Annotated in this window: 56 protein-coding genes (1 of these 56 cut by a window edge); 29 read left to right on the forward strand and 27 right to left on the reverse strand. The window is 71.4% G+C overall.

Features of this window, described 5'->3' with window-relative positions:
- Positions 1–600: 600 nt before the first annotated feature.
- The gene (locus ACFYM6_RS09460) at positions 601–990 is read right to left on the reverse strand and encodes a hypothetical protein (RefSeq protein ID WP_387273887.1); all 390 of its coding nucleotides are present in this window, start codon (positions 988–990) and stop codon (positions 601–603) included.
- A gap of 263 nt (positions 991–1,253) precedes the next feature.
- On the opposite strand from ACFYM6_RS09460, the gene ACFYM6_RS09465 reads away from it, so the two are divergent.
- Positions 1,254–1,628: a hypothetical protein gene (locus ACFYM6_RS09465; protein ID WP_387273889.1), complete on the forward strand. Its 375-nt coding sequence runs from the start codon at positions 1,254–1,256 to the stop codon at positions 1,626–1,628.
- A gap of 10 nt (positions 1,629–1,638) precedes the next feature.
- On the opposite strand, the gene ACFYM6_RS09470 is transcribed toward ACFYM6_RS09465, so the two are convergent.
- Positions 1,639–2,472 (reverse strand): carbon-nitrogen hydrolase family protein, encoded by an 834-nt coding sequence (locus tag ACFYM6_RS09470; protein WP_387273891.1) that lies wholly within the window; start codon positions 2,470–2,472, stop codon positions 1,639–1,641.
- 134 nt (positions 2,473–2,606) lie between these two features.
- Between ACFYM6_RS09470 and ACFYM6_RS09475 the strand changes: the two genes are divergently transcribed.
- Positions 2,607–3,104, forward strand: a complete 498-nt coding sequence (locus ACFYM6_RS09475) for a SigE family RNA polymerase sigma factor (RefSeq protein ID WP_387273893.1) — start codon at positions 2,607–2,609, stop codon at positions 3,102–3,104.
- Complete coding sequence (locus ACFYM6_RS09480) at positions 3,104–4,144, forward strand: hypothetical protein (RefSeq protein WP_387273895.1); 1,041 nt, start codon at positions 3,104–3,106, stop codon at positions 4,142–4,144. Before ACFYM6_RS09475 ends, ACFYM6_RS09480 begins: the two co-directional genes overlap by 1 nt.
- A gap of 68 nt (positions 4,145–4,212) precedes the next feature.
- On the opposite strand, the gene ACFYM6_RS09485 is transcribed toward ACFYM6_RS09480, so the two are convergent.
- Positions 4,213–4,623 carry a hypothetical protein gene (locus ACFYM6_RS09485; protein WP_387273897.1) on the reverse strand — a complete coding sequence of 137 codons (411 nt, stop codon included), beginning with the start codon at positions 4,621–4,623 and terminating at the stop codon, positions 4,213–4,215.
- 97 nt (positions 4,624–4,720) lie between these two features.
- Here ACFYM6_RS09485 and ACFYM6_RS09490 point away from each other — a divergent pair, with 97 nt between their 5' ends.
- Positions 4,721–7,405 carry a LuxR C-terminal-related transcriptional regulator gene (locus ACFYM6_RS09490; protein WP_387273898.1) on the forward strand — a complete coding sequence of 895 codons (2,685 nt, stop codon included), beginning with the start codon at positions 4,721–4,723 and terminating at the stop codon, positions 7,403–7,405.
- Between the two features lie 29 nt (positions 7,406–7,434).
- Here the strand turns inward: ACFYM6_RS09490 and ACFYM6_RS09495 are convergent, their stop codons facing one another.
- Entirely contained in the window at positions 7,435–8,607 is a 1,173-nt protein-coding gene (locus tag ACFYM6_RS09495; protein WP_387273900.1) for a helix-turn-helix domain-containing protein, read from the reverse strand.
- A 223-nt stretch (positions 8,608–8,830) separates the two neighbouring features.
- Between ACFYM6_RS09495 and ACFYM6_RS09500 the strand changes: the two genes are divergently transcribed.
- The 7 genes from ACFYM6_RS09500 to ACFYM6_RS09530 all read left to right on the forward strand — a co-directional run bounded on the left by ACFYM6_RS09500 (position 8,831) and on the right by ACFYM6_RS09530 (position 16,741).
- Positions 8,831–10,201, forward strand: coding sequence for a cytochrome P450 (locus tag ACFYM6_RS09500; RefSeq protein ID WP_387273902.1), 1,371 nt, complete (start codon positions 8,831–8,833; stop codon positions 10,199–10,201).
- The gene (locus ACFYM6_RS09505; protein WP_387273904.1) at positions 10,198–11,118 is read left to right on the forward strand and encodes a terpene synthase family protein; all 921 of its coding nucleotides are present in this window, start codon (positions 10,198–10,200) and stop codon (positions 11,116–11,118) included. Before ACFYM6_RS09500 ends, ACFYM6_RS09505 begins: the two co-directional genes overlap by 4 nt.
- A 32-nt stretch (positions 11,119–11,150) precedes the next feature.
- Entirely contained in the window at positions 11,151–12,770 is a 1,620-nt protein-coding gene (locus ACFYM6_RS09510) for a prenyltransferase/squalene oxidase repeat-containing protein (RefSeq protein WP_387273906.1), read from the forward strand.
- A gap of 121 nt (positions 12,771–12,891) precedes the next feature.
- Positions 12,892–15,327, forward strand: a complete 2,436-nt coding sequence (locus ACFYM6_RS09515; protein WP_387274539.1) for a nitrate- and nitrite sensing domain-containing protein — start codon at positions 12,892–12,894, stop codon at positions 15,325–15,327.
- A gap of 16 nt (positions 15,328–15,343) precedes the next feature.
- Positions 15,344–15,763 carry a roadblock/LC7 domain-containing protein gene (locus tag ACFYM6_RS09520; protein ID WP_387273908.1) on the forward strand — a complete coding sequence of 140 codons (420 nt, stop codon included), beginning with the start codon at positions 15,344–15,346 and terminating at the stop codon, positions 15,761–15,763.
- 8 nt (positions 15,764–15,771) lie between these two features.
- Positions 15,772–16,149, forward strand: coding sequence for a DUF742 domain-containing protein (locus ACFYM6_RS09525; protein WP_387273910.1), 378 nt, complete (start codon positions 15,772–15,774; stop codon positions 16,147–16,149).
- Complete coding sequence (locus ACFYM6_RS09530; RefSeq protein ID WP_387273912.1) at positions 16,130–16,741, forward strand: ATP/GTP-binding protein; 612 nt, start codon at positions 16,130–16,132, stop codon at positions 16,739–16,741. Before ACFYM6_RS09525 ends, ACFYM6_RS09530 begins: the two co-directional genes overlap by 20 nt.
- A gap of 129 nt (positions 16,742–16,870) precedes the next feature.
- Here ACFYM6_RS09530 and ACFYM6_RS09535 read toward each other — a convergent pair whose 3' ends face one another.
- From ACFYM6_RS09535 to ACFYM6_RS09545, 3 genes are all read right to left on the reverse strand, one after another.
- Positions 16,871–17,197, reverse strand: coding sequence for a VOC family protein (locus ACFYM6_RS09535; protein WP_387273914.1), 327 nt, complete (start codon positions 17,195–17,197; stop codon positions 16,871–16,873).
- A gap of 148 nt (positions 17,198–17,345) precedes the next feature.
- Positions 17,346–17,657, reverse strand: coding sequence for a winged helix-turn-helix domain-containing protein (locus tag ACFYM6_RS09540; protein WP_387273916.1), 312 nt, complete (start codon positions 17,655–17,657; stop codon positions 17,346–17,348).
- Positions 17,654–18,103 carry a hypothetical protein gene (locus ACFYM6_RS09545; protein ID WP_387273918.1) on the reverse strand — a complete coding sequence of 150 codons (450 nt, stop codon included), beginning with the start codon at positions 18,101–18,103 and terminating at the stop codon, positions 17,654–17,656. Before ACFYM6_RS09545 ends, ACFYM6_RS09540 begins: the two co-directional genes overlap by 4 nt.
- Before the next feature lie 317 nt (positions 18,104–18,420).
- Between ACFYM6_RS09545 and ACFYM6_RS09550 the strand changes: the two genes are divergently transcribed.
- Together ACFYM6_RS09550 and ACFYM6_RS09555 are read left to right on the forward strand one after the other, a co-directional pair.
- The gene (locus ACFYM6_RS09550; protein ID WP_387273920.1) at positions 18,421–19,029 is read left to right on the forward strand and encodes a type IV toxin-antitoxin system AbiEi family antitoxin domain-containing protein; all 609 of its coding nucleotides are present in this window, start codon (positions 18,421–18,423) and stop codon (positions 19,027–19,029) included.
- Positions 19,026–19,928 (forward strand): nucleotidyl transferase AbiEii/AbiGii toxin family protein, encoded by a 903-nt coding sequence (locus ACFYM6_RS09555; RefSeq protein WP_387273922.1) that lies wholly within the window; start codon positions 19,026–19,028, stop codon positions 19,926–19,928. Before ACFYM6_RS09550 ends, ACFYM6_RS09555 begins: the two co-directional genes overlap by 4 nt.
- A 59-nt stretch (positions 19,929–19,987) precedes the next feature.
- On the opposite strand, the gene ACFYM6_RS09560 is transcribed toward ACFYM6_RS09555, so the two are convergent.
- From ACFYM6_RS09560 to ACFYM6_RS09575, 4 genes are all read right to left on the reverse strand, one after another.
- On the reverse strand, positions 19,988–21,196 hold the full coding sequence (locus ACFYM6_RS09560) for an ABC transporter permease (RefSeq protein ID WP_387273924.1): 1,209 nt from the start codon (positions 21,194–21,196) through the stop codon (positions 19,988–19,990).
- Positions 21,193–21,873, reverse strand: coding sequence for an ABC transporter ATP-binding protein (locus tag ACFYM6_RS09565; RefSeq protein WP_387274541.1), 681 nt, complete (start codon positions 21,871–21,873; stop codon positions 21,193–21,195). Before ACFYM6_RS09565 ends, ACFYM6_RS09560 begins: the two co-directional genes overlap by 4 nt.
- A gap of 11 nt (positions 21,874–21,884) precedes the next feature.
- Positions 21,885–22,937, reverse strand: coding sequence for a peptidoglycan-binding protein (locus ACFYM6_RS09570; RefSeq protein WP_387274543.1), 1,053 nt, complete (start codon positions 22,935–22,937; stop codon positions 21,885–21,887).
- Between the two features lie 284 nt (positions 22,938–23,221).
- Positions 23,222–23,770 (reverse strand): hypothetical protein, encoded by a 549-nt coding sequence (locus ACFYM6_RS09575; RefSeq protein ID WP_387273926.1) that lies wholly within the window; start codon positions 23,768–23,770, stop codon positions 23,222–23,224.
- Between the two features lie 131 nt (positions 23,771–23,901).
- On the opposite strand from ACFYM6_RS09575, the gene ACFYM6_RS09580 reads away from it, so the two are divergent.
- The 5 genes from ACFYM6_RS09580 to ACFYM6_RS09600 all read left to right on the forward strand — a co-directional run bounded on the left by ACFYM6_RS09580 (position 23,902) and on the right by ACFYM6_RS09600 (position 27,342).
- Positions 23,902–24,558, forward strand: a complete 657-nt coding sequence (locus ACFYM6_RS09580; RefSeq protein ID WP_198940137.1) for a response regulator transcription factor — start codon at positions 23,902–23,904, stop codon at positions 24,556–24,558.
- Complete coding sequence (locus tag ACFYM6_RS09585; RefSeq protein ID WP_387273928.1) at positions 24,555–25,823, forward strand: sensor histidine kinase; 1,269 nt, start codon at positions 24,555–24,557, stop codon at positions 25,821–25,823. Before ACFYM6_RS09580 ends, ACFYM6_RS09585 begins: the two co-directional genes overlap by 4 nt.
- Before the next feature lie 136 nt (positions 25,824–25,959).
- Complete coding sequence (locus ACFYM6_RS09590; protein ID WP_387273930.1) at positions 25,960–26,667, forward strand: hypothetical protein; 708 nt, start codon at positions 25,960–25,962, stop codon at positions 26,665–26,667.
- Positions 26,668–26,680: 13 nt separating this feature from the next.
- Complete coding sequence (locus tag ACFYM6_RS09595; RefSeq protein WP_387273932.1) at positions 26,681–26,941, forward strand: hypothetical protein; 261 nt, start codon at positions 26,681–26,683, stop codon at positions 26,939–26,941.
- Positions 26,938–27,342 (forward strand): hypothetical protein, encoded by a 405-nt coding sequence (locus tag ACFYM6_RS09600; RefSeq protein WP_387273934.1) that lies wholly within the window; start codon positions 26,938–26,940, stop codon positions 27,340–27,342. Before ACFYM6_RS09595 ends, ACFYM6_RS09600 begins: the two co-directional genes overlap by 4 nt.
- Positions 27,343–27,393: 51 nt before the next feature.
- On the opposite strand, the gene ACFYM6_RS09605 is transcribed toward ACFYM6_RS09600, so the two are convergent.
- Positions 27,394–27,987 carry a PadR family transcriptional regulator gene (locus tag ACFYM6_RS09605; protein WP_387273936.1) on the reverse strand — a complete coding sequence of 198 codons (594 nt, stop codon included), beginning with the start codon at positions 27,985–27,987 and terminating at the stop codon, positions 27,394–27,396.
- 53 nt (positions 27,988–28,040) lie between these two features.
- On the opposite strand from ACFYM6_RS09605, the gene ACFYM6_RS09610 reads away from it, so the two are divergent.
- Positions 28,041–28,718, forward strand: coding sequence for a DUF998 domain-containing protein (locus ACFYM6_RS09610; protein WP_387273938.1), 678 nt, complete (start codon positions 28,041–28,043; stop codon positions 28,716–28,718).
- 177 nt (positions 28,719–28,895) lie between these two features.
- Positions 28,896–29,144 carry a hypothetical protein gene (locus ACFYM6_RS09615; RefSeq protein ID WP_387273940.1) on the forward strand — a complete coding sequence of 83 codons (249 nt, stop codon included), beginning with the start codon at positions 28,896–28,898 and terminating at the stop codon, positions 29,142–29,144.
- A 59-nt stretch (positions 29,145–29,203) separates the two neighbouring features.
- On the opposite strand, the gene ACFYM6_RS09620 is transcribed toward ACFYM6_RS09615, so the two are convergent.
- From ACFYM6_RS09620 to ACFYM6_RS09635, 4 genes are all read right to left on the reverse strand, one after another.
- Complete coding sequence (locus ACFYM6_RS09620; RefSeq protein ID WP_387273942.1) at positions 29,204–31,981, reverse strand: BTAD domain-containing putative transcriptional regulator; 2,778 nt, start codon at positions 31,979–31,981, stop codon at positions 29,204–29,206.
- A 132-nt stretch (positions 31,982–32,113) separates the two neighbouring features.
- Complete coding sequence (locus tag ACFYM6_RS09625) at positions 32,114–32,440, reverse strand: GYD domain-containing protein (RefSeq protein WP_073832293.1); 327 nt, start codon at positions 32,438–32,440, stop codon at positions 32,114–32,116.
- A 48-nt stretch (positions 32,441–32,488) separates the two neighbouring features.
- Positions 32,489–32,710 carry a hypothetical protein gene (locus ACFYM6_RS09630; RefSeq protein WP_357434187.1) on the reverse strand — a complete coding sequence of 74 codons (222 nt, stop codon included), beginning with the start codon at positions 32,708–32,710 and terminating at the stop codon, positions 32,489–32,491.
- Positions 32,711–32,738: 28 nt separating this feature from the next.
- Entirely contained in the window at positions 32,739–33,317 is a 579-nt protein-coding gene (locus ACFYM6_RS09635) for a dihydrofolate reductase family protein (protein ID WP_387274545.1), read from the reverse strand.
- A 177-nt stretch (positions 33,318–33,494) separates the two neighbouring features.
- On the opposite strand from ACFYM6_RS09635, the gene ACFYM6_RS09640 reads away from it, so the two are divergent.
- Together ACFYM6_RS09640 and ACFYM6_RS09645 are read left to right on the forward strand one after the other, a co-directional pair.
- Entirely contained in the window at positions 33,495–33,869 is a 375-nt protein-coding gene (locus ACFYM6_RS09640) for a hypothetical protein (protein WP_387273944.1), read from the forward strand.
- A gap of 9 nt (positions 33,870–33,878) precedes the next feature.
- The gene (locus ACFYM6_RS09645; protein WP_387273946.1) at positions 33,879–35,468 is read left to right on the forward strand and encodes a zinc ribbon domain-containing protein; all 1,590 of its coding nucleotides are present in this window, start codon (positions 33,879–33,881) and stop codon (positions 35,466–35,468) included.
- 34 nt (positions 35,469–35,502) lie between these two features.
- Here ACFYM6_RS09645 and ACFYM6_RS09650 read toward each other — a convergent pair whose 3' ends face one another.
- Positions 35,503–35,958, reverse strand: a complete 456-nt coding sequence (locus tag ACFYM6_RS09650; RefSeq protein WP_387273948.1) for an SRPBCC domain-containing protein — start codon at positions 35,956–35,958, stop codon at positions 35,503–35,505.
- On the reverse strand, positions 35,955–36,290 hold the full coding sequence (locus ACFYM6_RS09655; protein WP_387273950.1) for an ArsR/SmtB family transcription factor: 336 nt from the start codon (positions 36,288–36,290) through the stop codon (positions 35,955–35,957). The genes ACFYM6_RS09650 and ACFYM6_RS09655 overlap by 4 nt, the downstream gene beginning before the upstream one ends.
- Positions 36,291–36,477: 187 nt before the next feature.
- Between ACFYM6_RS09655 and ACFYM6_RS09660 the strand changes: the two genes are divergently transcribed.
- Positions 36,478–38,403, forward strand: a complete 1,926-nt coding sequence (locus ACFYM6_RS09660; protein ID WP_387273952.1) for a metallophosphoesterase — start codon at positions 36,478–36,480, stop codon at positions 38,401–38,403.
- A gap of 140 nt (positions 38,404–38,543) precedes the next feature.
- Positions 38,544–41,879 (forward strand): AAA family ATPase, encoded by a 3,336-nt coding sequence (locus ACFYM6_RS09665; protein WP_387273954.1) that lies wholly within the window; start codon positions 38,544–38,546, stop codon positions 41,877–41,879.
- A gap of 86 nt (positions 41,880–41,965) precedes the next feature.
- Here the strand turns inward: ACFYM6_RS09665 and ACFYM6_RS09670 are convergent, their stop codons facing one another.
- Positions 41,966–42,850 carry an NAD(P)-dependent oxidoreductase gene (locus ACFYM6_RS09670; RefSeq protein ID WP_387273956.1) on the reverse strand — a complete coding sequence of 295 codons (885 nt, stop codon included), beginning with the start codon at positions 42,848–42,850 and terminating at the stop codon, positions 41,966–41,968.
- A 91-nt stretch (positions 42,851–42,941) separates the two neighbouring features.
- On the opposite strand from ACFYM6_RS09670, the gene ACFYM6_RS09675 reads away from it, so the two are divergent.
- Positions 42,942–43,253 carry a winged helix-turn-helix transcriptional regulator gene (locus ACFYM6_RS09675; protein WP_387273958.1) on the forward strand — a complete coding sequence of 104 codons (312 nt, stop codon included), beginning with the start codon at positions 42,942–42,944 and terminating at the stop codon, positions 43,251–43,253.
- A gap of 170 nt (positions 43,254–43,423) precedes the next feature.
- Here ACFYM6_RS09675 and ACFYM6_RS09680 read toward each other — a convergent pair whose 3' ends face one another.
- Genes ACFYM6_RS09680 through ACFYM6_RS09690 form a run of 3 tightly spaced genes read right to left on the reverse strand, consistent with a single transcriptional unit; the run spans position 43,424 to position 45,865 of the window.
- Entirely contained in the window at positions 43,424–44,278 is an 855-nt protein-coding gene (locus tag ACFYM6_RS09680) for an ABC transporter permease (protein WP_387273960.1), read from the reverse strand.
- A complete protein-coding gene (locus ACFYM6_RS09685) occupies positions 44,275–45,288 on the reverse strand; it encodes an ATP-binding cassette domain-containing protein (protein ID WP_387273962.1) in 1,014 nt (337 codons plus the stop codon). The genes ACFYM6_RS09680 and ACFYM6_RS09685 overlap by 4 nt, the downstream gene beginning before the upstream one ends.
- Before the next feature lie 22 nt (positions 45,289–45,310).
- A complete protein-coding gene (locus ACFYM6_RS09690) occupies positions 45,311–45,865 on the reverse strand; it encodes an NADPH-dependent FMN reductase (protein ID WP_387273964.1) in 555 nt (184 codons plus the stop codon).
- A 145-nt stretch (positions 45,866–46,010) separates the two neighbouring features.
- Between ACFYM6_RS09690 and ACFYM6_RS09695 the strand changes: the two genes are divergently transcribed.
- Positions 46,011–46,523, forward strand: coding sequence for a GNAT family N-acetyltransferase (locus ACFYM6_RS09695; protein ID WP_387273967.1), 513 nt, complete (start codon positions 46,011–46,013; stop codon positions 46,521–46,523).
- Positions 46,524–46,786: 263 nt separating this feature from the next.
- Here the strand turns inward: ACFYM6_RS09695 and ACFYM6_RS09700 are convergent, their stop codons facing one another.
- From ACFYM6_RS09700 to ACFYM6_RS09710, 3 genes are all read right to left on the reverse strand, one after another.
- A complete protein-coding gene (locus tag ACFYM6_RS09700; RefSeq protein ID WP_387273969.1) occupies positions 46,787–48,154 on the reverse strand; it encodes a glycosyltransferase family 2 protein in 1,368 nt (455 codons plus the stop codon).
- A 330-nt stretch (positions 48,155–48,484) separates the two neighbouring features.
- Complete coding sequence (locus ACFYM6_RS09705) at positions 48,485–49,468, reverse strand: aldo/keto reductase (RefSeq protein ID WP_387273971.1); 984 nt, start codon at positions 49,466–49,468, stop codon at positions 48,485–48,487.
- A 94-nt stretch (positions 49,469–49,562) separates the two neighbouring features.
- Positions 49,563–50,312: an SDR family oxidoreductase gene (locus ACFYM6_RS09710; protein WP_387273973.1), complete on the reverse strand. Its 750-nt coding sequence runs from the start codon at positions 50,310–50,312 to the stop codon at positions 49,563–49,565.
- 102 nt (positions 50,313–50,414) lie between these two features.
- On the opposite strand from ACFYM6_RS09710, the gene ACFYM6_RS09715 reads away from it, so the two are divergent.
- Positions 50,415–51,263, forward strand: coding sequence for a helix-turn-helix transcriptional regulator (locus ACFYM6_RS09715; RefSeq protein ID WP_387273974.1), 849 nt, complete (start codon positions 50,415–50,417; stop codon positions 51,261–51,263).
- Here the strand turns inward: ACFYM6_RS09715 and ACFYM6_RS09720 are convergent.
- Both ACFYM6_RS09720 and ACFYM6_RS09725 read right to left on the reverse strand, forming a co-directional pair.
- Entirely contained in the window at positions 51,253–52,134 is an 882-nt protein-coding gene (locus ACFYM6_RS09720; RefSeq protein ID WP_387273976.1) for a hypothetical protein, read from the reverse strand. The genes ACFYM6_RS09715 and ACFYM6_RS09720 overlap by 11 nt on opposite strands.
- 346 nt (positions 52,135–52,480) lie before the next feature.
- Positions 52,481–53,335: an aldo/keto reductase gene (locus ACFYM6_RS09725; RefSeq protein WP_387273978.1), complete on the reverse strand. Its 855-nt coding sequence runs from the start codon at positions 53,333–53,335 to the stop codon at positions 52,481–52,483.
- 242 nt (positions 53,336–53,577) lie between these two features.
- Here ACFYM6_RS09725 and ACFYM6_RS09730 point away from each other — a divergent pair, with 242 nt between their 5' ends.
- Both ACFYM6_RS09730 and ACFYM6_RS09735 read left to right on the forward strand, forming a co-directional pair.
- Entirely contained in the window at positions 53,578–55,206 is a 1,629-nt protein-coding gene (locus ACFYM6_RS09730; RefSeq protein ID WP_387273980.1) for a VWA domain-containing protein, read from the forward strand.
- Positions 55,203–55,526 carry the 5' portion of a hypothetical protein gene (locus tag ACFYM6_RS09735; RefSeq protein ID WP_387273982.1) on the forward strand. 276 nt of this gene lie beyond the right edge of the window, so only the first 324 of its 600 coding nucleotides appear in the window; it begins with the start codon at positions 55,203–55,205; its stop codon lies beyond the right edge, outside the window. The genes ACFYM6_RS09730 and ACFYM6_RS09735 overlap by 4 nt, the downstream gene beginning before the upstream one ends.

A 55,526-nucleotide genomic window follows, 5' to 3' on the forward strand; every position in this document is an offset into this window, starting at 1 on the left:
CGGCGGGGGCGGGGGCCGGGGGGGGGGGGGGGGGGGGGGGGGGGGGGGGGTGGTGTGGGGGGGGTGGGTGGGGGGGGGGGGGGGGGTTTAACCCCCCCCCCCCCCCCCACGCCACACACACCACGCGTGCGCTGAAACCGCCCCCACGCGAGGCGGGTGGGGGCGTTCGCGGTTCAGCTGAGGCAGGGCCGGCTATCGAGCCAGCACGACCACGACCGTGGCGAAGCATCCGATCATCACGGTCGTGACGGCCAACGCCACGTACGGCAACCAGTCGCGCGGCTCTGGTATCGGCTGCGTTGGCTGATTCCGGGCGGCGGGCGCCGGCCGGCTGTTGGTAACCGGCCAGCGGGGCGGCGGTGTGCGGGTGGTTGATTCGACGATCACGGGGCCTCCGGCAGCGTCAGGGGTCGCTGTTACGGGTCGGACTGTGGAGGCCGGACGGGACTGTGGGGGAGGTGTGGGCCTACGTCCCGCCCGGCGAAGGGTCTGGCCATGCTTTGCGGCCGTCCCTTGTAGGTGAGCGTCGATCCGTCGTCCGCCGTTACAGCCGGCATGGTGGAGGGCATGCTCGCGGCTCGCCGTTCCGTGCCCCACCCGTCACCATCCGGCGGCCTCGGTGACCCGGGTCCAGACCAGCAGCCCGCCGACCACGACGACCAGGCCGGTGACGAGGCCACCAACGCCGGCGAGACTGCCAACGAGCCATCCTGAACGGATCCGCCGTCCGAGTAACGCGAGGAGGACCGCACCGGCGAACAGGCCGACAACGCCGGCTGGGATGCCGACGAAGAACGCCACGACGAAGGCCTCGACCCGGTCCGACACGCAGAAGCTGTCGCAGGCGCCCGCCCTGTTCGACTGGTGCGCCACCCAATAGACGGTCGCGGCCGCGGCAGCAGCGAACCACGCCAGCATGACAGCGGTGCCGGTGATGACGTGCGAGGTTGAGGCCGACGGGTGGGTTGACCGCGACTTGGACCAGGTCATGAAGTGTGCTTATCACCCGATACGCGATACGCGCGACCCCGTAGCGGGGCACCGCACGGGCTTGGCCCCCTCCACCCGGTCGCTCGCCACTCCCGTGGACCGGACAACACCGGCCTACGCAGTGCTGCCTGCCTTCCTGATCGTCTTCGTTCACCTGTGCGAATGAGTAGCGTGTCGCGCTGGTGCCGGCCCGTCCGGCTGCCTACCGTGTCGAGGTCCTCGACGGCACGGGGCGAGGCGCGAGCGTGAAGGAGCACCCGACGATGACAGACCTTGGGCGAACTCGCATTCCGGCACCCCGCCGGACGGCAGGCACCACGACTGAGTTCGTCCTGGATGGCACCCCCGGTCGCCTCGTCACCGCCGCCGCTGCCGACCGGCTCACCCACGTCGAGCTGCACGTCGGCAAGCACGGCTCCACCCTGGCCGGCCTGACCGACGCCCTGTCGACCGCGATCACCACCGGGCTACACGCTGGCGCGCCCGTGTCCGAGTTCGTGGCGGAACTGCGGCACACCCGCTACGTCCCCGCCGGCTCCACGGGCGACCCCGAGGTGCCGAAAGCCACGTCGCTCGGCGACTACCTCGCACGCCGGCTTACCTGCGCCGGCCGGGACGTGCGAAGGGGCGAGGCGTAGCCGTCAATGACTACCGCGCGGTGCGGTCGCTGCTGCGAAGATCCTCCACGCGGCGCTGTTCGTAGATCGTGCCGGCGCGGGCGGTGGCGCGCCACGGCCGGGCGGCGTGCAGAGCCACCTTCAGCTCCGGGGCCTGCCGGTCGAGGTCGACGCACACCAGCCCGCTGCGGCCGTCGGAGGTGCACCGCCCCAGCCAGGCGCCGTGGGGGCCGATCACTCCACTGGGCATGGCTGGGCTGCACTGGGCGGGAACCGAAACGCTGAACCACTGGCAGTTGGCGGCGGCGTAGCCCTGGGCGATCACGCCGAACACGGGGTCCTGGGAGAAGGACGAGAACAGCACGCAGTCCACGCCGCGGTGCAGGTAGTCGAGGAACACCTCCGCGAAGTTGATTTCGATGCAGAGGGCCAAGCCGAAACGGAACCCGGACACGTCGACCACCACCGGCTCGAAGCCGGGTGAGTAGTAGCCGGTCACCTCCGTGTGGGAGAGGTACCGCTTGTCGTAGCGGTCGACGATCTCACCTCGGTTGGAGATCACGTACAGGCTGTTGTGGGGGCGGTGGGGGCCGGTCAGGCGGTGGTTGCCGCCCAGCACCACCCACAGATCGAGCTCGCCCGCGAGCGCGGCCGTCTCGTCGAGTTGGGCCCGGACCGGCGCCCAGTCGATGTTCCAGCCGGCGAAGTGCCGCTTTGCCTGTCCGATATAGCCGGTGAGAGCTCCTTCGGGGAACTGCACCAGGCGTGCTCCCCGCTCATGCGCTTCGCGCATGAGCGCGCGCACCACGGCTCCATTCTCGACCGGGTCGCGGGTCACCAACGGTTGAGCGGCGGCGATCGTCATGGCATCCACGAGTCTCGACACTGCCCGACGCCGTCCGCGGCCGCCAGCGCAGCTGGGCTCCGGCTACCAGACAGGTACGAAGTGCCGGGCCGTTTGTGTCTACGGAACGGGCGTCCCACTGCGTTCAATAAGGCGTGACGTTCGAGGAGTATGCCTTCGCCCGGGTTTCGGCGCTTCTGCGGCTCGCCCGTTTGCTCACCAGTGACGAGCACCGGGCCGAGGACCTCCTTCAGGACACCCTCGCCAGGGCGTACGCCCGGTGGGGGCGTATCTCGCGAATGGAGCAACCTGACCTGTACGTACGCCGGATGCTCGTCAACGCCCACCACTCGTGGTGGCGTCGGCGCAGCAGCCGGGAGGTCCTGGTCACCGCAGTGGCCGAGCGCCCGGGTGCGAGCGACGAGACCGTGGAGGTCGCCGAGCGGGACGCCCTGTGGCAGCTTGTCCGCGCCCTGCCCGCGCGACAACGCACGGTGATCGTCCTGCGGTACTACGAAGATCTCGACGACTGGACAATCGCCGAGATCCTGGACTGCTCCACGGGCACGGTCCGTACGCATGCGAAGCGCGCCCTGGCGGCGCTGCGCGATCGGCTGGGCCGAGACGCCGCCGAACCGATGGGAGTGTTCTGATGTCGTCCGACCTCGACCAGCGTCTCGCCGTGATGCTCGACGCCCATGCGGGAGCCGACGTCGACCCGGCGCCGATCGTGGCACAGGCCGTTCTTCGCGGGCGCCACCTGCGGCGACGGCGTCGGGGGCTGGTCACCTCGTGCGTGGCGGCAGCCTGTGCGGTGGTGGCGGCCGTATTCATGGTGGTGCCGCTCGGCCAGACCGCCCGGCAGACAGCGCTTCTGCTGCCGGCATCGCCGAACCAGCCCGGCGCCGCCGAGCGGCCCGACCTCGTCGGCACCGATCCTGCCGTCGTTCATTTCACGGCCGACAACCTGGTCTCCGGCGCTCGGTACGCCACCTGGACCACGGGCCGTGGCGTCGAAAGCGTCGAGTTCCAGGGCGGGACCGGCCAGGCACGATTCGTGCTGGCAGGCAGCGCGGCGATGCTGGACGGCCTCCGGCAGACGTTGTCGTCGTCGGGCCGGCCCCGGCCACCGGCGGGCGTACGCGTCGGCGAGCGGCCGGGAACCGCCTGGGTGGATCCGGGGCCGTCGGGCGGGTCGGGTCTGTGGTTCGTGCGCTGGCAACCGGTCGACGGCCTCTGGGCTCGACTCGAGATCTACGCGGACGACCGCGACGAGGCGGTTGGCGCGGCAGGCCGCGTGCGTTTCGACGGCGCCCGCCGCTGCGCGGTGCCGTTCCGCCTGCAATCGCTGCCCACCGGTGCCCGCCTGCTGGAATGTTCGGTCCAGCTGAGCCTGCGCCGCTCGGATCCCTTCTCCGAAGGATCACTAGTGGTGGGTGACTCCTCAGGTCGCTGGCTCACCGTTCGAGCTCAACGCCCGGCGGTGACCGCCGGCGACGGGGCCGGTGATCTGACAGCCGGGCCCTACCGCGTACGCCGACAGGGCAGCGACGTGCTGGAGATCTGGGTCAAGCCCTGCAAGGTCGAACTGTTCCTCGACGGGCGGGGCCACGGCTATACGGAGTCGGATGGATTGGGCGTCCTGGGCGGCTACCGGCCGGCCGCCGCGATCGCCGACCCCGGCGCCTGGTGAATCGTCGTGAGCGCGGCCGACGTGCCCGGCGCCCGCCCCGGCCGGGGCGGGCGCCGAGGGCTCGCGGTTCACCCGGCCTTGCGGAGGCCGGCGAACTGCAGGACGGTGAAGCCGGCGACCGCCACCGCCTGGACGATCACCAATGCGGTGCCGAGGCCGGTCAACGGGAACCAACCGGCGACGAGCAGTTCGACGCTCGCGACCACCCAGACGACGTTGACCGCCATCACCACACCCACCGCGGCCCGGCTCACCATCGGCCGCGCGGCGAGGACGAACAGCGCGGCGGCCCACGCGATCAGGAAGACACCGATCGGGTAGAGGAGGGCGGCGGGCAGGCCGAACAGCTCACCGAAGATCGCCGCGACGACGACGTAGACGACTCCGTTGGCGCCCGAGCCCAGCGCGTCCTGCTTGAGGGCGAAGCGGAGCAGCTTGGTGTCGGCGGCGGGGTGGACGGTGCTGGCGACGGTGGTCATCCCGGGGTCCCTTCGTAGTACGTCCGTGCGGATGATCACGAAGCTACGGAGGGCCAGGCCACGCCGAATCAGTCATCGTGACGGTACCTTCCTGACCGTGCTGCACGGACGAGTGGGGGAGCAGGCGACGATCGAGCGGCTCCTGACGGCGGCCCGCAGCGGCCGGAGCGGAAGCCTGGTCATCCGGGGCCCGGCGGGGATCGGCAAGTCCGCGCTCCTGAAGCACGCCGCCGGGCGGGCCGAGGGCCTGCGGGTGTTGCGCGGAGTCGGTGTCGAGTCCGAGGCGATGTTGCCGTTCGCCGCACTCCACCTGCTCCTGCGCACCGGGCTCGACCGGATCCACACGCTGCCCGCCACGCAGGCCACCGCGCTCAACGCCGCTCTGGGACTGGGCGACACCGCTCCGGAGAGCCGGTTCCTGGTCGGGCTGGCCACGCTGAGCCTGCTCACCGAGCTGGCCGGCGACGGCGCGCTGCTCTGCCTCGTCGACGACGCGCAGTGGTTCGACCAGGCGTCCATCGACGCACTCATGTTCGCTGCCCGCCGCCTCGACGCGGAAGGCGTCGTCATGCTCTTCGCCGCCCGTGCGGGCTTTCCCGCCGTGGGGCTGCCCGAGCTCCGGCTCGGCGCGCTGGACCGGGCAGCCGCCGCCGCCCTGCTCCCGGCCGACCTCCCACCGCAGGTACGACAGCGCCTCATCGACGAATCGGACGGCAACCCGCTGGCGCTCATCGAACTGCCCGCCGCACTCAGCGCCGAGCAGCGGGCGGGACGACTCTCACCGGTGGGTGCCATGCCCGTCGCCGATCGGGTCCAGGAAGCGTTCCAGGCACAGATAGCCGCGCTGCCCGAGACCGCGCGAACCGCGCTGCTGATCGCGGCGGCGGACGGCTCCGGTGAGCTGGGGACGCTGGTAGCCGCGGGCGCCACCCTCGACGCGCTGGGCGCGGCCGAGCGGAGCCGGCTGATCGAGGTCAAGGGGAATGTCGTCGGTTTCCGCCACCCCCTGATCCGCACTGCCGCCTACCAGGGCGCGCCGGCCACCCGCCGCCTCGCCGTACACCGTGCCCTTGCCGACGCCCTCACCCGCTCGCCGGCCGTCGACGCGGCCGACCGGCGGGCGTGGCACCTGGCCGCCGCCGCGCTCGGTCCCGACGAGGACATCGCCCGGGAGTTGGCGGAAGCCGCGGAACGGGCACGGACCCGCGGCGGCCACGCCGCGATCGCCGCGGCCTACGAGCGGGCCGCCGAACTCACCGCCGACCCGGTACGACGATCCGGGCGACTCGCCGCCGCCGCGCTGGCGGCGAGTGACGCCGGACTGATGGATCGGGCCGCCGCCCTCGCCGACCGCGCCACACCCGATGTGGACGACCCGGACATGATCGCTGCGCTGATCCAGGTACGCGCCCATCGCGAATTCGAGCTGGGCGCACCGCTCGCGGCGGGCCGGATCATCATGGCCGGCGTCCCGCGCCTGGCAGCCCGGTCCACCGAGCGGGCCACCTGGCTGCTGGTGGAGGCCATCCGCTGTGCGTGGTTCGCCGGCGACACCCAGCTGGCGGAGGAGGCGGCCGCCAGCCTCCGCGCGCTCCCCCCGATCGACTCACCGCTGGTCACCGGTGCGCTCGGGCTGACCCGCCTGATGTGCGGTGACATCCGCGGTGGGATCACCCGCATGGGTGAGGCGGTGGACGAACACCATCGCACCGGGCTGGGGGTGCCCGGACTGACCTTCACCGCCTCGCTGTGTTTCGCGCTGGGCCGAGCCGCCCTCGGCGAGGAGATCACCGCCGGAGTCGTGGCGGACTGCCAGCGGAACGGGATGATCGGCTGGCTCGCCAACGCGCTCCTCGACCACGGACTCGCGCAGGGGTGGCGCGGCCGGTACGGCGAGGCCACCGCGACCCTCAACGCGGGGTTGCGGCTGGCGACGGACCTGGGCCACGAGCACCGGGTCAGCCACCTCACGTGCTCGCTCGCCTGGGTGCTCGCGCACCTCGCCGACGCGCAGGAGTGCCGGGCGAAGGCCGAAGCGGGCGTGGCGCGAGCCGACCAGCAGGGCATGGTGCTCGCGGCGGCCATCGGGCGTTGGGCCCTGGGCCTGCTCGACCTCGGCCTGGGCCGCCCGGACGCCGCCCTCCAGCAGTTGCAGGCCATCCCCGTCAGCAGCATCGCCGTTCTGTCCGCCCCCGACCAGGTCGAGGCAGCTGTCCGCAGCGGCCAGCCGGGGCAGGCAGCGGAGCCGCTCGCCCGCTACCTGGCCTGGGCGCGGCACGTCCGTCAGCCGTCGGCGGAAGCGATCGCCATGCGCTGCCGGGCGCTCGTCGAGGAGAACGAAGCGCACTTCGCGCGGGCCGTGCAGCTCCATGACGACGCCCAGCCGTACGAGCTGGCGAGGACGCGGCTCGCCTACGGCGAGTGGCTGCGCCGGGCACGGCGGCGGTCGGACGCCCGCGCACAGTTGCGCGGCGCGCTGGAGATCTTCGACCGACTCGGTTCGGAGCTGTGGGCAGACCGCGCTCGCGCCGAGCTGCGCGCGACCGGGGACGTGCCGGCGGCGCCGCGCAAGGCGGGCGATCCGCTCAGCGTGCTCACTCCCCAGGAACGCCAGGTCGTACGGCTGGCGGCCGGTGGTGCCTCCAACCGCGACATCGCCGCGCAGCTCTTCCTCAGCCCGCGCACCGTCGGCTACCACCTCTACAAGGCGTTCCCCAAACTCGGTGCCACCTCCCGAGCCCAACTGGCCGCCATCGCCCGGTCCTCCTCGACGCACGGCTGACTACCGGGCACAGGAGCGCCAATGGGAGTTCAAAGCTGGCGGTGCTGCTCGCGGTACTCCTGTGGCGACATGCCGTAACACGCCTTGAAGAGCCGACTGAAGTGCGCTTTGTCGGCGAACCCCCAGCGGGCGGCAATTCTCTGGATCGCTTGGTGGGCCAACCGGGGATTGATCAGATCTCGCCGGCACCGGTCCAGGCGTCGTTGGCGGATCAATCCCGCCACGGTGTGGTCCTCCTGCTCGAAGAGGCGGTGCAGGGTGCGCAGCGAGATGTGGTGGGCCGCGGCGACCGAGGTGGGGTTGAGTTCACTGTCGCCAAGGTTCTTCTCGATGAAGGCCCGGATCTCCGCACGCAGCGTGCGTTCCCGGACGTCGACCGGGAGTGTCCCTTGAACCTCCAGCTGCTGCGCCAGGGCGCCGGCGGCGAGGTCCAGCGCCATCATGCCGAGCCTTGGCGCGTCACTCGCGGCAAACTGCTCGGGGTACGTCACCAGGCGCTGAACGAACTGAGCGAGCAGGGCCGCCATACCTGTGTCGGAGGGGATCGAGGTGGCGAGCAACCGGCGTACCCGGTCGGGATGCAGGGGCAACGACTGACGCGAGATGAGAAGGGAGATGGAGCCCGCGAGCACCGGCCCGTCCGAGAAGTGCGAGCCGGTGAACGGCCGGGTGTTGTCAAGCAGGGTGAACGACGACGGCCCCAGGGGCGACTCTGTGCGGTCCTGGATGGCGACGCTCGACCCGGTTGTCATCAGCACCAACTGGTACGTGTCGGGTTGCGATTTGCGCACCAGGCGCGGCGATCGGATGGTTTCCAGGGTTGGGTAGTGCAGCTCCGCCAGCCGGACGCTGCCCAGGTCCACTCGCTTTGCCACGGCCGTGAAGTTCTCGATGTGCGGGCATCTGACGTGGGTCGGGGCGGCCTCCTGCGATACGACCTCATACCAACAGGCAAAGCGGTCAGCTGGTGGAAGTAGGGACGTATCGAGAACCTCGGTAGGGAGCACCCCGGTCACCTCCACCCTGCCATCGGTCCAGTCGAGGGATGTTACATATGAGGGGCTCCCAGCGACAGGAGTGGTAACGGCAAGGTGATGTCCGCTGCGGCGCCTCGACTCGGCCAGGCGGGAGCGCCTGGTCGAAGGGTCCGGTGACCGTGCCGGCGGAGCGCGGGTGACCGGCTCCGGCGTGGATGCGTCCATGCACCGCACGGGTTGACCGCTCAGGCAACATGCCACCCCACGGGTTGACCGCTCAGTCAACCTGATGGACACACCCCATCGCCCGAAAGTCCGCTGAGGACGGTGGACATATCTGGCGTTGCGGGGCGATGCGTGCGATGATCATCAAGGGCCTTGCTTTCACCAGACCTACCTGGCCGCAGCCGCCATGGGCCCGGTTGTACGACAGATCGTGGAGGTGCCCATGTCCGAAGCGCAGGTCGTCGCCGGCCAGGCCAGGTCCGTTCCCCTGCGCCGCGCACTGCCGCACCTGGTCCGGGACCCGTTGGGGGCGCTTGTCCACTTCGGCAACCAGGCCGGTGGCGAGGTCGTGCGGCTCAACCTCGGCACCTTCCGTCCCTATCTGGTCACTCATCCAGAGCACCTGCAGCAGATCCTGCGCGACAGGACCAACTACATCCGCGACGCCGAGAGCATGCTCTGGCGGGGGGTCCGGCGGGTTGTCGGTGACGCGATCCTCGTCACCGAGGGCGAGTTGTGGGAGTCCAGCCGGGACACCCTGCAACCGTTGTTCACCGCCAAGCGCGCCGAGATGCTGATCGACCGGATGGCGGTGGCGATCCGCGAGGCGGTCGACGCCCTGGACGAGCCCGCACGAGCGGGCCAGGCCGTCGACGCCATCACCCTGATGTCGCGGGTCGTATGCCAGGCCACCACGCGGGTGCTCTTCGGCAAGAAGATCCCAGTGCCTGATGCGCTCCAGATCTACGCGCACCTGGACACGATCACGCGGACGATGGTGTCTCGCCTGATCGCCCCCGGGCTGCCCTACTGGATTCCCCTGCCAGGCGACCGCGCCTTCCGTAACGCCGTGGCAGGCATCGACTCGTTGGTTCTGCCGATCATCCGGAAGGAGCGGGCAGACCCGGGCGACGGCGACGACATCATCGCGACACTGTGCCGCCCACGGGCTGACGGGTCGCAGGCCAGCGAGGAGCAGATCCGCAGCGATGTGGTCGCCATGTTCTCCACGGCCAACGAGACCACGATCGGCGTCCTGTCCTGGCTGTGGCCGGTCCTCGAGACGCATCCCGAGGTGGCCTCCCGGCTCTACGCCGAGATCGACGAGGTAGTCGGGCATGGGCCGGTGCAGCGGACGCACATCCCGGAGCTGCGCTACACCCGGATGGTCCTGGACGAGATGCTGCGGCTCTGGCCCGCGGGCTGGACCATCCCGCGTACGGCGGTAGGGGAGCAGGTCCTGGGCGGCGTCCGGATCGAGGCCGGGGCGACGATCCTGGTGAGCCCGTACGCGACCCAGCGGATGGAGGCGTTCTGGGATCGCCCGGACGAGTTCGACCCGGAACGGTTCGCCCCCGACCGACCGAAGCGGCAGTACCGCTACAGCTACTTCCCCTTCGGGGGCGGCCCGCATCAATGCATCGGACAGTACCTCTTCCTCCTCGAAGCGCCCATCATCATGGCGACGCTCCTGAGCCGGTTCCGGTTCCGGCTCGGGCAGCCAGCCGACCTCAAGCCGCGGCTCGGCGCATCGCTGCGGCCCCGACCCAACACGCTCACCCTGCTGCCCCGCGAACTCTCCTCGGTCTCGTGATCTCAAACCCGCACCTGCCGCTGACCAGAGACGACCTGCTCACCGTGGCGGAGCACGGACGGATCTGCGCGCTGGCCGTCCGACTCGAACGTGACCTGCACGAGGTGGTATCCCGCAACCAGGATCTGTTTACCGGCCGGCCGTTCGACCCAGCCCTGTTCAGCAGCATCGCGATGTCGATCGCCGTCACCGCACCCGAATACCCGGCCGAGCAACTGCGGGTGACGACTCGGACCCTGCTGTGGGTATTCGCAGCCGACTGGCAGATCGACTATCTGGCGAGGACGGCCGACGACGTGCGGGCGGTCGTCGCCGACTGCCTCGCGGTCGCGGACGGCAGCCCGTCCCCCGGCAGGCACCCACTGGCCCGGCTGTTGGCCGAGATCGGCGGCGATCTGGCGACGGCGCCTGCCTTTGCGGTAATGCAGCCGATGTGGCGGGAAGAGCTCGGGCGGATGTTCGCGGCGGTCGAGCAGGAATGGACCTGGAAGACCACGCCCGAGGCCGCGTCGAAGCCGAGCACTGCTGCTCCAACGCTCGATGAATACCTCGGCAACGCCGACAACCTCGCCTGTGTGCTGGTCAACATGGCGCACTGGACCTACGTCGGCGACCAGGACTGCCTCGACCACATTGCCGAACTCAGAGTCGCCAGCCGCGCGGTGCAGCGCGCATTGCGGCTGGTCAACGACCTCGCTACGTATCGGCGCGACCTCCAATGGGGGGACCTCAACGCGCTCATGCTCGTCAACGACTCCACCGAGGTGACCGCCAGGCTCACCACGCTCATCGAGGGCTGCCACGACCTGATCCGGCCGCTGGAGGCAACGTGCCCCCGGCAGGCTACCTACCTGAAACGCCAGATCGCGTTCACCAGCGGCTTCTACCAGGTCTCAGACTTCTGGGGCAGCCTGTGAGCAGCCAGGGCATCCCCACACCCAGCCGCGCTGTGAACGACCTCGACTTCGCCGTACGGGAACTGATCGCCACTCTGGAGGCGGAGCCGTGGGGTCAGGTTGCTCCATCGGTGTACGAGACCGCCCGGCTCGTGACGCTGTCTCCGTGGCTCGACGGGCATGGTGAGCGCATCGCGTACCTGCTCGAGAGCCAGCGGGCGGACGGCGCTTGGGGCCCGCCAGAGGGTTATGCGCTGGTACCCACGCTGAGCGCCACCGAGGCGCTGCTCGCGACCATCCGTGCGATCGGATCCGGAGCGCAACGGGATCATGGGCAGGCGCGGTTGGCCGCCGCCGCCAGCCGCGGCCTACAGGCGCTCACCAATTGGCTACGCGGGGATCTGCTGGTGCCGGACACGCCGGCAGCGGACGTCATCGTGCCGTCGCTCGTCGCGGAGATCAATCAGCACCTCGACCGACTTGAGGACGCGCCGGCCACCGGCCTCGAACGCTGGCACGGCATGCGCCTGGGCCTGCCGGCAGGAATGGACAACAATCGCCTCGCCCGGGTCCGACAGGCTTTGGCGGCCGGTGCTGAGCTGCCCGGCAAGCTGCTGCATTTCCTGGAGGTCCTGGGCCCCGCCGCACGCCGCGCCGCGGGCATCCGCCCGACGCTGCCCGGCACGGTCGGCGCCTCGCCGGCGGCGACCGCTGCCTGGTTCGGCGGCCCCGCCACCCCCGGCGACCCCGCCTGGGCATACCTGGCGACCGTAGCCGGCGGTGGACCCGTACCGTGCCCGCTTCCCATCACCGTCTTCGAACAGGCGTGGGTGGTAAGCGGACTGGCACGCGCCGGAATAAGGCCCGCGGTGCGTCCAGGCGTGGTGGCGAGCCTCGCCGCCGCGATGGGTCCAGCAGGCACCCCCACCGGGCCCGGACTTCCCGCTGACGCGGACACCACGTCCGTGGCGCTGTATGCGCTCGGGAAGCTTGGCCAGCCGGCAGACCCCCAAGGTCTGTGGACGTACGAAACCGCGGACGGTTTCTGCACCTGGCCGGGTGAGGACGGCTTTTCCGTCACCACCAACGCGCACGTCCTGGACGCCTTCGGCCAGTACGTGCACGGCAGCAATCCCTCGCCACGGTACGTGACGGCCATAGATCGGCTCACGGTCCTGCTGCGCGAACACCAGCAGCCCGACGGACAGTGGCGCGACCGATGGCACGCCTCGCCGTATTACGCCACCGCATGCTGCACCCAGGCGCTCAACGACTTCGGCCGCGGGCCCACTGCGGACGAGTCGGTGGTGAAGGCCGTCGACTGGATCCTGTCCACCCAACGGTCCGACGGTTCGTGGGGACGATGGGGCGGCACCGCCGAGGAGACCGCGTACGCGCTGCAGGTGCTGCTGTCCACCCGCCCGCAGACTGCTGGAGCAGGCACGGCCGCGCGGCGCGGCTACGCGTACCTGCGCGACGCAACCGGCCGCGGCGCTGATCCTCCCCTCTGGTACGGCAAAGAGCTCTACCACCCCAGGGCGATCGTCCGAGCCGCAGTGCTCGCCGCACTGCATCTCGCACGGCAGCACCTGGAGCTGACCACAGTGGAGCCCAGCGCAATCGCGTCCAAACCCGGACAGGCTGCCGGCAAGCCGGTGATCAGGGACGCTTGAGGGATTGTTCGGGCACTGCTAGCGTGCCCCGTTGTCGCGCGCCGACGGCTCGCACGCACCCAGGTACCTCAATTCACCAAGCTGTATGCCAGATGCTTCAACGGCTGACTGGGACGGTGTAATGCGTTCTCGCAGTACCAATGTACGCACCAAAGTGGTCGCGATGCTCGTGTCGCTAACTGCCCTGTGGGCGTTCGCGGCCTGGGTGACCCTGCGGGACGGCCTGAACCTGCTCTGGGTGAACACGCTGAACAGCACCGTCTATGAGCCAAGCGCACCGCTGCTGAAGGCACTGCAGAACGAGCGCCGACTCACACTGGCCTACCTGGGCGGACCTGGGAACGACAGCCGCGCGCGAGCGGCCCTGGAGGCCCAACGACAAGAGTCCGAGCAGCTCGCGGCGAGCTTCAAGGAGTCCGCACAGGGCTGGCAGGCCGACCTTGCCGGCAGCGACAAGCTGGGCCAACGGCTCGACGCCACCTACGCCAGCCTAGATGGTCTCGCCGCCACCCGCGAGTCGGTCAACACACGGACGATCGACCGCACCAGCGCGGGACAGTCTTTCGCCGACGCAATCGACTCGATCTTCAGCATCTACCACGCCACCGCGAGCCTCGACGACAAGGAAATCGCGGACTACGCCGCGGCGCTCATCCAGCTGAACCGGATGTCGGAACTGATCTCACAAGAGGACGCCCTGATGAGCGGCATCCTCGCCAGCGGTCGGCTCACCGGCGCCGAATACGCGCAGTTTGCACAGCTCGTCGGCGCCCAGCGATTCGCGGGCGCCGAGACCTCGGCCAAGCTGTCACCCGACGATCGCGCCCGATACGAACAGCTGCTCGCCGGCGATGCGTTCAGCCGCCTCCGGTCAATCGAAGACCAGGTCGTCCAGAGCGCCAACACGCGCTCCAGGGTTCCGGTCGAGGCGGCCCAATGGCGCCGCGCGGTGGACGACGCTCAGGGCGAGCTGCAGAAGGTCGTGACTGCCGGTGGCAACGGGATCGTGAGCGGCGCCACGGGTGTGGCCATCATGGTCATCGTCCGGCTTCTCCTCGCGGCCGGCCTCGGCACGATCGCCGTTATCGCCTCGATCATCCTCGCTATCACGACCGCCCGCGCCTTGGTGGCCCAGCTGGAGCGGCTGCGCAAGGCCGCCCACGACCTCGCTGACGAGAGGCTGCCCAATGTGGTCGAACGACTCGGCCACGGTGAGCAGGTGGACGTCGCCGTCGAAGCACCGCCACTGGACTTCGGCTCCGACGAGATCGGGCAGGTCGGCGAGGCCTTCAACCGGGTCCAGGAGACGGCCATCCGCACCGCCGTGGAGCAGGCGGAGCTGCGGCGCAACGTGCGCGACGTCTTCCTCAGCCTCGCCCGGCGTACGCAGGGCCTCGTCCACCGCCAGGTGACCCTGCTCGACGCGATGGAGCGCCGCGAGCACGACGCCGACGAACTCGAGGACCTGTTCCGCGTCGACCACCTCGCCACCCGCATGCGGCGCAACGCGGAGAACCTCATCGTCCTGTCCGGCGCGGCACCCGGCCGCGCCTGGCGCCGGGACGTGCCCATGATCGACGTGGCCCGCGCGGCGACCCAGGAGGTGGAGGACTACACGCGGGTGAACGTGCTGCCGTTCGGCTCCGTGGGCCTGACCGGCCGGGCCGCCGGTGACGTCATCCACCTGCTCGCCGAGCTCGTCGAGAACGCGCTGTCCTTCTCCCCGCCGAACACCGAGGTGGAGGTGCGGGGACAGCTGGTGGCGCGCGGCTTCGTCATCGAGGTCGAGGACCGCGGTCTGGGCATGAGCGAGGAGGAACTCGCCGCAGCCAACGACCGCATCGCCAACCCGACCGAGTTCAACCTGGCCAATGCCAACCAGCTGGGCCTGTTCGTGGTGAGCCACCTCGCCCAGCGGCACGACCTCAGCGTCAACCTCAAGACCTCGCCATACGGCGGCACCACCGCCGTCGTGCTCATCCCGATGGAGCTGGTGACGAGCGCCGAAGCCCTCACCGCCGCGGCCGGCAACGCCGGCGGTCCGTCCGCCGGCGAGCCCACCGCGTCCCTCCACAACGGCCTGCCCGCCATGGAACGACGGGGATCCGTCGCGCTGACCGACGCCCCACCGGCCCGCCAGCCCACCCTCGAGCTGCCGGCCGTCGGCATGCGGGGACCGGTGCGCCCGGCCGCTGAGGACGCCACGCCCGTGGAAATGGCCGCGCCCGTCGCGGACGGCGCGCCCGTTGCCGAACCGGGCAGCGCGGACGCCCCGCTCGTGCCGCGTCCGCGGCCCGCCGCGGATCGGACCCCGCAAGGACTGCCGGTGCGGGTCCGGCAGGCGAGCCTCGCACCGCAGTTGCGGGCCGACGCCGAACCGGCCGACGAGGCGCCCGCCGAGGCGGACCCGGGCAGGTCGCCGGAACAGATCCGCCAACTGATGAGCCGCTACCAGAGCGGCACCCGCCGTGGACGCGACGACGCGCGTCTGCTCGGCGACGAAGACGAACAGCCCCCAGCCGCCGACGATTCACCGGCGGCCGGGACCGATCGGTAGAAAGAGGAACCAGCACGTGCAGCAGCAGAACTCTTCGAGGTCCGATCTGGCCTGGCTGCTCGACGACCTGGTCGGACGTGTCAAGCAGACCCAGCATGCCGTCGTGCTCTCGGTGGACGGCCTGCTGATGGCGTCCTCCGCCGGACTCAGCCGGGACGACGCGGAGCAACTGGCCGCGATCGCCTCCGGAATCCAGAGCCTCGCCAAGGGTGCCGGACGCCGCTTCAGCGGCGGACCGGTGCGGCAGACCGTCATCGAGATGCAGTCATCGTTCCTGTTCGTCACGGCGGCCGGTCACGGCGCGTGCCTGGCCGTCCTCGCGGCCGAGGACGCCGACGTCGGTCTCGTCGCCTACGAGATGGCCATGATCGTTCAGAGGGCCGGCAAGTTCCTGGCCGCCCCCGCCCGAGCCACCGTCCAGCTGTCCGGGAAGTAGAGGCGCCCATGACGAGGCCTGACGCCGAGCCACTGTGGGTCGATGACGAGGCCGGACCGGTGGTCCGGCCCTACGCCATGACCCGCGGGCGAGCCAGACCGAGGAACGGCTTCAACGTGATCTCACTCGTGACCGCAACCCGAGCGACACCGCCCCTAGACGTCGGACTGGTGCCGGAGCACACCCGGATCGTCGAGCTGTGCCAGCGGCCCCTCGCGTTGGCAGAGGTCGCCGCGCACCTCCACCTGCCGCTCGGCACGGTCCGCGTCCTGCTCGACGACCTGGTCGCCCGCCAGCTTGTGCAGGTCTCCGAACCCCGTCCGCCCGCCACTCTTCCCGACGACAGCGTATTCGAGGCGCTCATTCATGGACTACGAGAACTCTGACAGGGAGGATCGGACGATCCTGCCCACCGCCCTCAAGATCCTTATTGCGGGGGGCTTCGGCGTCGGCAAAACCACCCTCGTCGCAGCGGTCAGCGAAACCCAGCCGCTGCGCACCGAGGAGGTGCTCTCCGAGCGGGGCGTCGGCGTCGACGACCTCACCGGGGTCGAGGCGAAGTCCACCACCACGGTGGCGATGGACTTCGGCCGAATCACCTTCGGTGAAGACCTCGTGCTCTACCTGTTCGGCACCCCCGGGCAGGACCGCTTCTGGTTCCTCTGGGACGAGTTGGCCCTCGGCGCCCTCGGCGCGGTGGTGCTCGCCGACACCCGCCGCCTGGCCGACTGCTTCCCGTCCATCGACTACTTCGAGGGTCAGGGCCTGCCGTTCATCGTCGCCGTGAACTGCTTCGACGGCGCTCGGCAGTACAGCCTCGAAGAGGTGCAGATGGCGTTGAACCTCGACCCGGACGTGCCGGTCATGCTGTGCGACGCCCGCAAGCGGGAGTCCAGCAAGGAGGTCCTCATCGCCCTGCTCCAGCACGTCATGAAGGGGCGGGGCCTGACCCGCAAGCCCCAGACCGTGGGGTCCTGACGGTCAGTGCCCGGCCAGCGGTCGGCGACACGGCTGACCGGCTGCAGGCCCGGTGCGTGGGCCTCGGCGAGCACGGGTGCGGTCGCTGCTACACGGCGCCGCACCCGCCGCCGCGCGGATGCCGGGGCCTCAGATTGTCACCGGGTGGCGCGGCTCGTAGAGGCCGAGCTCGCCACCGCCGGGCAGCCGCAGCGCGGTGCGCAGCCCCCACCGCTCCTCGGTGATCGGGATCGTGAACTCGACGCCCTTCGCCGTCAGTTCGGCCATGGTCGCCTCGACGTCGTCGCACATGAGAAACAGCTCGTGGGCCGGCTCGCCGTCGGTCGGGTGCACGGCGAGCTCGGCCGGCGGCAGCCGGAAGATGAGCCAACCGTGGCCGGCGTCGACATGCTGATAGCCGAGCGTGTCCCGGAAGAAGGCCCGGTCGCCCTCCGGGTCGCGGCTGTAAATGATCACATGAGCACCATTGATCACGCGTCGACCATAACGGCGCCGGGGGAGGCGCGCAGGCCGATCGCGGCGACCGCCACCACCGCCGGTACCAGCAGATGGGCCGAGGACGAGGCGGACCAATGCATTCCGGCGGCAACGGTCGCTGGTTGGCTCAGTTGCCGGCGTCGATGATCCTTTTTAGCGATTCCGTGTAGGCGTCGAAGGCGGTCCGGCCGGCCGGGGTCAGGCTCACCCAGGTTCGCGGTCTGCGCCCCGTGCCGGCCTTGACGATCTGTACGTAACCGGCCGATTCCAAGGTGGTCAGGTGCTTGGAGAGCAGCGAATCGCTGACCTCGATGGTGTCGCGGAGGAATCGGAACTCCGCCTTCCCCAGCCCGGCGAGCGCGGCGACGATCGACAACCGGACCGGGGCGTGGATGACATCGACGAGGCCGTGACGCGGATGGCTGCCCTGGTCGGTCATCGGCGAAACACCCACGCCGCCGCCACGAGCGGTGGTAGACCCGGCGCGATCGCGATGATCACCACCCATGGTGAGAGGCCCTGAGGCACCTGGTCCAGGGCGGCAAGAGCTCCGCAGAAGAGGAGTATCCAGATCCAGCCGATCACCTTGTCTTGGCGGGTGGCACCCCGACTGAACGCACCGGTGCGCGATTTGAGGATGCCCAGGGGCACACACATCACGATCGCAGCAATCACCATCCCCATCGAATACTCGGGATGCAGGTGCAGGACGAGCAGGAAGCTGGGAATGAACGCGGCGGTCCACAGCCATTGGAGGACTTCCCGCCAGAGGCTTGCGCGGGCCCGACGGGTGACGCGTTGGATCTCGCGTAGGGCGGCGGCGGCGTCGAGCGGAGCTGCTTCGGCACCGGGAGCGGATGACGGGTCGGCGCTGGAGGGAGCCATGCGGCGAAGGTAGCAACTACTTGAATGGCATTCAAGTAGTTGCCGTGCGCGCACGATGTTGGCGGGTTGTGGCCGGCGTCGACCACAACCCGCCAGGACTCCTCCCTGATCGCCGTTACGGGGTGGCGAGCGCCTCGGTCGGGGCGAGCCGGGCGGCGCGGATCGCCGGGTACAGCCCGGCGAGGGCGCCGATCAGCAGGGGTGCATCAACCTCGGCCACCGCCCTGACCGGCTCCAGGGCTGCAGCTAACGCCGGTAGTCGGCCACGGCGGGAGAAATCCTATACAGCTACGCTGGAGGTGTATAGGATTCCTCCCGTGGGTCACGCGGACGAGTCGGCAGCCGAACGGAGAGGATTGCGAGATCTTCCACTGACCTTCACCTATTCGCAGGCCATGGCGGCTGGGGTCTCCCGCAGGCGGCTCTACCGCATGCGCGATCAGGGTTCCATAGAAGTCGTCGGCCGAGGTCTCTACCGCCGTCACGACACTGAAGTGGTGGACATAGATCTCATCGAGATCGCTCGGCGCGCACCGCTCGCCACGCTCTGCCTGGCTACCGCGCTGGCCCGGCACGGCCTCATCGACGAGATCCCGTCCCGCATCGACGTCGCGCTGCCACGCGGGCAGCACCGACCCGCTACCACTGCACCGGTTGCCTGGCACTTGTTTGACCCCGCCACCTTCGGGATCGGGCGCACCGATCTGCCCCTCGATTCCGAGACGTCGATCGGGCTCTACGGCCCTGAACGAAGCATTATCGACGCGGTTCGATTACGCCATCGCGAGGGCCCGGATCTGGCGTACGCGGCGCTTAAGCGATGGCTGAGGCGGCGCGGCGCGGCGCCGTCGAAACTCCTGGCGATGGCTCGGCACTTTCCCCAAGTCGAGCGACCACTCCGAGAGGCGTTGGAGATCCTGCTGTGACCACCCGACCTACCCGAGCCACCGTCGCCGGCCGCGCCTACCTCGACCTTCAGAACCTTGCCCGCCGAACCAGCCGCCCCACCGATGAGCTGCATCAGGTATACGCACTGGAAGGCTTTCTCGCCCGCCTGGCCCACTCTTCCTATGCGGACAGGCTCGTGCTCAAGGGCGGAGTCTTGATGGCAGCTTATGCCGCCCGCCGGCCCACCAGGGACGTCGATCTTCAGGGCCGATGGATCTCCAACGACACCCATTACGTGCTCGGCATTGTCCGTGAGGTGGCCAGCCTGCCGCTCGACGATGGCCTGGTCTTTGACGCGACTACCGCGACCGCGGAAACGATCCGGGACGACGACATCTATGCCGGCGTCCGCGTCAGCCTCACGGGACGTCTCGCCGCCGCCCGGTTGGCCTTCCATGTCGATGTCAACGTCGGCGATCCGATCTGGCCCGATCCGCAGCCAATCAAGCTGCCCCGCCTGCTCCATGGGGAAGTCGTGGTAACCGGCTACCCGCTTCCCATGGTTTATGCGGAGAAACTGGTGACGGCCTTGCAACGCGGCGAGGCGAACACCCGCTGGCGCGACTTTGCCGACGTGTACCTGCTGTCTGGACAGCACAATGTGGACGGCGGCGAACTCGCATTGGCCGTGCGACGGGTTGCCGAGTATCGCGAGGTGGTCCCTACTCTGCTAAGCGAGGTCCTCGACGGCTACGCGGTGCTGGCCCAAACAAGGTGGGCAGCTTGGCGGCGAAAGCATCGCCTCGATGACCGGCTGCCCCAGGATTTCGGATTGGTTTTGCAGCGGGTGTTCGCGCTCGCCGATCCGGCACTGGCTGGATCCTCAGCCGGTCGGACTTGGAGCGCGGCTTCTGTCGGATGGACAGCGCATGCATGATCTTGGCGGGTTGTGGCCGGCGTCGACCACAACCCGCCAGGACTCCTCCCTGATCGCCGTTACGGGGTGGCGAGCGCCTCGGTCGGGGCGAGCCGAGCGGCGCGGATCGCCGGATAGAGCCCGGCGAGGGCGCCGATCAGCAGGGTGGCACCGACCCCGCCGGCCGCCGCCCAGACCGGCACCACCGCTGGCCATGCCTGGGAGAGGGCGTAACCGGCGGTGACCCCGGCGCCCAGCAGCACCCCGCCGACCCCGCCGAGGGCGGACAGCAGCAGCGATTCGGCCAGGAACTGGGTGCGTACCTGGCCGCGGGTGGCGCCGAGCGAACGGCGCAGGCCGATCTCCGGGCGCCGTTCCAGCACCGAGATGACCATCGTGTTCGCCACCCCGACGCCGCCCACCAGCAGGGCGACCGCGCCGAGTCCGAGCAGCAGCCCGGTGAACGCCTCGTCGGTGGCCTGCTTCGCGGCGAGCGCGTCGGACGGCCGCGCCACCTTCACCTCGTTCGGCGCCTCCGGGTTCGCGGTGGCGCCGAGCACCGCGCGTACCGCCTCGACGGCGGTGTCGGCGGTGCGGGTGTAGACGGTGGTCGGGTGCCCGTCGAAGTCGAGATAGGACTTCGCTGCGTCCCAGCCGACCAGCGCGGACAGGTCCAGCTCCGGGGCCAGCGGCGCGGGCGCCAGGATCCCCACCACGGTGAACCAGCGCCCACCGAGCTGGACCTGCACGTCCGGCCCGGCGGCGCCGATCCCGAGCCGCCGCGCCGTGGTGGCGCCGAGCACCACCGCCGGATAGCGGGCGGTGGCGGCGTTCAGCCAGGTGCCGCTCGCCACCGCCAGCCCGACCGTGTCCCGCAGCTCCAGGCTGGCCGCCCGGGTGGCGATCCCGCCGCTCTCGCCCCGAGCGATCAGATCCGACCGGTACACCTTCGCGTCGGCCAGCAGCGCGGTGGCGGCCACCGCCCGTACCGGCCCGATCCGCCCGATCATCGCCACCGATTCGGTCGGCAGCTGGGCGTCGTCGCCGAAGAGGGTGTTGCCCGGGCTGACGGTGAGCAGGTTGGTGCCGAGCTGGGCGAGCGTGCGGTCCAGCTCCGCCCGGGACGACGCGGAGATCCCGACGACCGCGACCATGGCGGCGATCCCGATCGCGATGCCCAGCGCGGACAGGAAGGCCCGCAGCGGCCGGGTGCGCAACCCGACCCCGCCGACCCGCAGGACGTCCTGTGGGCGCAGCCGGGCGGGGGCCAGCCGTACGCGTTCGCTCATGCCGGCACCGCCACGGGACGGTGGTCGGCGACGATCCGGCCGTCGCGCATCTGCACCCGGCGGGGCAGGCCGGCCGCGATCTCCAGGTCGTGGGTGATCACCACGATGGTGGTCCCGGCCGCGTGCAGGTCGTGCAGCAGCGCCAGCACCCCGGCGCCGGACGCGGAGTCCAGGTTGCCGGTCGGTTCGTCCGCGAGCAGCAGCCTGGGTGCACCCACCACCGCGCGGGCGATCGCCACCCGCTGCCGCTCGCCGCCGGACAGCTCGTGCGGCCGGTGGTCGAGCCGGTGCCCCAGCCCCACCCGGTCCAGCGCGGCCTCCGCGCGTCGCCGCCGCTCCCGCAGGGGTACGCCCGCGTAGAGCAGCCCGTCGGCGACGTTGTCGCGCACCGGCACGTTCGGGGCCAGGTGGAACTGCTGGAAGACGAAGCCGATCCGGGACGACCGGAGGGCGGAGAGCTGCCGGTCGGCGAGGGCGGCCACGTCGTACCCGTCGATGCGGACCCGGCCGGCGGAAGGGCGGTCCAGGGTGCCGATCAGGTGCAGCATGGTGGACTTGCCCGACCCGGAGGGGCCGACGATGGCCACCAGTTCGCCGTACCGGATGGTCAGTGACACCCCGTCGAGGGCCCGTACGCCGCCCGGGTACACCTTGGTCACCTCGGCCAGCTCCACCACCGCGTCGCCGGTCACGTCGGCATCCCCACGGTCGCCCCCTCGGCGAGCCCCGCGCCGGAGACCTCCACCCGGCCGGACGCGAACAACCCGGTCTCCACGGCGACGACCCGCGTGGTGGTGCCCTCGACCAGTTGCACGCCGTAGCCGCCCTCGGCCAGCGCCAGCAGCGCGGCGACCGGCACGGTCAGCACGTTCCGGCGCTCGGCGGCGGTGAACGCCACCTTCGCTGAGGCCTGCTCGAAACCGGTCAGCGCCTTCGGGTCGGCGACGGTCACGGTGACCTCGATCTTGGTCTCCGGGTCGCCCTGGCCTCCCGCACCGCCGCCGGTGCCGGTGTCGATCACCGTCTCCGTGGCCGCGACCGTGCCGGTGACGTCCTTGCCGTTGGGCAGGGTGACGCTCACCTTGGTGCCCCGCTTCGCCAGCCGCTCGTCGTCGACGTCGAGGGACACCGTCACCACCCGGGCGGTGCCGGTGTAGGTCAGCACCGCCTGGCCGGGCTGGGCCGGGTCGCCGAGGTCCGCCTCGTGGCTGTCCACCCGGACCGCGCCGTCGGCGTAGACGACCCGGCCCAGCTCGACCCGGCCGGTCTCGGGCAGGCCCAGTTCGTCCTGCCACCGCTGCACCGCCTCCGCGGTCGCCGAGGTGTAGTCGTCGTCGACGGTGAACCCGGAGTAGCCAAGTGCCTTGAGGTTCTCCTCGAACTGCCGCACGTCGGCGCCGGACACGCCGGGCCCGAGCGTCCGGTACGCCGGCAGCCGCCCGTACAGCAGCAGCACCTTGGCGTTGTCGACGGCGAACAGCGGCCTGCCCCGGCTGACCTGGCTGCCGGTGGCGGCCAGCGAGGTGATCGTGCCGCCGGTGCGCAGCGTCGCGGTGTGGCCGGCGCCGTAGCCGAGTTCCCCGTCGAAGCTCTCCGAGTCCAGCAGGGTCTGCCGGGTGACCTGGGCGGTCGCCGGCGGCAGGCCGCCGCTGGCCGGCGTACCCCCGGTGCGGCCCTCGGCACCGACGGCGGCCGCGACGCCCGCGGCGGCGGCGACCACCACCGCGGAGGCGACCACGATCGGGGTACGCGCGCGGCGGCGGCGACGGCCGCCCCCGGCGGGTGCGGCGGCCGGCGCGGTGGCGGTGTTCGCCGTCTCGGCCGGCGCGGTCGTGGCGCCGGCGCTCAGCGGGACGATCTCCGCTTGCGACTGCGGGGCTCGCAAATCCGGTTCACTCCTCGCGCTCGCGGAGTTCGTCTCTGTTCGCGACTGCGGGGCTCGCAAACCCGGTTCACTCCTCGCGCTCGCGGAGTTTGTCTCTGTTCGCGACTGCGGGGCTCGCAAACCCGGCTCACTCCTCGCGCTCACTGGTTCCTCTTCATCAGTAGCGGCGCGCCGTCCTGCCGGCACTTCTCCATGGCGGCCTGCACCGTCGGGCTTTTCGGGTCGAAACCATCGCCGTTGAGTTCGATGGCGCCGTCCGGGCCCGGGTCCGGGAAGTCCGGCACTCCGTTCTCCCGCATGCACCGGGCGAGCTGCCGCACCTTCTCCACCTGCTCCGGATCGAGCTTGATCTCCTTGCCGCCGTTGGGCATCAGGCTGCGGCACTTCTCCATGGCCGCCTCTCCCTTCGCCCGGTCAGCTCCGTCCGGCATGCGGATGCGGACCTTGCCGTCGGCTATCTCGGGGTCCGGGAAGTCCGGCAGCCCGTTCTCCCGCATGCACTTGGCGAACTCGCGCTGCCGGTCCTCATCGCTGACCGGGACGACGCTGGCGCTCGGCGAGGCACTGGCCGCACCGCCGCCGGCCGTGGCCACCTGCTCCCCGTCCGAACCGGTCTTTCCGCAGCCGGCGACCGCGAGCCCGAGCAGCACGGGCAGGACGAGCAGTGTGTCCGACATTCGTCGGCGCATGGCACAACTCCTTCCTCCAGGCCGGCGCGGATCGCCGGCCGATACGGACGAGTCGACCGCAGCGGCGGTATCCCGGGCGTAACCGTCGGTGTTAACGCCGTGGTTATCCGTGGCCGCGTCACCATGGGACGGTGCGAGTGCTTGTGGTCGAGGACGAGACGCTGCTGGCCGACTCCATCGCGGAGTGGCTGCGCCGGGAAGCGTTCGCGGTGGACGTCGCCTACGACGGGGACGCGGCGCTGGAACGGCTCGGCGTCACCGACTACGACGTGGTGGTGCTCGACCGGGACCTGCCGGTGGTGCACGGCGATGACGTGTGCCGGGCGGTGGTGGACAGCGGCGGCGAGACGCGGGTGCTGATGCTGACCGCCGCCGCGGCCGTGCGGGAACGGGTGGCCGGCCTGGCCCTCGGCGCCGATGACTACCTGGTCAAACCCTTCGCGCTGGTCGAACTCTCCGCCCGGGTGCACGCGCTGGCCCGGCGGGCCCGCCCGGCCGCCCCACCGAAGCTGAGCCGGGCCGGCATCGTGGTTGACCCGGCCCGGCGTGAGGTCTACCGCGACGGCCGGTACGTCGCGCTGTCCCGCAAGGAGTTCGCGGTGCTGGCCGAACTGGTCCGGGCCGGCGGGGCGGTGGTCTCCGCCGAGGAGCTGCTGGAGCGGGCCTGGGACGAGCACATCGACCCGTTCACCAACGTGGTACGGGTGACCGTGATGAAGCTGCGCCGCAAGCTCGGCGACCCGCAGGTGGTCGAGACGGTGCCGGGAGTGGGGTATCAGATCAGGTGAAGCGACTGACCATCCGGGCCCGCCTGACCCTGGTGCACGGCGGCCTTCTGCTGCTCGCCGGCGTGGTCCTGCTCGGCGTCACGTACGTGCTGGTCGACCAGCGGATGCGCCAGCCGCTGGCCGGCGTCAAGACCCAGATCACCACGGTCAACCCGTTCAGCAAGCTGCCCGGCCCGGGCGAGGCCGACCAGGTGCGGGTCCTGATCCAGGAGGCTCAGGACGAGGCGAAACGGACCGCGCTGGAATCGCTGCTCACCCAGGGCGGGGTGGCGCTGTTGCTGATCTCGGCGATCGCCCTCGGCTTCGGCTGGTTGATCGCCGGGCGGGCGTTGGGGCCGCTGCACCAGATCACCGGCACCGCTCGCCGGATCGCCGCCGCCGGCGCGGCCGGGCGGGGCCTGCACGAGCGGATCGCGTTGCGGGGGCCCCGGGACGAGGTGCAGGAACTGGCCGACACGTTCGACCTGATGCTGGAGCGGCTCGACCGGTCCTTCGACGGCCAGCGGCGGTTCGTGGCGAACGCGTCGCACGAGCTACGTACGCCGCTCGCGCTCAACCGGTCGCTGCTGGAGGTGGCGATGTCCCGGCCGGGCGCCTCCGCCGAGCTGCGGCAGCTCGGCGAGACGCTGTTGGCGATCAACGAACGCCACGAACGGCTCATCGACGGGCTGCTCACCCTGGCCGACTCGGAGCAGCAGGTCGTCGACCGCACCCCGGTGGACCTCGCCGAGATCGCCCGGCACGTCCTCGACCAGGCCGCCGGCACGCCGGAGCTGACCGTACGCCGCCAGCTCGCGTCCGCCACCACGGCCGGTGATCCCGTGTTGCTGGAGCGGCTCACGCAGAACCTGGTGGAGAACGCGGTCCGGCACAACCTGCCGGCCGGCGGCGAGGTCGACGTGAGCACCGGCCTGGTCAACGGCTGGGTCACCCTGGTGGTCGTCAACACCGGCCCCGTGGTGCCCAGCTACGAGATCGAAACCATCTTCCAGCCGTTCCGGCGGCTGCGCCACGACCGCCTGGCCGGCCCGAGGGCGAGCGCCGGTCGGAGCGGCGCCGACGACCGGGCCGGCGCGGGACGCGGGTTCGGGCTCGGCCTGTCGATCGTGCGGGCGGTGGCCCAGGCGCACGGCGGCGCTGTACACGCGTACCCACGAAACGGTGGCGGGCTGGTCGTGACGGTCACCCTGCCACCGCTGGGCGCGATCGTCCCCGCCCAACCGGTGCGGACGCTGCCCACCGTGACGCATGGCGGTCAGGCGTGAATTCGTGCCACAGGAACACCGGTTCACGCCGCCGTTGATCTGCGGCGTTCCTGTCGGGCTCCCGTCACGGGAGCTGTTCATCTGATCGCCTCCGATCGATAGCGTCGTGGCACTGGCCGACGACGAAAGGCCGACGATGAACCACAATGGACACCCGTTCTCGCGCCGGCGGCTCCTCGCCGGCGCCGCGGTTGCCTCGGCGGTCACCGTGACCGGCGTGGCCACCGCCCCGACCGCCGCCGCGGCGAACCCCACCCACGCCGCCACCCCACTGGTCACCCGCGACCGGATCGGGTCGGCCGTGCTCCACACGCCGGGCGGCGGCCCGGCCGTGGCGCGCTTCCAGGCCGATTTCCACGACCGGCTCGCCGCCTGGCTCGCCTTCTGGTCGGCGAACTCACCCGCCGCCTGGAGCGCCCCGGTCCAGGTCGTCGGCCGGGTCGACCGGTCCGGCGACGCGTTCACCCTGCACGCCGTCCGCTATCGGCGCGCCGACGAACTGCACGACGGCTTCGCCGCCGGCCGGGTGGACGGCAGTCACTGGGCGACCCTGGCGAGCCTGCACCACCACTTCCCGATCGTGGCTCCGCTGCCCGGCGGCGCGGTCCAGGTCGGCGACGGGGTCGCCGGCTTCACCGGCAGCGCCGGGCAGCTCGCCTTCGCGGTCGCGGCCTGCCGCGAGCTGTGGGGCGAGCGCGCGGCGACCGCTGTCGGCTGGCGGGAGCACGCCAACCAGGTGCTCAGCCGTGCCGGGCAGCGGGCCGACGTCGCCTCCCGCGCCGGCTGGGCGGCCTTCACCCGGACCAGTCTGCGGCGCGGGCTGGGCACCGAATCGTACGAATGACCGGAGGTAGTACATGTCCCGCAGCGAGTTCCGGTTCGTGGTCGACGGCGTCGACCTGACCACCGAGCAGCAGACCCTCATCTCCCGCGAGATCCAGAAGGCGGGGCTGGCCGCCCTCTCCGCCGCCAACGCCAAGCTGACCAACCCGCTCACCGTCGGCCACTCCGACATCAAGCTCCGCCCCGAGTGGCGCGGCCTCTGGGTGCTTGACGGGATCAACGCCGACGAGCTGGGCCAGAAGATCAACGACATCGGGTTCTGGATCGAGCGGTGACCGATCCCGCCGTACGTCCTGACCCGCCGGGGCGGATGTGCCCGAGTACGCCCGCGGCCAACGCCACGGTCTTCCTCGGCATGATCACTCCGGCGGGTCGGGTCGCCTACGTCACCCCGGCGACCCCGGCCGAGGTCGCCCTCGCCGCGGCCGGCGACGCCGACACCCCGGTCGAGTCCCGCTACCGGCTCGCCGGGCCCTGCGTCACCTCGTCCTGCGGGTTCTGGACCGGTGACCACTGCGGCCTGGGCGCCCGGCTGGCCGCGTCATATCAGGAGGCCGTCGGCCCGACCGAGGTGGAGCTGCCGAAGTGCGCGATCCGGCGTACCTGCCGATGGTTCGCCGAGCAGGGGCCGGCGGCCTGCCCGGCCTGCTCGCACGTCGTCACCGACACCCGCTGACCGGCGCAGTTCCGTAGCCACGGCCGGACCATCCGGCGACCGGGCCCTCGCTCAGCCCGGCCAGGCCGGCGCACCATCGACGAACGGCCAGGTGATCCGCTCGGCGCGCAGGTCCTCGATCAGGGTGCGGACGTACGCCAGCTCCGCGGCGATGACCTGGCGTTGGTATTCCGACTCGATCGCGAACAGTCGGGGCAGGAACCGGCCGACCTCGGTGATCTCCTCGTCGAGGGCGGTCAGCCGCTCCGCGAGCCGAGCGGCGCGGGTGCTCAGCGCGGCGAGGGCGTCGGCCGGGGCGAGGTTCGGCAGGAAGGACAGGGCGGCGGGGAACTCGGGGTACTCCGGGGCCGGGGTGGCGAGCATGGCGCGTAGCCACTCACCCAGGGTCGCCCGTCCGGCGTCGGTGATGCGGTACGTCGTGCGTTCCGGCCGGTTCTCGGCGCGTTCGGTGGACTCCACCGCCACCAGGCCGTCCCGGACCAGCCGCTGGATCGTCTGGTAGACGCTGTTGCGCTGGCTGACGTTGACCACGTCGTCCTTGCGCCGTTCCTTGATCAGTTGCTGCATCCGGTACGCGTGCATCGGCTCCTCGGTGAGCATCGACAGCACGGCCAGCGCGAGCACGGAACGGCGTGGTGAGGTCACCGGCCGAGCTTAACGCTTGACAATTCCATAGTCATAAAATGTATAGTCACTCCATGACTATGACGATGACGCTCCCTCGCCACCACACCTCCCGCTCGACTCGACGGCTCGCCCTCGGAGCCGTTGCCGGGCCAGTGCTGTTCACCCTCGCCTGGCTCGTTCTCGGCATCCTGAGCCCCGGATACACCTTCTTCGGTCACCGGTTCACCGACTACTCGCCGATCAGCCAGCCGATCAGCGGGCTGGGCCTCGGCGTGACCGCCCCGTACATGAACATCGCCTTCGTCGTCACCGGGCTGGTCCTGGCCGTCGGCGTGGTCGGCGTGTTCCGCGCCCTGCCGCCCACCCGGCCGGCCCTACGGCGCTGGTCGGTCACGCTGCTCGCCTGCACCGGGATCGGCCAGGTCGTGTGCGGGATCTTCAACCTCGAAGCCGCGATGCTGCACTCGCTCGGCTTCACCCTCGCCGTCGGAACCCCGATCGCCGCCTTCCTCGTCGCCGGGCGCTACCTCCGCGGCGTCCCCGGGTGGCGGCGATTCGGCACCCTGCTGCTGCTCGGCAGCCCGCTGACCCTGGTGCTCCTGGTCGCCTTCTTCGCGACGTTCCAGCCAACCGCCGACGGCGCCGAACACGGCATCGCGGGACTCGTGCAGCGGCTTCTGGTGCTGCAGGTGCATGCCTGGTTCGTGGCCATGGGCTGGCTGGCCTACCGGCACGCTCCCGGCCGGTGAGTAAGACTGCGCCACCACGCGCCACCACGCGCCACCAGGGACGGCCGCGCCGGACAGGTCGACCGGCGACGACGAGGGCCAGCCCAGCAGCACCTTTCACGCTTCTTCCACAGCGCTTCCACAGACCACCGCCACAGTTGGCACCAGCAGACTTCCATCCGGGCGCGGGGAATTCCCATGCACGACAAGTTCCTGACCATCCGCCAGGGCAGCGAATCGACCCTCCACACCGCCAGCCACAACCTGCCCTACCAGGCGCGGCGCCACCACGAGGACAACCTCCTGTCGCTGCGCAACCACCTGCTCAGTACACCGTTCCAGCGGCGGTTCGACTCGCACCACCGCGAAAGCCTGCGCCGCGACCCGCAGACGGGCGTCGCCGCGACCTCGGACGAGACCGACGACGAGGTCGCCGACCGAGGGTGACCATGCGATCCACCGTGGCGGTGCCATACCGATGACGGGGGGTACGGCACCGCCACGGTCTACCCGTCCGCGGCGAGCAGCGCCCGGACCCGCCCGGCGTCCGGATGCTCGATCTCGGTGAGGATGTCCAACGCCTGCCGCCAGGACCGCCGGGCCGCATCCGCGTCACCGTACGCGTGCTGGCTCTCGCCGAGATGACGAAGCGTCACCGCCTCGTTCGGCCGGTCGCCGAGCCCCTGGTACAGCAGCAGCGCCTGCCGATAGCAGGAGATCGCCTCGGCGAGGTCCACACGCCGGTACGCGTAGCCGAGGCTGTCCCACGCGCCGGCCATCCCGACCGGGTCACCGAGGCGCTCCAGCAGGGCCAGCGACCGCCGGCAGTGCACGATCGCCTGCTCGTGGTCGCCGAGCAGGGCGTGACACCAGCCCACCGAGTTGAGCGTGTTCGCCTCGCCCCGCTCATGGCCCGCGCGGTGAAACAGCTCCAGCGCCCGCTGGTCGTGGCGCAGCGCCGCACCGATGTCGCCCTGCTGCTCACACAGCCAGCCGAGGCTGCGGCAGGTGAAACCCTGCCCGACCAGGTCGCCGAGGACGCCGAACAACTCCAGCGCCTGCCCGTAGTGCCCCCGGGCGACGGCGAACTGGCGCAGCCGCACGTGCGCGCCACCCAGAATCCGGTGCGCCTCCGCCTCGGCGCCGCGGTCGCCCTGCCGCCGCGCGGCGGCGACCGCGACCCGGCCCGTGCGTACCCAGTCCGGCCAGTGCCCCCGCCGGGCGAAGAAATTCGTGACCGCCCACGCCAACCGCCACACGTGCCCGTCGAACCCGCCGCGCGCCGCCTGGTCCACCACGGCGAGCAGGACCGCGTGCTCCGCGGTGAACCACGCCAGCGCCGCCGGCCGGTCCTCGAACACCTCGGCGGTCACCCCGGCGGCGACCGGTGGCGCCGCCAGCGGATCCCGGTGCGGCCACAGCAGCCCGTCGGCGGCCAGCGCGGTGTGCAGATAGTGGTCCAGAAGCCGCTGCTGCGCCGCCGACAGCTCGTCGTCGCGGCCCAACTCGGCGGCGTACAGGCGGAGCAGGTCGTGCAGCGCGTACCGGCCCGGACGATGCTCCCCGACCAGCTGCGCCGTGACGAGTTCCCGCAACGCGGGGCGGACCCGGTCGGCGGGCAGGCCGGCGAGACTGGCCGCCACGGCGGCGGTGAGGTCCGGGCCCGGGTGCGCCGCCAGCAGCCGGAACAGCCGGGCCGCGGCCGGGTTCAGATTCCGGTACGACCAGGAGAAGACATCTCGTACGTCGGTGCTGGCGTCGCCACCCGCGAACGCGTCCAGCCCCGGGCGCAGCTCCTCGACGAGCACGTCGAGCGGGAACTCGGGGTGGGTGGCGGCGCGGGCGGCCACGATGGCCAGGGCCAGCGGAAGCCGACCGCACGAGTCGATGATCCGGTCCACCGCCGCCGGCTCACCGGCCAGGCGGCCGGCGCCCACCCGGCGCACGATCAGCTCCCGCGACTCGCCGCGACTGAGCAGATCGAGCCGCAGCGGGCGGGCGTCCTCGGCCACCACCAGGCCGGGCAGCTGGTTGCGGCTGGCGACCACCGTGGCGCAGCCGGGCGCGCCGGGCAGCAGCGGCCGGACCTGCTCGGCGTCCCGGACGTTGTCGAGCACCACCAGGATCCGCCGGTCGCGCAGCAGGTCGCGATAGAGGCCGGCCTGCGCCTCCACCGTGGCCGGCAACCGCTCGGGCGGTACGCCGAGCGCGTCGAGGAAGCCCAGCAGAGCCTCACCCGCCGCCATCGGTGCGCCGGTCGGATCGAACCCCCGCATGTTGACGAACAGCTGCCCGTCCGGGAAGTGACCCAGCACCGTGTGCCCCAGCCGCAGCACGAACAGGGACTTGCCGATGCCGGCCGGCCCGCCGACCAGCACGAGCGGCGGCCCGCCCGACGCGGCGGACAGCAGGTCGCGGCCGGCGGCCAGCTCGTCGACCCGGCCGACGAACTGCGGTGGGTCCGGAGGCAGCAGGCAGGGGCGCAGTGGCTTGCCGCGGTCCGCCGGCAACAGGCCCGGCGGCAGCCGCCGCTGCAGAATGTCCCGCTGGAGTTCCTGCAGCTCGGGGGCGTCGAGCCCGCGGTCGCGCAGCAGATGCACCCCCGCGCGGCAGACCTCGGCCGCCTCGTCCACCCGCTGCTCGGCGTAGAGCGCCAGGGCGAGCAGCCGCCGGACGCCCTCGTCGTAGGGGTCGTCGACCACTGCACCGGAGAGCTGCGGGATCGCCTCGGCGTGCCGACCGAGCGCGGTGAGCGCCTCCGCGTAGCCACGGCGCGCGTCCCGCCGCACGGCGTCGAGCTGGGCGACCCTCGGCAAGACGAAGGAACGGTCCGCCACGTCGGCGAAGGCCGGACCGCGCCACAGCCCGAGCGCCCGCTCCAGCACCGCGGCGGCCCGCTCGGTCAGGTCGTTGTCGCCGGCGGAGAGCAGTCGACGACCCTCCGCGCACCACCGTTCGAACCGGTGCGCGTCGACAGCGTCGTGCGGCACATCGAGCCGGTACGCCCCACCCGCGCCCGACCCGACGGTCACCACCACCGGATCGTCCGGCGCGTCCGGCGAGGCGAGCGCGCGGCGCAGGTGCGACACGTGACTGCGCAGCGTGGCCTGCGCCCCGGACGGCGGCGAGCCGGCCCAGAGCAGCTCGACCACCCGGGCGGCCGGCACCGCCGAACCCGCGTCGACCGTCAGGATCACCAGCAGCTCGACCAGCTTCGGGCCGAGCCGGACGGGCTGGTGTCCGCGCGTCACCTGCACCGGGCCGAGCACGCTGATGCGCAACACCCAACACGCTCCCCAGTCGGCCGGCGAACCCACTACGGTAGTGGACCGCCCGATGACGCTGAGTGCGTCGACTGGAGGTGTCCCGCATAGCGGTCAGGCCACGGTGGACAGCGTCCTCAATAGACGGCCGGATCAGGTTACCTGGCCGGGTGCCTGATAGGTGGGCTGCACCCGCACCGCCTCGTCGACCTCGTCCGGCGTCAGCAGCGACGTCACCCGCGTGTCCAGGCCGCCGGCCGCCCGGATGGCGACGGCCAGCGCGGCGGCCGTCTTGTGGTCCGGCAGCTCACACACCGCGTAGGTGTCGTACTTGCCGAACGAGAAGTGGATCGAGTCCACCTTCCCGCCCATGGCCTCGATCGTGTTCCGCGCGACCTCGGCGCGCCCCGTGCCACCGTCGTGGACCAACCCCTTGATCCCGTCGGCGGTGAAGGTCGACTGCAACAGGAACTTGGGCACCTCGACATCAACTCCCCGATGTGCGGGCAGCGGCCCGCGGCCACCGCCTCAGCGCGTCCCCTGGCGTTGGACCCGCTCGCCGCCCTCGACCCTCGCCCGGCCGTGGTCGCGTTCCGTGCCCGATGTTCCGGTCGCGGCCCGCAGGTGCCGCCGGTCCGGCGAGTGCTCCACCTCAGAGCCCTGCCGGCCCCGTGCCCCGCTGCCCGGATTCCGCCCGGCGCGCGCCGACTCGCCGCCCGGATCATGCTTGTTCTGCTTGTGGCTACCCATGCCGGCGGCGTACCCGCTCCGCCCGTCGCTAGTCCTGCCCGCCCGCGGCGCGCTCGTAGTGCAGCAGCAGCGACCCGGTGCTGGTCGGGGTGCAGCGGGTCAGGGCGTACGACTGCAACGTCCCGTCGGACGGCCAGATCCGTTTGCCGCCGCCGAGGCGTACCGGGTCGACCATCAGCCGTAGCTCGTCCACCAGGTCTGCGGCGAGCAGAGCCGCGGCGAGCCCCGCGCTGCCGATGACGTGCAGCTCACCCTCGCCGGACCTGGCCAGGTCGGCGACGGCGGGCAGGTCCGGCAGCACCGACGAACCCGTCCACTCACCGGCGGTGAGCGCCGACGAGACGACGTACTTGGGCTTGTTGTTCAGCGGGTCGGCGACCACCTGCTCCGGCCCGGTGACGTGCGGCCAGTGCGCGGCGAACCGGTCGTAGGTCCGGCGTCCGAACAGGAACGCGGCGGCGGCGTTCAGGTTGTCGACCACCCACTGCCGGGAGGCGTCGTCGAACCAGCGCAGGTGCCAGCCACCGTGCGCGAAGCCGCCGCTGGGGTCCTCGTCGGGCGCGCCGGGCGCCTGCACCACGCCGTCCAGGCTAACCGATTTGATTATCGATCATCGATGATCATAGGTTGGCCTGTGTGGAACGTTTTCGGCTTTCCAAGGCGGGAAGCGTGTCGGTGTTCACCCTGTGGCGCATCACGTTTGGGTTGGTTCGGGGAGGGTTCCGGTGGCGTGGGTCGGCGGTGAGGGCCGGTGTTTCTGGATGGGTGTTGAGGCGTTGAGTCGGTGAGCGGGAAGCTGCGGCTGGCCGAGGGTGAGGCTGCCCGGACCGCGTGCGCCCGCGCATTGCTCCGCGTGGGGGTGGATGAGGCGACCGGTGAGGTGCTGTCTCGGGCGGTGCTGGCGGAGCGGGTTGGTTGGTGTGCTGATCTGGTGGCGGGCATGGCGGCCGCGCTGATCAGCGAGCATTGGAACAGCGGAGCTGTGGAGGTACTGGCGGCCGGGGTGGATGCGGGTGGACGGCGGTTGCCGTCGCACGCGTGGATGGCGTTACGACGTTTGGGCTGGACTGCGACCACCCCGGCAGGTGTGAGGGTCAATGACCGGATCGTGCGGATGGCCCTGGAGCAGGCGGGGCGTGCGCTGCGTTCGGTGAAGTAGCGTGCCGATGTGACGGCCGGGGTCCTGTCGTCGTGGCCGGCCGATCCGCGCAAGCGCACCCCCGGCGAGTGGGATCAGGTGCGGTCCTCGATCCCCGGCGGGCAGCATCTGCCGTCGAACATCATCAAGTCCCGGACCCGGCAGGCCGCCGCGTTCGCCAAGGTCAACGGCCGGCTGCCGGTGGACGTGTTCGAACTCGAAGGTGTCCCGAGGATTCCGCGGATGTTGTTGTTGGCCGCGTGTGATCGGCAGCAGGCCATCATCGAGCGTTGCGACACTGACCCGGGCAGGGCGCTGCTGCGGCTGCAGTTGCCCACCCGTCCGGATCCGCAGACGTATCGGGACTGGACGTGGGTCGAGTGCCCTATCAGGCTGCCGTCCACGGTTCCCGCCGCGGCGGTGCTGCACCTGCCCACCCTCCGCCTCACCGACGGGACGGTGCGTGCCGACATGGCGTACACGCACGTCGTGCCGAAGGCTCGGGCTACCGGTCACTCGGTGGCGCTTGGCGTGGATTGGGGCCTCAACACTCTCCTCAGCGCGGGCGCCCTGCGACTGGGAAAGGATGGGCGGATCACGGCGTTGGGGGCTGGTGGACAGTTCCGGGCCGCCGGGGTCCTGGCCAAGCAGCATCGCCTGCGCCGCCACAGTGAGCGGCTGCATGCGAAGGCCGACCAGTATCTGCGGCTGCTCGGCGGCCGCCCCGACGAGCAGCTGAGCGCGAAACACGAGGTGCTGGCCGGCGAGATCCGCCACGTGTCCACCCGCCGCCAAAACTTGAACGACGCGCTCGCGTGGGCTGCCGCCCGCTGGGCCGTCGACCAGGCGATCGCCGCCCGGGCGACGGCGATCTACCTGGAAGACCTGCGGTCGATGGAAGCCAAGGGCATGGGGCACAGCCTGAACACGCGCCTGTCCCAGCAGGTACGCGGAAAGATCACCGACCGGATGCGGCACCTCGCCGCCGAGCACGGTATCGCCGTGGTCACCGTCCCCGCCCGCAACACCTCCAAGCACTGCCCCCAATGTTTGACCCCGCTACAGCACCGCAAAGCCCCCGACAAGCGGACCGTCGCGGGATGGAAATGGGCCATCTGCCCCGACCAGTCCTGCCGCTGGCAGGGCGACCGCGACCACGGAGCATGGCGGCGCATCGCCGCCCGTGGCCTCACCCACCAGGGCAAGACCGTCACCGACAAGACCAGCGGCGCCATGGTGATCCGCACGGTCGTCGACGATCTCGAAGCCAGCGCGGTCGTCACCCCGAGCTCCAATGCCAGCCGGAGGGACCGGTCGAAGACCGGCCCCACCTGGCACCGCACCTCACGCCCCGCGCCCAGGCGACGCGGGGCACCCTCCCCTACCCGGCCTCAGGGTCAGGCGGGTAAGCGTCCGGAGGGACACGCACCAACGGACCGGAGGCTGCCCCGCGCAGCCCACCGACACCAGAGCGTGAACACGATCAGCACACCCACCACCGCCGGCCACCGGCCACGCGGAGCCGCACTGGGCGCAGGATTCCACCTCCACGCCCACGCGACCCCACCACGGTGGGAAACGATCCCGGAAACTCAATCCGACTCAGGATCGCTAAGCTGATCAGGGACGCTCATCCACTCGACCACCACGAGCTTCACGCCGCCACCTCCGCGAGCTTGTCCAGCGCCGACTCCCAGCCGCCCGCGACGTTCGCGGCCACCTGCGGCAGCGCCGCCGCCAGCTCCGCCAACCGCTCGTGTACGAGGGTGAGCGCGGTCCCGCCGTCCGGGTTGCCGTCGAGGGTGACGGTGAGCAGTGAGTCGAAGTGCGGTGCGTCGGTGCGCTGCGGGCCGACGAACCCCCACCGCCAGGCGATGCGCCGGTCCTGCTCGAGCTCGACCAGCTCGCAGTCGAAGCCGCCGACGTCGGTGCCGGCGTCGGCGTGCCAGATCCGGTACCGGCCGCCGACTCGCGGCTCGACCTCGGCGCGGAGCACCTCCAGCCCGCCGGGTGCCATCCAGCGGCGCAGCAGGTCGGGGTCGAGCCAGGCCCGGTAGACCTTGTCGGGTGGGGCGGGGATGTCGCGGTGCAGCCGTACGACCGTGCTCATTGGTCGGTCCCTTCGTCGGTGAACAGCGCTTCCAGGGCGTCGAGGCGCTCGGCCCAGTGGCGCTGGTAGAAGTTCAGCCAGGCCGAGGCGGCGGCGAGCGGGGCGGGCTCCAGCCGGCAGACGTGCCGCCGGCCGGTGACCGTCCGTTTCACCAGGCCGGCGCGTTCCAGCACCTGGACGTGCTTGGAGGCGGCAGCCAGGGACATCGCCAGCGGTTCGGCCAGCTCGCCGACCGTCAGCTCCCGCTCGGCGAGCCGGCGCAGCATGGTGCGGCGCGCGCCGTGCGCGAGGGCGTGGAACACGTCGTCCATCCCCACCGGATCCTCAACCATATGGTTGACGATAGCGCTCCGCCGGGCAACGTTCAACTGATTGGTTGAGCTTCTGTTCGGCATCCAGGTCGTCCACCGGTGTTGTCGCCGAGTTCACCTCCAAGATCGCCACGATCCCTAGCCTGACCAGGCCCCGGGGCTGTGCCCGTACGCGCGCGGCCTGCCGGATCGAAGCTTGGAGGGACACATGATCCTGCGACGCCCCCACGGCCGGGCGTTGACGGCCTTCGCCATCACCGGACTTCTCCTCGGCGCGCTGGGCGGACCGGCGTACGCAGAGGGCACGACGCCCGCCACCTCCGTCCACGACGGCGACGTCATCCGCGGCGTCACCACCGTCTACGCCACCGGCTCACCCCTGCCCTCGCTGGACCTGGACGGCAGCCCGCTCAGCACCGCCGGGGTGTCGAGCCTGCCCGCCACCCTGCGCTTCGAGGGGGAGGGCATCCAGAGCGGATCCCAGAAACTGCTGAACTCGGTCTGGGTGAACGGCAAGATCGTGACCCTGATCAACAAGGACTACCTGGGCTACGCCACGGCCGAGATCCCGATTCCCGCCGGCTACCTGACCGCCGGAACCAACACCCTCACCATCCGCGCCGGCAGCTCGATCTCGCCCACCGACCTCACCGCGAACCACGACGACTTCACCGTCCGCAACGTGCGGATCACCACGCTCGACGGTACGGACATCGCTGATCCCGCCGTCCCGCCAACCCGCAAGGTTTCCCTCGGCGACGGCTACCCGGGCGGCAACGCGACCGAAGAGCAGGTGACCGCCAACTTCGCCATCACCCTTGACGACGCTCAGGCGCACGGCGTCGCCGCGAGCGTGGACACCCGCCCGTTGCCCGACGGACCGCACGCACTCACCGTGACCTCGGCCGGCACCGCCACCGTCGTCCGGTTCCTGACCGACAACAGCGGGCCGGTCGTCACCGCCACCACTCCCGCGGACGGCACCACCGTCACCGGGGACCGCATCGAGGTCACCGTGTCGGCGACCGACAGCGTCTCCGCCGTCGCCTCGGTGAGCGCCAAGCTGGACGGTCGCACCATCCCCGTACCCAGCTCGTTCCCGGCCGGCAACATCCCGGCCGGCGAGCACACCCTTGCCGTCACCGCCACGGACGCTGCCGGCAACGCGAGTACGAAGAACGTCACGTTCCGGACCCCACCGCCGACCATCGCACCCGGCGCCTACGACCGCGGCCAGATCCGGCCCGACCGCCCCATGGCCGGTCCCGACGTGGCCCGCGTCGTGGCCGCGGGCGACATCGCCTGCGCGGCGACCAGCCGCACCACCCCCACGACCTGCCAGCAGGCCGCCGTCGCCGACACGGTGCGGTCGCTGAACCCCGACGCCGTGCTCACCCTCGCCGACAACCAGTACGACGTCGGCACCCTCCCCGCGTTCCTCGCCTCCTACGACAAGTCGTGGGGCGCGGTCAAGGACATCACCTACCCGATCGTCGGCAACCACGAGTACGGGCAGGCCTACTACCCGGGGGCCCGCGCCGACGGCTACTTCGACTACTTCAACGGCGTGGGCGCGCCGGACGGTCGGGCCGGCGACCGGGAGAAGGGCTACTACTCGTACGACATCGGCCGCTGGCACGTGGTGGCGCTCAACAGCGAGTGCGGCGTGGTGTCCTGCGCTCCCGGCTCGGCCCAGTACGCCTGGCTCGAGCAGGACCTCCAACGGCACCACAACATGTGCGTGATGGCCCTCTGGCACAAGCCGGTGCACACCGGCACCTTCCGCGGCGGGATCTACGGCAACCCCGACAGCAATTCGCTCTACGAGCTTGCCGACCGGTACGGGGTGGACGTGGTCCTCAACGGGCACGACCACAGCTACCAGCGGTTCGCGCCGCAGGACGTCGACGGCAATCCCCGGCGCGACGCTCCGCGGGAGTTCATCGTCGGCACCGGCGGCGTCGGCTTCCACGGCACCCCCGACCAGGTCCCCAACCTGGAGGTCGCGCAGGGCGACACGTTCGGGGCGCTGGAGTTGACCCTGAAGCCCACCGGCTACGACTGGCGATTCGTGCCGATCGCCGGCAGCACCAGCGGTTTCACCGACTCCGGCTCGGCGTCCTGCCACCGGTAGTCGCCACGTGCGGTGACCCCGCCGGCCCCATCCGGGCCGGCGGGGTCACCCGTCCGACGAAAATTCGCCGCGGCGAAGCTGCCCGGTCATCCTCCGGGTGCCCTCCCGGTGTCGGAGGGTTCCGCTACGGTCGGAACGTCATGGAGCCGCGGTTCGGCGAGGAGATCATCGGGCGGGAGCACCCCGCCGGGCTGCTGCGCGCCGAAGTCGACCGGGTGACCGCGAGCCACGGCGGCCTCGTCCTGGTCGCCGGCGAGCCCGGCATCGGCAAGACCACGCTGGTGACCGCGACGGCAGAGCAGGCCCGGCGGCGCGGCGCGCTCGTGCTCGGCGCCGCCTGCTGGGATTCCGACAGCGCACCCGGCTACTGGCCGTGGGTGCAGGTGCTGCGCGGCCTGCGCCGCTCGCCCGACGAGTGGGCCCTGGCCCGGGACGCCGCCGAGCCCGGGCTCGCGGTGCTGCTCGGCGAGACACCCGGCGGTCGTGGCGGCGACGTCGGGGACGACGGGGACCAGGAGGAGTTCGCACTGCACGACGCGGTGACCACCGCCCTGGTCGCGGCCTCCCAGCGCCGGCCGGTCGTGGTCGTCCTCGACGACCTGCACTGGGCCGATGCCGCGTCGATGCGGCTGCTGCAGTTCGCCACCCAGCACACCTGGTTCGAACGGCTGCTGCTGATCGGCACCTACCGCGACGCGGAGGTCGAGTCCGGCGACCACCGGCTGCGCCCGCTGCTGATGCCGCTGACCGCGAAGGCCACCACCATCACCCTCACCGGCCTGTCCCGCGACGAGGTGGCCGCGCTGATGACCCGCACGGCGGGTTCCGAGCCCGACGCCGACCTCGTCGACGAGGTGCACCGGCGCACCGGCGGCAACCCGTTCTTCGTCGAGCAGACCGCCCGGCTGTGGCGCGCCGACGGCCAGGTCAGCACCATCGCTCCCGGCGTCCGGGAGGCCGTGCGGCGGCGGCTGGCCCAACTGCCCGCCCCGGTGGTCGAGGCGCTCACCGTCGCCGCCGTGCTCGGCCGCCACTTCCACCGCCAGGTCCTCGCCGCCTGCGTACCCACCCCGGCGGCGCAGGTCGACCGGCTGCTCGACCGCGCGGTGACCGCCCGGCTCGTGATCTCCCGCGGCGGCGGCCGGTTCGCCTTCGCCCATGACCTGGTCCGGGAAACCCTCTACGACGGGCTGCCCGACGACGACCGGCGCGCCCGGCACGCCACCGTCGTCCGGGCCGTCGACCATTCGGCGGCGCTCGCCGAGCGGCTCATCCCCGCCGACCTGGCCCGCCACGCCTGGCTCGCCGGCACCGACCTCGACCCGTCCCGGGCCGCCGACCTGCTCGTCGCCGCCGCCCGCGACGCGGGTGGCCGACTGGCGGTGGAGGAGTCGGCGCTGCACTTCCGCCGCGCCCTGGAGGTGACCGAGCAGCCGGCGCAGCGAGTCAAGATCATGGTGGAGCTCGCCCAACTGCTGCTCCACATCGTCGGTGCCGAGGCCCAGCGGCTGCTCACCGACGCCGCGGCGCTCGCGCTCACCCTCGACGAGCCGGCGGTGCTGGCCCGGGTCGCGCTCAGCGTCCACCGGCACCAGACCTTCACCGGCCGCCTGACCGACGCCGAGGAGCTGCTGCGCGAGGCGTACCGGCGGTTCATCGGCGAACCCGACGGCAGCATGCCGCTCAGCACCGTCGTTGCCGACCTCATCACCGCCACCGAGACGCTCGCCCGGCGCGGCCAGGACGACGAGGCGCTCACCTTCAGCCTCTGGGCCCGCCACGACACCACCTGGGGGCTCGGCACCGCCGCCGACCGGGCCGCGCTCACCGCCGAGATCCGCGACGTGGCCCGCCGGACCGGCGACCGGGAGACCGAGCTGTGGGCGACCTCGCTGCGCTGGGTCGCGCTGCTCGAACTCAACGACCCGCGCTACCACCAGGAGCTCACCGCCTTCGTCACGGCCGGCCGGGACGGCGACGTCGCCCGCTACAAGATCGCGGCCGCCATCGACGGCGGCATCATCGCCGGCTTCCGGGGCAACTTCGCCCAGGCTGACGAGTTCCTCGCCGAGCAGGCCGACCTCGCTGAACGAGAGCACGCCGACCACGGATTCATGAACCACCAACTGCACTGGTCGCGGCTGCTGCTGCAGGGCCGGTTCGACGAGATCGACACCCTGCTCGACGGGGTGGACCCGACCGACCGCTCCCACCTGGAGCTCGTCAGGGCGATCACGGCCGCCGAGCGCGGCGACGGCGAGACAGCCGCGAAGCTGACCGCCGGCATCGAAGCCGCCGGCACCACGTACGCCCGGCCGATGTCCCCGCTGTGGCTGCGCCTGCGCGCGCAGGCCGCCGCCGCGACCCGCGACCCGCACCGCTGCGCGCAGGCCCGGCAGGCGCTCGCGCCGCACCGCGGCCAGTGGATGGCCGCCCTGTTCGGCTGCGACATCAGCGGCCCGGTCGACCACTGGCTGGCCGTCGTCGACGCCGCGCAGGAGCGCTGGGACGACGCGATCGCCGGGTTCGAGGCGGCTCGCGCCGCCGCCGACCGGATGGGCGCCCGACCCTGGTCGCTGATCAGCCGCGCCGCTCTGGTGGACGCCCTGACCGGACGGGGTCGCGCGGGCGACGCGGAGGCCGCCGCCGAGCTGCGCGCCGCCACCGCGGCCGAGGCGCGAGCGCTCGGCATGGCGCAGGTCCTGCACCGGCTGGGCGTCCCGGCGGCGGCACCGGTCGAGGTGGGCGGCCCGGCGTCGGCCGGACCGGGCCAGGTGCCCGCCCCCGCGGGCGGCTTCGTCGCCCCGGTGACGGCGGCCGAGGTCCGGCCCCTTGGTGAGCAGGCTCTGGTGCCGGCGGCACCCGGACCCGAGCAGCCATCCGCCACGGTTGCCGCCACACGGGCAGCGCCCGGCCCGGCTCCGGTTCCGGACTACGAGTTCCGGCGTGACGGGGCCGTGTGGCGGCTCGCGTACTCCGGCACGGTGGTGCACCTGCCCGACGCCAAGGGCCTGCACGACCTGCGCCTGCTGCTGAGCCGCCCGGGCATCGACGTACCCGCCGTCGAGCTGCTCGACCCCGCCGCCGGGCCGGAGCTGGTGGCCGCCCGACGCCTCGGTGGTGACCCGGTCCTCGACGACGAGGCCAAGGCCCGCTACCGGCGCCACCTGCAACGGCTCGACGACGAGATCGACCGGGCCGCCGCACGCGGCGACGAGGCGAAGGTGGCCGCCCTCGACGCCGAGCGCGCGGCGCTGCTGGACGAGCTGCGCGCCGCAGCCGGGCTGGCCGGCCGCAGCCGCCGGCTCGGCGACGAGGCCGAAAGGGCCCGCAAGGCGGTGACCGCCCGGATCCGCGACACCCTGCGCCGGCTCGACGACCGGCACCCCGCGCTGGCGGCCCACCTGCGTGACACGGTCTCCACCGGCAGCTCCTGCCGCTACCTCCCGCCGGAGCCCCTGCCCTGGCGCCTTTAGCTCCGCTCCCGCGCGGAAGATGGCTACCAGCCCCAGCAGCGGACTGCCGGAGGCCGGCCTGCCGGTGCTCGAGCGGGGGTGGTGGCTCAGCGGCGCCCCAGGACCTCGGCGATCCGGATGAATCCGTCTGTGCCGTAGCCCAGCCCGATCGTGCGGCGGGCCAGGCCTTCCGCCGCCCGCATCACGCCCGCGTCGATGCCGTGGGCCTCGGAGGCGTGGACGATGTGGGCCATCGACGACGCGGCCGAGGTGATCGGGTTGATCTCACCGGAGTAGGTCCCGTTCTCCAGGTCCTCGGCGAACTGCTCGAAGAGCGGCGGGATGATCGCGCCGATGCCCTTGGCGAACGGCACCAGCTCGCGTGCGGTGACACCCTCCGCCCGCGCCACCGCCAGCGCGTGGGCGTAGCCGGCCATCGCGGTCCAGAAGATGTCGAGCAGCGCGATGTCGTACGCCGCTGCCCGGCCGATCTCCTCGCCGAGGTGGGTGTGGGTGCCGCCGAGCGCGTCCAGCACTGGCCGGTGCCGCTGGTAGAGCTCCTTCGGGCCGCTGTGGATGAAGACCCCGGCCGGCGTCCCGACGGTCGTGGCCGGTGTCATGATCGCGCCGTCCAGGTAGCCGATGCCGTGGGTGGCCGCCCAGTCGGCGCTGTCCCGGGCCCGGTCCGGCGTGTCGGCGGTCAGGTTCACCACCGTCCGGGCCTTGAGCGCATCGGTGACCGCCGCCGGGCGGAGGACGGCGTCGCTGGCGTCGTAGTTCACCACGCAGACCACGGTCAAGTCGCTCGTGGTGACCGCCTCCTCCGCCGATTCGGCGACAACCGCACCCCGCTCGACCAGCGCCTGGCCCCGGCCCGGGGTCCGGTTCCAGATCGTGGTCCGCACGCCGGCGTGCAGGAACGCACCGGCCAGCGAGCGTCCCATCGGACCCAGGCCGAGCACGGTGACAGACTTTTCGGTGTCCGAGGACATGCCTCAACTCCTCATCGGCAGATACCAACAACTAGTGACGAATGGGGCGGAGATGACGCGCAGTCGTGCCCAGGACCCGAACGTGTGCGGAGTGACCGCCGCGATCGCCGTGATCGACGGCAAGTGGAAGACAATTCTGCTCTGGCTGCTGGAATCCGGTCCGCGCCGTCCCGGAGAGCTACGCCGGAGCCTGCCCGGGCTCACCGAGAAGGTGCTGACTCAGGCCCTTCGGGAGATGGAGGCCGATGGGCTGGTGCACCGGGAGGTGCACGACGAGATGCCGTTGAAGACTGAATATTCCCTTACCGCATTCGGTCGCGAACTCTCCGAGGCGCTGGCACCCCTGTCGGACTGGGGCTACCGTCGCCTGGCGAAGCTCACCAACGCCCAACCGGCGTTCTGAACCATCGCCACCTCCGGCTCGTTTCGCCGCGGTCCCTCGACCGCCCATGACCAGCTTGGCCCCGCCCTCAGCCGCCGCCAAGTACCCACAAAAAGGTGGCTACTCGCGAAGGCTCCGCAAAGGACGGACGACGGGCGCCCCGGCCGGGGCGCCCGTCGTCGAGCGGAGGATCAGCGGCGGTTGTAGCGGTACATGGTCAGCGAGCCGAAGACCACGACGAACCCGACGCTCCACAGCAGCAGCCACATCGTGTTCGCCGCGTCGGACGAGCCGGCCATCGCCGCGCGTACCGACGCCACCAGGTGGGTGATCGGGTTGACCTTGACGAACGCCTGCAGCCAGCCCGGCATTGTGCTCGGGTTGACGAAGACGTTGCTCAGGAAGGTCAGCGGGAACAGCACCATCATGCTGACCCCCATCACCGACTTCTCGCTGCGCAGCACCAGGCCGAAGAACGTCCAGACCCAGGAGAACGCGAACGAGAAGACCACCAGCAGGCCGATGCCCGCCAGCACGCCGAGCAGCCCGCCGCCGGGCCGGAAGCCGAGCGCCAGCCCGACGCCGAGGATGACCACCGCGGCGAGGATGTAGCGCAGCACGTCCCCGAAGATCATGCCGACCAGTGCGGCCGGCCGCCAGACCGGCAGCGTCCGGATCCGGTCGAAGACGCCCTTCTCGATGTCGTTGTTGAGGCCGACCCCGGTGTACATGGTGATCATCACGACGCTGGTCACCATGATGCCGGGCAGGAAGAACTGCAGGTAGTCCCGCGGGCTGCCGGCGAGGGCGCCGCCGAACAGATACGTGAACATCAGCACCATGATGATCGGGAACGCGGTCACGTCGAACAGCTGCTCCGGCACGTGCTTGATCTTCAACAGCGCCCGCCAGCCGAACGTGAGCGACGCCGACAAGGCATTCGGCCGCGGTGGCCGGGCACCCGGCGCGAGGACCGTCGCCAACGCCTCGGCGGACGGCACGTAGACGGACGGCGCCCGCCCGGTGGTGGTCGCGGTGTCGCTCATCGGGCTGCCTCCAGCTGGTCGTCCCGCTCGTCGGCCCCGACGGCGGGGTGGTCGGTGAGGGCCAGGAACACCTCGTCCAGGCTCGGCTGGCCGAGGGAGAAGTCGTCGACGACGATGCCCGCGCGGGCCAGCTCCCCGAGCGCCCGAGCAGCCTGCTCGCTGGCCTCGAGGTCGCTGCCCTCCTCACCGACCCGGGCCGTCATGGCCACCGGATCCGGTTCGAGCTGCACCGGCACGCCGAGCGCCGCCTGGAGCACCTTCTCGGCCTCCGGCCGCTGGCCCGCATCGCGCAGCCGCAGATGGATGGTGCCGGAGCCGACCGACGACTTCAGCTCGCCCGGGGTGCCCTCGGCGATCACCTTGCCGTGGTCGACAACCGCGATCCGACCGGCGAGCTGGTCGGCCTCGTCCAGGTACTGCGTGGTCAGCAGCACCGTCGTGCCGTGCGCCACCACCGCCCGGACGATCTCCCACACCTGGTTGCGGCTGCGCGGGTCCAGCCCCGTCGTCGGCTCGTCCAGGAAGAGCAGGTCCGGGGTGCTCAGGATGCTCGCCGCGATGTCGATCCGCCGCCGCATCCCGCCCGAGTACTTCTTCACCTGCCGGCCCGCCGCCTCTGTCAGACCGAACGCGGCGAGCAGGCTCTCCGCTCGCGCCCGGGCGGCCGGCTTGGGCAGCCCGAGCAGGCGGCCCAGCAGGACCAGGTTCTCCGATCCGGTCAGGTCCTCGTCCAGCGACGCGTACTGGCCGGTCAGGCTGACCCGGGCGCGCACCGCGTCAGCCTCGGTCACCACGTCGTGGCCGAACACCCGCGCCCGCCCGCCGTCGGGGCGCAACAGCGTCGCCAGCACCCGCACCGCCGTGGTCTTGCCGGCACCGTTCGGGCCGAGCAGCCCGTAGACGGTGCCGGCCGGGACCTGAAGGTCCAGGCCGTCGAGCGCGCGGGTCGCGCTGAACGAGCGGACCAGCCCGTCGGCCTCGACAGCCAGACCGGTGTTCCGTTTACTCATGATCACTACCTTCCTTCGACAATCAGGAGACGTACGGGCGCGCCGCCCGGCCGTCGCGCAGCGCCAGCCCCCACCAGCAGAGCTCGTCGAGCAGCACCCGGGCGTCCTGGCGCAGCTGGTCCTCGACCTGCGGCGTCGACTCACCACCGAGCAGGTCGACACCGACGAAGTCGCGCACCGTCACGGCGTGCAGGGCGGTGAAGACCGTCCGGAGCTGGTCGACCGCGTGCAGGCCGACCGAACGGCAGCCATACGACACGAAGCCGACCGGCTTGGCCTGCCACTCGTCGTACGCGTAGTCGATCGCCTGTTTCAACGAGGCCGGGAAGCTGTGGTTGTACTCGGGGGTGACCACGACGAACGCCTCCGCCCGGCTCACCTCCTCGGCGAACGACCGCATGGTGGCCGTCGGCTCAGCGGGGTAGCTGGCGGGGAAGTCGTACGTGGCGAGGTCGACGACGGACACCGTCATGTCGTCGCGCTGCCGCGCCTGGTCGACGAACCAGCGACCGATCCGGTCGCCCATCCGCCCCTCGCGGGTACTGCCGATGATCACGGCGAGCTGTAGCGGCGCCATGCTTCCTCCCCGGCTCCGTCGGGCCTCACCCGTCAGGCGCGAGACGCCGGCCGGCAGCCGCCAGATCGGATCTGGCGGAGCCGCCGAACGCGGCCCGGAGTGCCGGTGGCGGCTGCTTCAATGGCGCCGGAGACGAGGGGGCGGCATGGCCGACGTGCGCATCCAGCCGTGGATCGAGGGCGACCTGGACCTGTTGCGGCAGCTCAACTCGCCGGAGGTGCGGCGGCACACGGGCGGGCCGGAGACCGACGAGCAGGTCGTGAGCCGCAACGCCCGCTACGCGCGGTCGGGTGGCACCGGTCCCGGTTGCATGTTCACCATCGGGCTGCCGGACGGGACCAAGGTGGGCAGCGTCGGTTACTGGGAGCGCGCCTGGCGCGGCGAGCAGGTCTGGGAGTTGGGCTGGGCGGTGCTGCCGGCATACCAGGCGAGAGGGCTGGCCACCGCGGCGGTGCTCGCGACGCTGGACGCGGCCCGCGCCGAGGGGAGCCGACGCTGGGCGCACGCCTACCCGTCGGTCGAGAACCCGGCCTCGAACGCGGTCTGCCGCAAGGCCGGTTTCACGCTGCTCGGCGAGACCGAGTTCGAATACCCGCCGGGGCACCTGATCCGCTCCCACGACTGGCGGATCGACCTGACCGGCAAGACCGAGAAGTGACGGCGTCGGCGGCTGAGAGACAGCCGACCCCGGCGACGCGTCGTTGCGCCGCCGGGGTCGGCCGGACCGGTCGGGTCAGTGTCGCGGTAGCGTCACCGAGACCGGCGAAGCTTCGGAGCGATCCGCATCAGCGCGGACCCGACAGCCACCATGGCGAACCCTGCCAGCACGACCCAGACGGTGCTGGCTCCGGTGACGGCGAGTCCACCAGAAGTAGCTGCACCAGCAGCCGCAGGGGCAGTCACGTTGTTGTACATCTCTGGTTACCAGTTCCTTTCTCGACGCAGAATGGCATCTGCGTATGCCTTGGCGTGGACGAATTGCAGAAAGAGGTCAAGGACCAACTCGTACATCGTTGCCGAAGCGAGCATGTACTTCCAGCCGCGATAACGGACGGTCACCACCCGCTCGACGACAAAGATGCTGGAAATTGCCAGCCAGAACGGCTGGATGTGGATTCCCCCGTAGGCGACCACGGTGTACACGAGGGATCCCAGATACGCGAAGGTGACGAGCACCCCGAGGAGCGTCATCAACTGCCTGCCCCAGTACCGCCACGTCACACGCGTGAGTCCGTACTGAAAGCAGTTTTCGACGGCCCCCCGCTTCCAGCGCAGGCGCTGCCTCCAGAGGTCGCCCCAGGTGCCCATGACCTCGGTGACCAGTGAACATTCCTTGGGGGAGAGGACCGTGTAGCCGAGATGGCGCAGGGCGAAGGTCATCTCATTGTCCTCGGTCAGGACGGTGGTGTCGTAGACGCCACCTATTCCGTCGCCCGTGGGGAGCTTGCCACTGAGTCTCGCCGCGGAGATTTCCTTCAGGGTGCCTGCCCGGAAGACCGCAGCGGTCCCGGTGACCACCAGGCACTTCCCGTTCAATCGGGCCAGGTCCCGGGCGTACCGCATGTACTCGTTGCGTTGCAGGTGGCCGACGAACCCGCTGCCGCTGCTGCCCCGGAACACGCCCCCTACGGCACCCAGCCGTCGGTCTGCGCTGAGCTTCGCCACCGCGTGCGTCAGGAAGTGCGGGTCCAGGACCGAATCAGCGTCCACCACCATCACGAAGTCGTCACTCGCCAGCTGCGGAAGCAGTTGGGCAAGAACCTGATTCAGCGCGCCCGCTTTTTTGTGTCGGTTCTCGTACGTCGTGAAGACGCGGGCACCGGCCTGTGCGGCCAGTCTCGCCGTTTCGTCCCGACAGTTGTCGGCGATGACCACAACCTGTGTGGGCTGGTACGTCTGCCGCAACAGCGCGGTGACCGCTTGGCTGATCCCCTGGGCTTCGTTGTGCGCAGGAACCAGCACGATGAGCCGCCCAGGCACCTTGGCGCTACCACGGGCCGCAGCCGCGTTTCTCCTCACCGAGTGCCCCGCGTCGCGCCGCCCGGCGCCGCGATGGCGCTCCCGGGCAGGCCGGCGGTGCCGGCCCAGGCGGTGCGGGGTCGGGTGGGGCCGGTGCCACACCTCTGCTGCGGCGCGGCCGGCGATGGCGGCGGTGTCGTTGGAGCGGTTGTTCGGCGCCACGACGGGCCGGTCCACCGGCCGGGTCTGGGCGACCCGTGCCCGCCCCCTGGCCACCTCGTTGTACGCGGGCAGCGCCACCGCGACCGGGGTCCGCCGGTAGGTGCTCATGGGATGCGAGGTATCCGTTCCTGTTGGTGCTCGCGCCATCGGCGTCGCTGCCTACAGCCGCGCGGCGTCGGTCCTCCGGTCGCTTACAGTATTCAACGATCGCGATCTGCACCCCACGGCAATACGAACCAATCTCGCTGCCTGACTGTCCCGTCAGTCAGACCCATGTCGCCGGCTTCCGCGACGGTACGGCCCCGGCCACGCACAGGTGGCGGACCTGGCGTGCCGGGGAGGGTGGCCGGGCCGCGCGGACGGCCGCGCTGGCCCGGCCGAACGGTGGAACTGCGGGCCCTGGTCGGCACTCGGCGGTGTGACCGACCAGGGCATCCGTCACCGGGCCGCGTCCAGCCTCGCCCGCTGCTCCGCGGTCAGCGCCAGGTCGACCGCGGCGAGACTCTCGTCCAGCTGCGCCACCGAGGACGCGCCGACCAGGGCGATCGCCGGAATGTCACCGCCCATCAGCCAGGCCAGGACCACCTGGTTGACCGTGGCGCCCGTCTCCGCTGCCACGGCGCGCAGCGCGGCCAGCCGGGCCGGGGTGCTCGGCAGGTCGTACTCGACGCCCAACCGGTCGGGCCGGGCGTACGCGCCCTTGAGCAGCGGCGAGTACGCGACCAGGGCGAGCTGCGGCTCGGCCCGCAGATAGCTGGCCAGGTCGGGGCCGACCCAGCCGACGTCGCCGTCCGGGTCCAGCTCGCTGGGCAGGTCCAGCCGCGGGGGCAGGTAGCTGCGGTGATACTGGAGCACCTCGTACCCGGGCAGGCCGGCCGCGGCGGCGATGCTCCGGGCCCGCTCCACCCGCCAGGCGCGGTGGTTACTCGCGCCCAGCAGCCCGACGGTGCCCTCGCCGATTAGCTCCGCGAAACCCTCCACGGTCTCCCGCAAGGGCACCGTCCGGTCCTCGATGTGCGCGTAGAGCAGGTCGAGCCGGTCCACGCCGAGCCGCTCCCGGCTCCGCTCCGCCGACTCGCGGATCACCTTCGCCGACAGCCCCTCCGGGTTGTCCACATAGCTGGTCCCCGGGGCCAGGGGCCGCGCGCCGAGCTTGGTGGCGATGAACACCTCGGCGCCCACGCCCCGGCTGCGCCGCCAGCGGCCGAGCAGTTCCTCGCTCTCCCCGCCCTGGCCCCCGTTCTGCCAGAACGCGTAATTGTCCGAGGTATCGATGAACGTGCCGCCGGCCTCGACGTAGCGGTCGAGGATGGCGTACGCGGTGGCCTCGTCGGTGGCGGTGCCGAACAGCATCGCGCCGAGGCTGAGCACGCTGACCTCGCGGCGGGTGGCCGGGTCGGTGCCGATCGTGCGATATCTCATGGATCCCTCCCCGTGGGATGAGCGCCGTCGCCGACCACCCTCGACCTTCGAGCGCGCTCGAAGTCAAGCCCGCGCCACGGCGGCAGCCGAAAGGTCACCACGGCAGCACCCCGTAGCCGCCGCCGGCGTCCATCTGAAAACCCCACAGCAGCCCGCTCGGCCCGTCCGCCGGCAGCGTCGCCAGGTGCACGCTCACCTCCGCACCCTGCTCCGCGGTACGGAAGCCGGAGTGGTGGTTGAGGTCGGTGGCGCAGTAGCCGGGGTTGGCCGCGTTCACCTTGATCGCGGTGTCCCGCAGCTCCTTGGCGTACATCGCGGTGACCATGTTCAGCGCCGCCTTCGACGACGGGTACGGCACCGACGTCAGCTCGAACAGGGCGCCCTGCGGGTCGGTCATCACCGCGATGGAGCCGACCTCGCTGGAGACGTTCACGATCCGCGCGGCGGGGGCCTTGTGCAGCAGCGGCAGGAACGCGTTGGTCACCGCTACCACCCCGAACACGTTCGTCTCGTACACCTCGCGCAGCGTGGCGAGGGTGGTCTCGCTGGGCAGCGCCGACCCGTCGGAGCGGATGATGCCAGCGTTGTTGACCAGCACATCCAGGTGGCCGTACTCCTGCTCGACCAGCTCGGCCGCGGCGGCGACCGACACCTCGTCAGTGACGTCAAGTGGCACGAACCGGGCGTCCGCTCCCTCGGCGCGCAGCGTCCGTTCCGCTTCCCGGCCCCGCGCGGCGTCCCGCGCGCCGACCAGCACGGTCCACCCGCGCGCGCCGAACTGCCGGGCGGTGGCCAGCCCGATTCCCTTGTTGGCCCCGGTGATCAGGGCGATCGTCGTCGTCATGGCACCGAGGCTGCCGGTGAGACGGGCCGGCCGGGAGAGGCCCGCCGGGGCTGGTACCGGCGGTACCACCCTCGGCGGCCGGGGTTGCGGCAGGCTTGAGGCATGACAAGCCTGCGCCGCGATGAGCTGGCCGACTTCCTGCGCACCCGCCGCGCCCGGTTGCGCCCCGCCGAGGTCGGCCTGCCCGAGGGGGTACGCCGCCGCACGCCGGGCCTGCGCCGGCAGGAGGTCGCCCAGCTCGCCGGCATGTCCATCGACTACTACATCCGGCTGGAGCAGGGCCGGGGCCCGCACCCGTCCCGGCAGGTGCTCGCCGCGCTGGCCCGGGCGCTGCTGCTCGGCCGCGACGAGCGGGCGTACCTGTTCCGGATCGCCGGGGAGAGCCCGCCGGAACTGACCGGGCCGAGCCGGCAGGTGCCGCCGGGGCTGCGGCATCTGCTGGACGCGATGACGGAGACGCCCGCGTACCTGGTCGACGCCGCGTACGAGGTGCTGGCGTGGAACCGGCTGGCCACCTGGTTCGTCGGCGAGCTGTCGGCGGTGCCGGCCGACGAACGCAACATGATCCGCTGGATGTTCGGCCGGGAGGTCCCGGAGTCGCACTGGACCGACCCGGAGACGCTGCGCTTCGCCCGTACCACGATGGCCGACCTGCGGGCCGCGTACGGCCGTTACCCGACCGACCCGGCGATCGCCGGGCTGGTCACCGAGCTGCTGGGGACGTCGCCGCGGTTCGCGGCGCTCTGGGCCGAGCACGAGGTGGGGGAGCGGCGCCCCACCGTCAAGCGGGTGGCCCATCCGGAGCTGGGCCCGCTGGAGTTCGAGTGCCGGGTGCTGCAGGTCCCGGAGACCGACCAGCGGCTCATCGTCTACGTGCCCGAGCCGGGCTCGCCGACCCAGGCAGCCTTCCGCCGGATCGGCGAGCGCACGTCGCGCGTCACTAGCCGGTGACGAAGGAGCGGGTGGCGCTCTGCCCGTTCCAGGTGGCGGTGAGGGTGCCGATCGCGGACGGTGACAGGTCGGCCGCCCCGGTGATCGGGAAGACCGCCCCCGGGCTGCCCGCCGGGATCTCGACCGTGGTGGGGACGCTCACCCCGGCCAGGTCGACGGTGAGCCCTACCCGGGTGCCGTCCGGGTTCGAGGCGGGGCCGATGCCCACCACGCCGGTGACGGTGCGGCCGACCTTGACGAAGCTGGGTCCGACGGCGAAGGCCGGCGGCACCGCGGCGACCGGTGTGCTGTCGCGAGTGCCGCCCAGGTACGCGCCGGGGTTCCCCTCGCTCGGTACGCCGTCGCCGTAGACGGGCACGGTGAAGCTGACCGTGGTGGCTCCCTCGGGCACGACGACCAGCGGCGGCACCACCACCCGAACTCCGCCGTACGCGCTGTTCGACCAGAGGTCGACGTTGAGGCCACCCGCCATCGCCGGCGCGGTCAGCTCCACCGTCCCGGTCACGGTCTGTCCCTCGATGACGACCCGCCGGTCGAACCGCAGGTCCTTGACCCCCTGCACCGTCGGATCGGCCGGTACGACGGTGACCGTCCCCGCGGGGACGAGGTTCTGCCCCGGTGCCTGGGCGTGGAGGGCCCTGACCTGTGTCTGTGCCACGTTCGCGGCGAGCCGGATCGGGAAGCTGACGCTGCTGTGCCCTGGCGGCACGTAGACCCTGCTCCCCACGAAACTTGTGTAGACCACGTCCGCGTAGAGCCAGACCCAGATCCCGCCCGCCGGTGCCGGGCCGGAGAGCATGACGGTCTGGGTGGCAAGCTGCCCGGCGGTGATGGTCGACGGGGTCACCGTGCCGCCCGACACCACAGGCATGAGGGCGCTGGTGCTGCTTGGTGTGGGGGTGGGGCTTCCAGTTGGGCTCGCGGTGGGGCTCGGGCTCGCGGTGGCGCTCGGGCTGGGCTTGCCGGGTCGGCCGCCGGGCGCGGCGCCTGCGGCGATGGGGGTGACGGTGAGCAGTGCTCCCGCGAGCGCGGCGGCACCGAGTGATCGAAGCAGAGTGGACGGTCGCATCGGGTCCCCGTTCATGGAAGGACAGAGGTATCCCGATCCCAACCCGCCCCACGGGCCCCGAACCAGACCGGCAAGCGCGCGGTAGCAGTCTCGTAAGAACTACCCCCGGGCAAACGACGGGGCCCGAATGGGTCCGGTTCGCCGTCGCTCAGCTCGGCAGATAGTCGAAGGTGTCCGGGTTCGGCCCCTGCCGGCCGGCCTCGCCCTGGCCCAGGCTGCCGATCCGGTCCATCGTGGCCGCGTCCAGCTCGAAGTCGAAGATCCGGAAGTTCTCCTCGATCCGCTTCGGGGTGGTCGACTTCGGGAAGACCACGTCGCCGCGCTGGATGTGCCAGCGCAGCACCACCTGAGCCGGGGAGCGGCCCATCTCCTCGGCGATGTCGATGATCGTCGGGTCGTCCAGCACCTTGCCCTGGCCGATCGGGGACCACGCCTCGGTGATGAAGTTGTGCGCCTGGTCGTACGCGCGGACCTCCTCGTTGCCGAAGTACGGGTGCGCCTCGATCTGGTTCACCGCCGGCATCACCTGCGCCTCGGCGGCCAGCCGCTCCAGGTGCGCCACCTGGAAGTTCGACACGCCGATCGACCTCGCCCGGCCGTCGCGCTGAAGCTCCTCCAGCACCTGCCACGTCGAGACGAAGTCCCCGTCGTACCGCGTGGGGAGCGGCCAGTGGATGAGGAACAGGTCGAGGTAGTCGAACTTGAGCGCCTGCAACGTCGACTCGAACGCCTTGCGGGCGTCGTCGGGGCGGTGGAAGCCGTTGCTGAGCTTGCTGGTGACGAAGACCTCGCCGCGGCCCAGCCCGGAGGTGCGGACCGCCTGTCCAACCTCGGCCTCGTTGCCATACATCTGGGCGGTGTCGATGTGCCGGTAGCCGACCTCCAGGGCCGTGCCGACGGCCTGCGCGGTCTCCTGCGGCGGGATCTGGAAGACCCCGAAGCCGAGCTGCGGGACGGTGTTGCCGTCGTTGAGTGCGATGGTCGGAACGCCGTTCGCGGCCATGAAAGCCTCATCTCCCGTCGTCGGGGTGCCCGGAAGCGTTTCCACGCCCTCGTCCGGGCCATGCCACCAACCTCTCCTACCCGATCGGGGCCGTTCCTCACGACGGGCCGACGGTGATCCGCGACAAACGATCATGACACCTGGAGTTCACCCAAGGTTGGCCGTCCCGTTGGTTTGCCGGTGCTACCAACGACCTCGATCCGCCCGGATGCGGATTTCCACCGGACAGGAGCGGGGTGCAGGTGCGGGCCAAGAGACTCACGGCGCTGGCTGTGGCGGTGCTGGTGCTGATCACCGGCTGTACGACGGACGGGCCGACGACGCGGCGGACCGACGGGCCGGCCACCGGCACCTTGCGCATGGTCGCCGGCAGTGAACAGCAGGCCGTCGTCGACACGGTCGTGAAGCCGTGGTGCGCCGAGCGGCACTACCGGTGCGAGGTCACCTTCAAGGGCTCGGTGGACCAGGCTCGGATGCTCACCTCCGGCGGCGCCGACTTCGACGCGTACTGGTTCGCCTCCAGCGTCTTCCTGCAACTGGGCGACCGGGCCAGCGCGCTGCGCGACGTGCAGCCGATGTTCCTCACCCCGGTCGTCTTCGCCGCCTGGCGCTCCGAAATGGACAAACTCGGCTTCGCCGGCCGCTCCGACGTGCCGATCGCCGACATCCTGCAGGCCGTCGAATCGGGGCGGACCAGGGTGTGGATCACCAACCCCACCCAGTCCAACTCCGGCGCCACGGTGCTCTTCGGTTTCCTGAACCACTTCGCCGGCAACGGCCCGGGCACCCCGCTCACCCAGCAGCAGCTCGACTCGCCCGCCGTCGAGCAGGGCGTCACCCGGTTCGTCAAGGCGATGGACCAGACCCCGCCCTCGACCGGCACGCTGATGACCGAGTGCCTCGCCCGCCCGGACCAGTGCCGGGCCATGTTCACCTACGAGGACCTGGTCATCGAGAAGAACATCGAGCTGGTCAAGGCTGGCCGGGAACCGCTGCTGGTGGCGTACCCGCGGGGTTCCCTCGCGGTCAGCGACGCGCCGCTGGGCTTCCTGCCGCAAGACGGCAACGACGACGCCCACCGGATCTTCACCGAGCTGCAGAACCACCTGCTCAAGGACCCCGGTGCGCAGGCGGCGCTGCTCAAGCTGGGCCGCCGCCCCGCCGCCGGCGTCGGGCTCACCCTCGACAAACCCGACCCGGCCGTGTTCAACCCGGCCTGGGGCATCCAGGGCACCATCAACGAGCAGGCAATCCAGTTCCCGTCCGCCCCGGTCATCCAGGCCGCGCTGGACCGCTACCAGACCCGCTACCGCCGGCCGGTCGCCGTCTACTACTGCCTCGACGGCAGCGGTTCGATGGGCGACAACGACGGGTGGACCGGCATCCAGGCCGCCGCCGGGCAGATCTTCGACCCCGAGCAGGCCGCCCTGAACTTCCTGCAGACCCACCCGAAGGACACCACGACCGTCAGCATCTTCAACGGCGACCTCACCGGCGGCAGCCCGTGGACCGTGCCGGGCAACGACCCCGCCGCACTGCGCGACCTGGTCCGCAAGGTCACCGGCTACCGGCCCGACGGCGGCACCGACATGTACGCCTGCCTGCTCCGCGCCGCCGACGAACTGGCCCGGCCGCAGCCCGACGACCGCAAGCGGCTGGTCGTGCTGATGACCGACGGCCAGTCCGACAGCAAGCGGCGCGGGAAGGCGCTGGCCGCGCTACGGTCGGCCGGCGTGCCGGTCGTCGCCATCGCCTTCGGCCGCGGCGCCGACCCCACCCAGCTCCAGGAGGTCGCCGACGCCACCAACGGCACCTTCGTCCGACAGGACGACCTGGTGGCGGCCCTGCGGCAGGCGGCGGGGTACAAGTGAGGCGCCGGCTGGCCGCGCCCGTCGCCCTGGCCACCGCGGTCGGCGCCTTCGCGCTGGTCTTCGCCCTCACCGGAAGCCTGCTCTGGGCGCCGCTGCTCGCCGCCGCCGTCGCGCTCGGGCTCTACCTGATGCTCGACGACCGCTCCGCCGCCACGGTGGCCAGCGACAGCTACGCCGACGAGGCCGACGACCGGGTGGGCGAGGCGCTGCGCGTGCTGCGCGGCGTCGAGCGACTCGCCCGGGACGTGCGCAGCCCGGCGGCCCGCCGCGCCCTGGACGACGCCTGCCGGTACGTCCCCGAGCTGTTCGAGCGGGTCCGC

Source organism: Micromonospora sp. NPDC006431 (assembly GCF_042870725.1).
Lineage (GTDB): Bacteria > Actinomycetota > Actinomycetes > Mycobacteriales > Micromonosporaceae > Micromonospora.

What these genes read in the sequence shown, in the direction of transcription:
- ACFYM6_RS09460 (WP_387273887.1), bottom strand. Translation starts at nt 990, where the DNA reads ATGACCTGGTCCAAGTCGCGGTCAACCCACCCGTCGGCCTCAACCTCG.
- ACFYM6_RS09465 (WP_387273889.1), top strand. Translation starts at nt 1,254, where the DNA reads ATGACAGACCTTGGGCGAACTCGCATTCCGGCACCCCGCCGGACGGCA.
- ACFYM6_RS09470 (WP_387273891.1), bottom strand. Translation starts at nt 2,472, where the DNA reads ATGACGATCGCCGCCGCTCAACCGTTGGTGACCCGCGACCCGGTCGAG.
- ACFYM6_RS09480 (WP_387273895.1), top strand. Translation starts at nt 3,104, where the DNA reads ATGTCGTCCGACCTCGACCAGCGTCTCGCCGTGATGCTCGACGCCCAT.
- ACFYM6_RS09485 (WP_387273897.1), bottom strand. Translation starts at nt 4,623, where the DNA reads ATGACCACCGTCGCCAGCACCGTCCACCCCGCCGCCGACACCAAGCTG.
- ACFYM6_RS09495 (WP_387273900.1), bottom strand. Translation starts at nt 8,607, where the DNA reads ATGGACGCATCCACGCCGGAGCCGGTCACCCGCGCTCCGCCGGCACGG.
- ACFYM6_RS09500 (WP_387273902.1), top strand. Translation starts at nt 8,831, where the DNA reads ATGTCCGAAGCGCAGGTCGTCGCCGGCCAGGCCAGGTCCGTTCCCCTG.
- ACFYM6_RS09515 (WP_387274539.1), top strand. Translation starts at nt 12,892, where the DNA reads ATGCGTTCTCGCAGTACCAATGTACGCACCAAAGTGGTCGCGATGCTC.
- ACFYM6_RS09525 (WP_387273910.1), top strand. Translation starts at nt 15,772, where the DNA reads ATGACGAGGCCTGACGCCGAGCCACTGTGGGTCGATGACGAGGCCGGA.
- ACFYM6_RS09530 (WP_387273912.1), top strand. Translation starts at nt 16,130, where the DNA reads ATGGACTACGAGAACTCTGACAGGGAGGATCGGACGATCCTGCCCACC.
- ACFYM6_RS09540 (WP_387273916.1), bottom strand. Translation starts at nt 17,657, where the DNA reads ATGACCGACCAGGGCAGCCATCCGCGTCACGGCCTCGTCGATGTCATC.
- ACFYM6_RS09545 (WP_387273918.1), bottom strand. Translation starts at nt 18,103, where the DNA reads ATGGCTCCCTCCAGCGCCGACCCGTCATCCGCTCCCGGTGCCGAAGCA.
- ACFYM6_RS09560 (WP_387273924.1), bottom strand. Translation starts at nt 21,196, where the DNA reads ATGAGCGAACGCGTACGGCTGGCCCCCGCCCGGCTGCGCCCACAGGAC.
- ACFYM6_RS09575 (WP_387273926.1), bottom strand. Translation starts at nt 23,770, where the DNA reads ATGCGCCGACGAATGTCGGACACACTGCTCGTCCTGCCCGTGCTGCTC.
- ACFYM6_RS09590 (WP_387273930.1), top strand. Translation starts at nt 25,960, where the DNA reads ATGAACCACAATGGACACCCGTTCTCGCGCCGGCGGCTCCTCGCCGGC.
- ACFYM6_RS09595 (WP_387273932.1), top strand. Translation starts at nt 26,681, where the DNA reads ATGTCCCGCAGCGAGTTCCGGTTCGTGGTCGACGGCGTCGACCTGACC.
- ACFYM6_RS09610 (WP_387273938.1), top strand. Translation starts at nt 28,041, where the DNA reads ATGACTATGACGATGACGCTCCCTCGCCACCACACCTCCCGCTCGACT.
- ACFYM6_RS09615 (WP_387273940.1), top strand. Translation starts at nt 28,896, where the DNA reads ATGCACGACAAGTTCCTGACCATCCGCCAGGGCAGCGAATCGACCCTC.
- ACFYM6_RS09630 (WP_357434187.1), bottom strand. Translation starts at nt 32,710, where the DNA reads ATGGGTAGCCACAAGCAGAACAAGCATGATCCGGGCGGCGAGTCGGCG.
- ACFYM6_RS09650 (WP_387273948.1), bottom strand. Translation starts at nt 35,958, where the DNA reads ATGAGCACGGTCGTACGGCTGCACCGCGACATCCCCGCCCCACCCGAC.
- ACFYM6_RS09655 (WP_387273950.1), bottom strand. Translation starts at nt 36,290, where the DNA reads ATGGTTGAGGATCCGGTGGGGATGGACGACGTGTTCCACGCCCTCGCG.
- ACFYM6_RS09660 (WP_387273952.1), top strand. Translation starts at nt 36,478, where the DNA reads ATGATCCTGCGACGCCCCCACGGCCGGGCGTTGACGGCCTTCGCCATC.
- ACFYM6_RS09665 (WP_387273954.1), top strand. Translation starts at nt 38,544, where the DNA reads ATGGAGCCGCGGTTCGGCGAGGAGATCATCGGGCGGGAGCACCCCGCC.
- ACFYM6_RS09670 (WP_387273956.1), bottom strand. Translation starts at nt 42,850, where the DNA reads ATGTCCTCGGACACCGAAAAGTCTGTCACCGTGCTCGGCCTGGGTCCG.
- ACFYM6_RS09680 (WP_387273960.1), bottom strand. Translation starts at nt 44,278, where the DNA reads ATGAGCGACACCGCGACCACCACCGGGCGGGCGCCGTCCGTCTACGTG.
- ACFYM6_RS09685 (WP_387273962.1), bottom strand. Translation starts at nt 45,288, where the DNA reads ATGAGTAAACGGAACACCGGTCTGGCTGTCGAGGCCGACGGGCTGGTC.
- ACFYM6_RS09690 (WP_387273964.1), bottom strand. Translation starts at nt 45,865, where the DNA reads ATGGCGCCGCTACAGCTCGCCGTGATCATCGGCAGTACCCGCGAGGGG.
- ACFYM6_RS09695 (WP_387273967.1), top strand. Translation starts at nt 46,011, where the DNA reads ATGGCCGACGTGCGCATCCAGCCGTGGATCGAGGGCGACCTGGACCTG.
- ACFYM6_RS09700 (WP_387273969.1), bottom strand. Translation starts at nt 48,154, where the DNA reads ATGAGCACCTACCGGCGGACCCCGGTCGCGGTGGCGCTGCCCGCGTAC.
- ACFYM6_RS09705 (WP_387273971.1), bottom strand. Translation starts at nt 49,468, where the DNA reads ATGAGATATCGCACGATCGGCACCGACCCGGCCACCCGCCGCGAGGTC.
- ACFYM6_RS09710 (WP_387273973.1), bottom strand. Translation starts at nt 50,312, where the DNA reads ATGACGACGACGATCGCCCTGATCACCGGGGCCAACAAGGGAATCGGG.
- ACFYM6_RS09715 (WP_387273974.1), top strand. Translation starts at nt 50,415, where the DNA reads ATGACAAGCCTGCGCCGCGATGAGCTGGCCGACTTCCTGCGCACCCGC.
- ACFYM6_RS09720 (WP_387273976.1), bottom strand. Translation starts at nt 52,134, where the DNA reads ATGCCTGTGGTGTCGGGCGGCACGGTGACCCCGTCGACCATCACCGCC.
- ACFYM6_RS09725 (WP_387273978.1), bottom strand. Translation starts at nt 53,335, where the DNA reads ATGGCCGCGAACGGCGTTCCGACCATCGCACTCAACGACGGCAACACC.